The sequence below is a fragment of the Salinicola sp. MIT1003 genome, assembly GCF_001858555.1.
Classification (GTDB): Bacteria; Pseudomonadota; Gammaproteobacteria; order Pseudomonadales; family Halomonadaceae; genus Salinicola; species Salinicola salarius.
Genome location: NZ_MCAP01000011.1, coordinates 398311 through 446308, shown reverse-complemented (window position 1 = coordinate 446308; position 47998 = coordinate 398311). Strand labels below are relative to the sequence as shown.

General features: G+C 63.2%; 41 protein-coding genes and 1 pseudogene (1 of these 42 cut by a window edge). 20 read left to right on the top strand and 22 right to left on the bottom strand.

Features of this window, described 5'->3' with window-relative positions:
- Window positions 1-251: 251 nt before the first annotated feature.
- From BC443_RS07225 to BC443_RS07210, 4 genes are all read left to right on the top strand, one after another.
- Complete coding sequence (locus tag BC443_RS07225) at window positions 252-1427, top strand: DUF4268 domain-containing protein (protein ID WP_071231147.1); 1176 nt, start codon at window positions 252-254, stop codon at window positions 1425-1427.
- A 63-nt stretch (window positions 1428-1490) separates the two neighbouring features.
- Entirely contained in the window at window positions 1491-3605 is a 2115-nt protein-coding gene (locus BC443_RS07220) for an RNA-binding domain-containing protein (protein ID WP_071231146.1), read from the top strand.
- Window positions 3598-6750 (top strand): type I restriction endonuclease subunit R, encoded by a 3153-nt coding sequence (locus tag BC443_RS07215; protein WP_071231145.1) that lies wholly within the window; start codon window positions 3598-3600, stop codon window positions 6748-6750. Before BC443_RS07220 ends, BC443_RS07215 begins: the two co-directional genes overlap by 8 nt.
- A gap of 17 nt (window positions 6751-6767) precedes the next feature.
- On the top strand, window positions 6768-7436 hold the full coding sequence (locus BC443_RS07210; protein ID WP_139284260.1) for a hypothetical protein: 669 nt from the start codon (window positions 6768-6770) through the stop codon (window positions 7434-7436).
- Window positions 7437-7695: 259 nt separating this feature from the next.
- Here BC443_RS07210 and BC443_RS07205 read toward each other — a convergent pair whose 3' ends face one another.
- Complete coding sequence (locus BC443_RS07205; RefSeq protein WP_071231143.1) at window positions 7696-8559, bottom strand: YicC/YloC family endoribonuclease; 864 nt, start codon at window positions 8557-8559, stop codon at window positions 7696-7698.
- Between the two features lie 172 nt (window positions 8560-8731).
- Here BC443_RS07205 and rph point away from each other — a divergent pair, with 172 nt between their 5' ends.
- On the top strand, window positions 8732-9454 hold the full coding sequence (rph, locus tag BC443_RS07200) for a ribonuclease PH (RefSeq protein WP_071231142.1): 723 nt from the start codon (window positions 8732-8734) through the stop codon (window positions 9452-9454).
- Between the two features lie 300 nt (window positions 9455-9754).
- Here rph and BC443_RS07195 read toward each other — a convergent pair whose 3' ends face one another.
- From BC443_RS07195 to BC443_RS07185, 3 genes are all read right to left on the bottom strand, one after another.
- A complete protein-coding gene (locus BC443_RS07195) occupies window positions 9755-10888 on the bottom strand; it encodes an alkene reductase (RefSeq protein WP_071231141.1) in 1134 nt (377 codons plus the stop codon).
- Between the two features lie 232 nt (window positions 10889-11120).
- Window positions 11121-11888, bottom strand: a complete 768-nt coding sequence (locus BC443_RS07190) for a glucose 1-dehydrogenase (RefSeq protein WP_071231140.1) — start codon at window positions 11886-11888, stop codon at window positions 11121-11123.
- 44 nt (window positions 11889-11932) lie between these two features.
- Window positions 11933-13312, bottom strand: a complete 1380-nt coding sequence (locus tag BC443_RS07185) for a GntP family permease (RefSeq protein ID WP_071231139.1) — start codon at window positions 13310-13312, stop codon at window positions 11933-11935.
- Between the two features lie 329 nt (window positions 13313-13641).
- On the opposite strand from BC443_RS07185, the gene BC443_RS07180 reads away from it, so the two are divergent.
- The 5 genes from BC443_RS07180 to BC443_RS07160 all read left to right on the top strand — a co-directional run bounded on the left by BC443_RS07180 (window position 13642) and on the right by BC443_RS07160 (window position 18739).
- The gene (locus tag BC443_RS07180) at window positions 13642-15927 is read left to right on the top strand and encodes a prolyl oligopeptidase family serine peptidase (protein ID WP_247643236.1); all 2286 of its coding nucleotides are present in this window, start codon (window positions 13642-13644) and stop codon (window positions 15925-15927) included.
- Between the two features lie 108 nt (window positions 15928-16035).
- Window positions 16036-16992 (top strand): glutathione synthase, encoded by a 957-nt coding sequence (gene gshB / locus BC443_RS07175; RefSeq protein ID WP_071231138.1) that lies wholly within the window; start codon window positions 16036-16038, stop codon window positions 16990-16992.
- Window positions 16993-17136: 144 nt separating this feature from the next.
- Window positions 17137-17694, top strand: coding sequence for a YqgE/AlgH family protein (locus BC443_RS07170; RefSeq protein WP_071231180.1), 558 nt, complete (start codon window positions 17137-17139; stop codon window positions 17692-17694).
- Complete coding sequence (ruvX, locus tag BC443_RS07165) at window positions 17694-18164, top strand: Holliday junction resolvase RuvX (RefSeq protein ID WP_071231137.1); 471 nt, start codon at window positions 17694-17696, stop codon at window positions 18162-18164. The genes BC443_RS07170 and ruvX overlap by 1 nt, the downstream gene beginning before the upstream one ends.
- A gap of 23 nt (window positions 18165-18187) precedes the next feature.
- A complete protein-coding gene (locus tag BC443_RS07160) occupies window positions 18188-18739 on the top strand; it encodes a cupin domain-containing protein (protein ID WP_071231136.1) in 552 nt (183 codons plus the stop codon).
- 76 nt (window positions 18740-18815) lie between these two features.
- Here BC443_RS07160 and BC443_RS07155 read toward each other — a convergent pair.
- The 3 genes and pseudogenes from BC443_RS07155 to BC443_RS07145 all read right to left on the bottom strand — a co-directional run bounded on the left by BC443_RS07155 (window position 18816) and on the right by BC443_RS07145 (window position 23151).
- A pseudogene (locus BC443_RS07155) lies at window positions 18816-20316 on the bottom strand (aldehyde dehydrogenase).
- Window positions 20313-21716 carry an aspartate aminotransferase family protein gene (locus BC443_RS07150; RefSeq protein WP_071231135.1) on the bottom strand — a complete coding sequence of 468 codons (1404 nt, stop codon included), beginning with the start codon at window positions 21714-21716 and terminating at the stop codon, window positions 20313-20315. Before BC443_RS07150 ends, BC443_RS07155 begins: the two are co-directional and overlap by 4 nt.
- Window positions 21717-21774: 58 nt before the next feature.
- Window positions 21775-23151: a glutamine synthetase family protein gene (locus BC443_RS07145; protein ID WP_071231134.1), complete on the bottom strand. Its 1377-nt coding sequence runs from the start codon at window positions 23149-23151 to the stop codon at window positions 21775-21777.
- A gap of 244 nt (window positions 23152-23395) precedes the next feature.
- Here BC443_RS07145 and BC443_RS07140 point away from each other — a divergent pair, with 244 nt between their 5' ends.
- The gene (locus tag BC443_RS07140) at window positions 23396-24148 is read left to right on the top strand and encodes a gamma-glutamyl-gamma-aminobutyrate hydrolase family protein (protein ID WP_071231133.1); all 753 of its coding nucleotides are present in this window, start codon (window positions 23396-23398) and stop codon (window positions 24146-24148) included.
- A gap of 125 nt (window positions 24149-24273) precedes the next feature.
- On the opposite strand, the gene BC443_RS07135 is transcribed toward BC443_RS07140, so the two are convergent.
- The 11 genes from BC443_RS07135 to BC443_RS07090 form a co-directional block, all read right to left on the bottom strand.
- The gene (locus tag BC443_RS07135; protein WP_071231132.1) at window positions 24274-25587 is read right to left on the bottom strand and encodes an FAD-binding oxidoreductase; all 1314 of its coding nucleotides are present in this window, start codon (window positions 25585-25587) and stop codon (window positions 24274-24276) included.
- A gap of 42 nt (window positions 25588-25629) precedes the next feature.
- Window positions 25630-26700 (bottom strand): spermidine/putrescine ABC transporter substrate-binding protein, encoded by a 1071-nt coding sequence (locus BC443_RS07130; protein WP_071231131.1) that lies wholly within the window; start codon window positions 26698-26700, stop codon window positions 25630-25632.
- Window positions 26701-26809: 109 nt separating this feature from the next.
- Window positions 26810-28174, bottom strand: a complete 1365-nt coding sequence (locus BC443_RS07125; RefSeq protein ID WP_071231130.1) for a glutamine synthetase family protein — start codon at window positions 28172-28174, stop codon at window positions 26810-26812.
- 64 nt (window positions 28175-28238) lie between these two features.
- Window positions 28239-29306, bottom strand: coding sequence for a spermidine/putrescine ABC transporter substrate-binding protein (locus BC443_RS07120; protein WP_071231129.1), 1068 nt, complete (start codon window positions 29304-29306; stop codon window positions 28239-28241).
- 53 nt (window positions 29307-29359) lie between these two features.
- On the bottom strand, window positions 29360-30175 hold the full coding sequence (locus BC443_RS07115) for an ABC transporter permease (RefSeq protein ID WP_071231128.1): 816 nt from the start codon (window positions 30173-30175) through the stop codon (window positions 29360-29362).
- Entirely contained in the window at window positions 30172-31095 is a 924-nt protein-coding gene (locus tag BC443_RS07110) for an ABC transporter permease (protein ID WP_071231127.1), read from the bottom strand. Before BC443_RS07110 ends, BC443_RS07115 begins: the two co-directional genes overlap by 4 nt.
- Before the next feature lie 8 nt (window positions 31096-31103).
- Window positions 31104-32243 carry an ABC transporter ATP-binding protein gene (locus BC443_RS07105; RefSeq protein ID WP_083387262.1) on the bottom strand — a complete coding sequence of 380 codons (1140 nt, stop codon included), beginning with the start codon at window positions 32241-32243 and terminating at the stop codon, window positions 31104-31106.
- 29 nt (window positions 32244-32272) lie between these two features.
- Window positions 32273-33565 carry an FAD-binding oxidoreductase gene (locus BC443_RS07100; RefSeq protein ID WP_071231126.1) on the bottom strand — a complete coding sequence of 431 codons (1293 nt, stop codon included), beginning with the start codon at window positions 33563-33565 and terminating at the stop codon, window positions 32273-32275.
- 107 nt (window positions 33566-33672) lie between these two features.
- Entirely contained in the window at window positions 33673-33900 is a 228-nt protein-coding gene (locus BC443_RS18540; protein WP_139284259.1) for a hypothetical protein, read from the bottom strand.
- Window positions 33901-34069: 169 nt separating this feature from the next.
- Window positions 34070-35389 (bottom strand): APC family permease, encoded by a 1320-nt coding sequence (locus tag BC443_RS07095; protein ID WP_071231125.1) that lies wholly within the window; start codon window positions 35387-35389, stop codon window positions 34070-34072.
- 106 nt (window positions 35390-35495) lie between these two features.
- Window positions 35496-36308 carry a carbon-nitrogen hydrolase family protein gene (locus BC443_RS07090; protein ID WP_071231124.1) on the bottom strand — a complete coding sequence of 271 codons (813 nt, stop codon included), beginning with the start codon at window positions 36306-36308 and terminating at the stop codon, window positions 35496-35498.
- Window positions 36309-36439: 131 nt separating this feature from the next.
- On the opposite strand from BC443_RS07090, the gene BC443_RS07085 reads away from it, so the two are divergent.
- On the top strand, window positions 36440-37261 hold the full coding sequence (locus BC443_RS07085) for a LuxR C-terminal-related transcriptional regulator (RefSeq protein WP_210766254.1): 822 nt from the start codon (window positions 36440-36442) through the stop codon (window positions 37259-37261).
- A gap of 1 nt (window position 37262) precedes the next feature.
- On the opposite strand, the gene pyrB is transcribed toward BC443_RS07085, so the two are convergent.
- Window positions 37263-38294 carry an aspartate carbamoyltransferase gene (gene pyrB, locus BC443_RS07080; protein WP_071231122.1) on the bottom strand — a complete coding sequence of 344 codons (1032 nt, stop codon included), beginning with the start codon at window positions 38292-38294 and terminating at the stop codon, window positions 37263-37265.
- A 369-nt stretch (window positions 38295-38663) separates the two neighbouring features.
- Between pyrB and BC443_RS07075 the strand changes: the two genes are divergently transcribed.
- Complete coding sequence (locus BC443_RS07075) at window positions 38664-39518, top strand: SDR family oxidoreductase (RefSeq protein ID WP_071231121.1); 855 nt, start codon at window positions 38664-38666, stop codon at window positions 39516-39518.
- A 67-nt stretch (window positions 39519-39585) separates the two neighbouring features.
- Here BC443_RS07075 and BC443_RS07070 read toward each other — a convergent pair whose 3' ends face one another.
- The gene (locus tag BC443_RS07070; RefSeq protein WP_247643235.1) at window positions 39586-40473 is read right to left on the bottom strand and encodes an IclR family transcriptional regulator; all 888 of its coding nucleotides are present in this window, start codon (window positions 40471-40473) and stop codon (window positions 39586-39588) included.
- 102 nt (window positions 40474-40575) lie between these two features.
- Window positions 40576-41109, bottom strand: coding sequence for a 2-oxo-4-hydroxy-4-carboxy-5-ureidoimidazoline decarboxylase (gene uraD, locus BC443_RS07065; protein WP_071231120.1), 534 nt, complete (start codon window positions 41107-41109; stop codon window positions 40576-40578).
- A gap of 114 nt (window positions 41110-41223) precedes the next feature.
- On the opposite strand from uraD, the gene uraH reads away from it, so the two are divergent.
- The 3 genes from uraH to BC443_RS07050 all read left to right on the top strand — a co-directional run bounded on the left by uraH (window position 41224) and on the right by BC443_RS07050 (window position 43830).
- Window positions 41224-41610, top strand: a complete 387-nt coding sequence (uraH, locus tag BC443_RS07060) for a hydroxyisourate hydrolase (protein WP_071231119.1) — start codon at window positions 41224-41226, stop codon at window positions 41608-41610.
- Complete coding sequence (locus BC443_RS07055) at window positions 41610-42977, top strand: 8-oxoguanine deaminase (RefSeq protein ID WP_071231118.1); 1368 nt, start codon at window positions 41610-41612, stop codon at window positions 42975-42977. Before uraH ends, BC443_RS07055 begins: the two co-directional genes overlap by 1 nt.
- Window positions 42978-43071: 94 nt before the next feature.
- On the top strand, window positions 43072-43830 hold the full coding sequence (locus tag BC443_RS07050) for a GntR family transcriptional regulator (protein ID WP_071231117.1): 759 nt from the start codon (window positions 43072-43074) through the stop codon (window positions 43828-43830).
- 302 nt (window positions 43831-44132) lie between these two features.
- Here the strand turns inward: BC443_RS07050 and BC443_RS07045 are convergent, their stop codons facing one another.
- Complete coding sequence (locus tag BC443_RS07045; protein WP_071231116.1) at window positions 44133-44864, bottom strand: aspartate/glutamate racemase family protein; 732 nt, start codon at window positions 44862-44864, stop codon at window positions 44133-44135.
- 144 nt (window positions 44865-45008) lie between these two features.
- Between BC443_RS07045 and puuE the strand changes: the two genes are divergently transcribed.
- From puuE to BC443_RS07025, 4 genes are all read left to right on the top strand, one after another.
- Complete coding sequence (gene puuE, locus BC443_RS07040) at window positions 45009-45932, top strand: allantoinase PuuE (protein ID WP_071231177.1); 924 nt, start codon at window positions 45009-45011, stop codon at window positions 45930-45932.
- Between the two features lie 291 nt (window positions 45933-46223).
- The gene (locus BC443_RS07035; RefSeq protein WP_071231115.1) at window positions 46224-47033 is read left to right on the top strand and encodes a transporter substrate-binding domain-containing protein; all 810 of its coding nucleotides are present in this window, start codon (window positions 46224-46226) and stop codon (window positions 47031-47033) included.
- A gap of 34 nt (window positions 47034-47067) precedes the next feature.
- Window positions 47068-47751, top strand: a complete 684-nt coding sequence (locus BC443_RS07030; RefSeq protein ID WP_071231114.1) for an amino acid ABC transporter permease — start codon at window positions 47068-47070, stop codon at window positions 47749-47751.
- On the top strand, window positions 47748-47998 hold the 5' end (the start) of the coding sequence (locus tag BC443_RS07025; protein WP_071231113.1) for an amino acid ABC transporter permease. The gene runs 406 nt beyond the window's last position; the window shows 251 of its 657 coding nt (coding positions 1-251); its start codon is at window positions 47748-47750; the stop codon falls past the right edge of the window. Before BC443_RS07030 ends, BC443_RS07025 begins: the two co-directional genes overlap by 4 nt.

Genomic DNA, 47998 nt, shown 5'->3' with positions numbered 1-47998 from the left:
AGAGATGGCGATAGCAGTAAGTCATGGCAACACCGTACCTGATGGCTCACGTGTTGCACTTGGTCATTGAGACCGCCTACTATTGGCATTTAAAAAAACTGCAGGGGATCTTGACGAGCTAATCAAAGTGAATAGTAACGAGCTGGCTTCGCTTGCAGCGATGCGAGACACCCTCCTCCCTAAACTCCTCTCTGGAGAGCTGACAATTCCCAGCGTCGAAGAGGCGCGGGCCGAACCGCAGGAAGCCGCCCATGTATAAAATCGACTCGGCCCAAAACCGCATTGCCCCGCTTGAAGCCAAACGCTTTGGCGAGCTGGGCTTTAGCGAGCGTAAGCATCTCCAGGAGTGGCTGGAGAACTGCCCACAGGCGTTGGCGCAGACGGATGGCGAAGAGCTACTGATCATCCAGAAGGAGTTCGATGGCTTCGACGATACCCGTGAGCGACTGGATCTTCTTGCCATCGATAAAGATGGCAACTTGGTGATCATCGAGAACAAACTCGATGATTCCGGGCGTGACGTGATCTGGCAGGCTTTGAAATATGCCGGGTACTGCGCGAATTTGAGCAAGTCACAGGTCGTCGATATCTACCAACGCTATCTCAATCAGAAGGCGCAGGAAGCTGACCAATCACCGGCTAATGCCGTGGACAATCTGGTCGAATTTCTGGAAGTCGATGGGTTAGAAGCCGCTCAAATCAATCGCATCAAGACGCAGCGTCTCATTCTCGTCGCGGCGCGCTATCGCAAGGAAGTGACCAATACCGTGCTCTGGCTAAGCCAGTTCGGGATTACCTGCAAGTGCTTTAAAGTTACGCCCTATCAGGCTGGTAGCGAGCTGTTCCTCAATGTCGAGCAGATCATACCGACACCGGAATCCACGGAGTTCATGATCGGCATGGTTGCCAAGGAGGATGAGGAGAAAAGTGCCGATACCGAACAGAAGCATCGACATCGGTTACGGCTGGACTTCTGGGAGCAGGCACTGGAGGCGTTCAATAACAGTCATTGCTCGCTTTATAACAATATTAGTCCGATGAAGGACCACTGGCTTAGCGCTGGCTCCGGCATCAGCGGCATGCCCTATCAGCTTACCTTTGGTAAAAACGAGATACGCATCGGGTTAAGCCTTCAGAACGGGCACGCTGAAGCCAATGCCTTCGTATTCGATCGGCTGGAGGCGCAGAAGGAGGCGATCGAAGCGAGCTTCGGCGAACCGCTGGTCTGGCTACCGTTACCGGCCAAGAAGGCCTGTCGCCTCCAGTACACCAAGGCTGTGGACGGTTATGACAAGGCAAACTGGCCGGGCATGATCGAGTGGATGGTATGGCATATGACTCGCTTCGAGAGCGCCTTGCGTGATCCGCTAAAGATCATTAACCAGCAACTGAAGCAAGCCAGTTTCGAGCATTCCGAATCGCTGTGACTTTATGACGAGAGTCGTTGTGCCGATAAAAAGAAATCAGCGCGTACAAAATTGAGGTTGTTGATGCTGGAAATTGACTCTTTGGAAGATATCGTCGCACTGCGTGAGAGCGTCGACGTCGAGTGCAAGCTGGCCCAGGGCCGCGATGGCAAGGGCGCTTTGCCCAAGGAGTTCTGGCCGACCTATAGCGCCTTCGCCAACACATATGGAGGCGACATTCTCCTCGGTGTCGCTGAAAAGTCGGGAAAGTGTTTTGAGCTGGCAGGTATCGTTAACCCCCAGAAAATCATTGATGAGTTATGGGCTGGACTCAATAACCCTGAGAAAGCCAGCGTTAATATCCTCCATGATCATTGCGTGAGGGTGCTTGAAATTGATGGGCAAACACTAGTACAGGTTCATGTGCCTGTCGCAGCCCGCAAGGACAAGCCTGTCTTCATCAAGGGCAACCCTCTAACAGGTACTTACCGGCGTTTGAATAGTGGCGATCAGCTGCAGACTAATGAAGTGGTGCGGCGCATGCTGGCTGAGCAGGCCGAGGACGAACGTGACGCACGTATCCTTCGCGGTTTTGATATGGGAGATATCGAAAAAGATAGTTTGCGTATTTATCGGCAGATGCTCAAGGATGCGAAGCCTGGTCATCACTATCTTGAACTCGATGACAAAGCGTTTTTAAAAAAGCTGCGTGGCTGGAGGAGAGATAGACTAACAGGTGAAGAAGGGCTGACATTGGCTGGCTTGCTGATGTTTGGGCGTTGGGAAGCCATTCAGGAAGCCGTTCCTCACTATTTCGTGGATTACCAGGAGCGGCCGGAGGCTAAAACAGAGCTTCGATGGATAGATCGTCTGGTCCCAGATGGGAGCTGGTCAGGCAATTTGTTCGACTTTTATCGACGCGTCTATCGAAAGCTGACAGCGGATCTCAAGGTGCCCTTCAAACTTTCGGAAGGGCGACGAAAAGATGATACGCCAGTGCATGAGGCCATTCGAGAGGCATTGATTAACACATTGGTACATGCTGATTATTCTGGCAGTGTGCCGGTTCTGATAGTTAAACGCCCGGACATGTTTGGCTTTCGTAATCCTGGCGATATGCGCATTCCGCAGGAAGATGCCGTAAAAGGAGGACTATCGGATTGCCGTAATAGAATTATGCATCAGATGTTTTTAATGATAGGCCTTGGAGAGCGGGCAGGTTCAGGATTGCCCAAGATTTATAGTGGTTGGGATTGGCGTCATTGGCGGCGCCCGGCTTTATATCAAAAATTGGAACCTCAACAGACTTTGCTGGAATTGAGGATGCTGGAACTGTTTCCTGATGGAATATTGAATCAACTGACCGACATGTTTGGTGAGGCTTTTCTTCATCTTCCCAGATTCGAAAGACTGATTCTCGCTACTGCCGCCACAGAGCAGGTCATCACGCATACAAGAATTTGCGAAATCACCACCCAGCATGCCCGTGATGTTACTGCGACGTTGCAACAGTTAGCAAAACTGGACTTTTTGAAGGCAAGTGGGCATGGCCGTGGCACGGTCTACCACTTGCCTGGCGAAAGCTTACCCACGCCCGAGCAGGTGTTTGGCGATACCATGGTATCTACTCCATCAGATCGTCTCGTTAGTGAGGAAGATGAAGTTATTGATAGAAATCAATATCTTGAGTCTTCTTTTTTCGACACGAGCTCCGTGGATAGCTCCGTGCGCCCTGTAGATAATGTAGAGGGCTCCGTAGATAACGCAGTGAGCTCCGTAGATAGCGGATCGGGCTCTGTAGATAGCGAGACGTCGTTAGGTAGCGAGCGCTACGATAAGAATGGTCGGTTGCTGACAACTGATCTGCCAGCGCCAATGATCCATGATCTCAAGCGGTTGTCCCCAACTTTAAGGAGTACGTTGGAGGACATGGCTAGCTTGCCTCGTCATAAGAGGCGTGTGACCCCGAAGGAACTCGAGAAAGTCATTCTGGACTTGTGTGATGGTCATTACATCACGCGTGCCTGTCTGGCTGAACTGGTACAACGAGAACCCGATAGCCTGCGTAACCAGTACCTAAAGAAAATGCTGCAAAATCATCTGCTTATTCAGGCTTTCCCTCAAGTACCGACTCACAATATGCAGGCGTATATGGCACGGCCCTCAAGTCGCGACCTTCAAGGTGCAATAGATGACTGAAGATCAGCTGGAGCAGCTCTGTCTCGAATGGTTCAGCGAGACCGGCTGGGAAACCGCTAGTGGGCCGGATATCGCGCCCGATGGCTCTGCCCCTGAGCGGGAGGACTATCGGCAGGTGTTGTTGCTGGTCGATCTCGAGGCGGCACTCTCGCGGCTCAATCCGCAGCTACCGGTGGACGCCATCCAGCAGGCTGTGGCGCAGGTTAGCAAGCCGGAAAGTCCCGACCCGGTGCTGGCCAACCGCGCATTCCATCGGCTGCTGTTGGACGGCGTGCCGGTGCAGTACAAGCAGGATGATGAGCCCGTCCATGATCGCGCCTTTCTGATTGACTTCGAGCATGTCGAAGCCAATCGCTTCCGGGCTATCAACCAGTTCACCATAACGGGTGCCAAACAGCCTCGGCGACCTGATGTGGTCTGCTTCATCAACGGTCTGCCGCTGGCGGTGATCGAGCTAAAAAGTCCCAGCAGCGAGGTTGCCGATATCTGGGATGCCTTCAATCAGGTGCAGACCTACAAGGCGGAAATTCCAGATCTATTCGTCACCAATGAAGCGATCATAGTGAGTGATGGCTACTGGACGCGTGTCGGCTCGCTGACGGCGGATCAAGAGCGCTTCATGCCGTGGCGTACGCTTAAGCATGAGGATGACAAGCCGCAACTGGAGTGGCAGCTGGAAACCCTCGTACGGGGCTTCTTCGACCGTGAGCTGTTCCTCGACTATCTGCGCTATTTCGTGCTGTTCGAGACTGACGCGGAGAAGGTAATCAAGAAGATTGCCGGCTATCACCAGTTCCACGCGGTGCGTGAAGCGGTCAAGGCGACCGTGATCGCCTCGCGGGAGATAGCCAGCGGTGTTGGCGAGAGGCGCGCTACCTATGGCGAGGAAGTCGTGCCCGGCAGCAAGAAAGCGGGCGTAGTGTGGCATACCCAGGGCTCCGGCAAGAGCATCTCGATGTGCTGCTATGCGGGCAAGCTGCTGCAACAGCCAGAGATGGGCAATCCGACGCTGATCGTCGTCACGGATCGCAACGATCTGGATGGCCAACTGTTCACGACCTTCAGCAACGCCCAGACACTGCTGAAGCAAGAGCCGGTACAAGCGGGAGATCGCGAGACGCTCCGTCGCCTGCTGGCCGAGCGTGAGTCCGGCGGCATCATCTTCACCACGGTGCAAAAGTTTGCGCTGCTGGATGACGAGAGTGGGCATCCCTCCCTGAACGAGCGTCACAACATCGTGGTGATTTCCGACGAAGCCCACCGCAGTCAGTACGGCCTGAAGGCAACCCTGAAGCAGGATGGAAGCTACAAGTTTGGCTTCGCCAAACACATGCGCGATGCGTTACCCAACGCGGCTTTCATTGGCTTCACCGGTACCCCGATCTCCAGCGAAGACAAGGACACGCGGGCCGTATTCGGCGACTACGTTTCGGTCTATGACATTCAGGACGCCGTCGACGATGGCGCCACCGTTCCCATCTTCTACGAGTCGCGTCTGGCCAAGCTGGAGATCAACCGCGAGGAGATCGAGCAGCTGTCCGGGCAGGTCGACGAGATTATCGAGGACGAAGAGGACACCGGGGCGCGAGAGCGCACCAAGGGCGAGTGGAGTCGCCTTGAGAAGCTCGTGGGCGCTCAACCCCGCTTGAGTCGGATCGCTGCTGATCTGGTTGAGCACTTCGAAACCCGCAACGCGGCGATCGAAGGCAAGGCGATGATTGTCGCCATGAGCCGCAGTATTTGTGCCCAGCTGTACAACGAAGTCGTCGCGCTGCGCCCTGAATGGCATGACAATGATCCAGAAAAAGGCGCCATCAAGGTCATCATGACCGGTTCCGCCGCCGATGACGCTCTGCTGCAACCTCACATCTACAACAAGCAGACCAAGAAGCGGCTGGAAAAGCGCTTCAAGAACCCCGCTGACCCGCTGAAGCTGGTGATTGTGCGTGACATGTGGCTGACGGGCTTTGATGCGCCTTGCTGTCACACCATGTACGTCGATAAACCCATGAAAGGCCACAACCTGATGCAGGCCATTGCTCGTGTAAATCGGGTATTCAAGGACAAGCCCGGCGGTCTGGTGGTCGACTACATTGGTATCGCCAATGAGCTGAAGAATGCGCTGAAGACCTACACCGACTCCAGAGGCAGGGGCCAGCCGACGCACAGCGCGGAAGAAGCATTGGCGCTGCTGCTGGAGAAGCTCGATGTCGTTCACGGCATGTTTGCCAAAGGGCCGAATAGCGATGGCTTCGATTACACCGGCTTCGAGGAAGCACCCCACAAACTGCTGGTGCCCACCGCGAACTACATTCTCGGCCTCGAAGACGGCAAAAAGCGTTTTCTCGATACCGTGCTGGCCATGAATAAGGCCTACTCCCTTTGCAGCACGTTGGACGAAGCACGCGAACTGCACAAGGAGCTGGCGTTTCTCTCGGCGGTGAAGGCGGCGCTGGTCAAGTCCACGAGCGTGGACCGCAAGCTGAGCGAGGAAGCGAAAAACTCGGCCTTAAAGCAGATTCTTGATAACGCCATCGTCGCCGAAGATGTTACGGATGTGTTCGCGCTCTGCGGTCTCGACAAGCCCAACATTGGCCTGCTTTCCGATGAGTTTCTGGAAGATGTGCGTCAGATGCCTTACCGCAACCTGGCCGTCGAGCTGTTGGAGAAGTTGCTGAAGGATGAGATCAAGGCCAAAACACGCAGCAACGTGGTGCAAGAGAAGAAGTACGCCGATCGCTTGCAGGAGACGCTGCGCAAGTACAACAACCGGGGAATCGAGACGGCGCAGGTGATCGAGGAACTGATCGCCATGGCTAGGCAATTCCAGGCCGAGATGGAGCGCGACGTAGCACTTGGCCTGAACGCCGATGAAATCGCCTTCTACGACGCCTTGATTACCAATGAGAGCGCCGTGCGTGAGTTGGGGGATGACACGCTACGAGCGTTGGCGGTCGAGGTAACCAATAAGCTTCGGAACTCCACCACCGTGGACTGGCAGGTCCGCGAAAGCGTACGTGCCAGGCTACGTATCCTGGTGCGCCGCACACTGCAGCGCTACAAGTATCCGCCGGACAAGTCGCCGGAAGTTATCGAACTGATTCTCAAGCAGGCAGAGCTGCTTTCAAATAGTTGGACCCAGTGACTAATATGACTGAAAAGATGATTCACTATAGTCAGGACTACGATACGGCTTTTGACCAGTTGCCCCACTACAAGGCTTATCCGCGCATGCGGCCTTTCGTTGGCAGCCAGTATGGGCGGCTCGGTGACAAGATCCTCATGATTGCGGAGAGTCATTACCTTCCAACTGATAGCACCGTTCATATGGATGCGGAGCGCTGGTACGCAGGCAGCGAAGCGGACTTGACTGGTGAACGCGAACCTCGCTGGATTCACACGCGAGGAATTCTCAATAAGTCAGCCGGCAGGTGGCGACCAAGGGGGCATACGATCTACCGACGACTGGAGCAGGCACTCGTCGAGGCAGGGTTCCCCGAAAGTGACAATACTTTCAAGTACGTCGCCTTCATGAATGGTTTTCAGCGACCCGCGGTCGAGGGGTTGAGTCTGAAGCCTCATGAAGCGGATCTGCGGGTGTCCCGCGATACTCTGAACGGCGTGGTAGCTGCGCTGAAACCCGACCAAGTGATCTTCGTCTCCTCGAAGGCCAGAAGGTTCCTCGGCGGCCAGCTAACAGTGGCGTCTCACGGCGTACCGCACCCCGCCTGCGCCTGGTGGTTCAGGGCTTCGAAACGCGGTACCGGGAGAGAGCGGTTCATCAATCTGGTGTCTGGTCTCTACTCTGAAGCAGAAGTCGATTACTCCTGAGCGAGGCGAGTTGTAAAACTCGCTCCGGTCGCCTGAGCCTTCGTGAATACGAAGGGTAATGAGGCCTTTATGGTTGGCTATCCTGCTCCCTTGACCTCTAGTCCTTTACAATAGACGCGATCGGACGTCGAGAGCCAAGGTGGTTCACCGCCATTTTAGCCAGCAGTTGAAATATTCAAATCATCGTTTCGATTAACTTTATAGGCCCGCCTCGGGCATTCAGGTTGGCTCCATCTGTTCAGCCGGTCTTTTTCGGCCCCTACTCCAGATTCTGAATCTGCTCTCTCATCTGCTCGATCAGCACCTTCAGTTCCACCGCGCAGCGGGTGGTGTCGGCGACGATGGCCTTGGATGAGAGGGTGTTGGCTTCGCGGTTGAGTTCCTGCATCAGGAAGTCGAGGCGTCGGCCGATGGGGCCTTTTTGCTTCAATTGGCGTTCGACTTCGGTGACATGGGTTTCCAGCCGGTCGAGTTCTTCGGCGACGTCGGCTTTCTGCGCCACCATCACCATTTCCGCTTCCAGCCGCTGCGGGTCGAGTTCGGCCCTGGCGCTTTCCAGCCGTTCGATCAGCTGCTTGCGCTGGCGTTCGAGAATCGTCGGCAGGTGGGCGCGAACCACGGCGACCTGTTCGCGCACGCCCTGGAGCCGCTCGCTGATCAGTTCCGCCAGGCGCTCGCCTTCGCGGGCGCGGCCGGTCTGCAGGTCGTTCAGTGCGGTCTCGAACAGTTCGAGCGCGGCGGCCTTGACGCTTTCCAGATCCAGACGCTGGGTGGCCATCACGCCGGGGTGGGCGAGCAGTTCCAGCGCGTTGGGCATCGGTGCTTCCGGCAACTGGGCGCGAACCTGCTCCAGCGCCTGGGAGAGCGCGGCGAGCTGATCGGCGTTGATCCCTGGCGCGGCGTTGCCTTCGGCTGGGTCGAAGCGCAGCGAGCACTCCACCTTGCCGCGGGCGAGACGCTGGCGCATCGCTTCGCGGAAGTGCGGTTCGAGATCGCGCAGGGCATCGGGAAGGCGGAAGTGGGGCTCCAGGTAGCGCTGGTTCACGGAGCGCAGTTCGAGCTGCAGGCTGCCCCAGTTGGCCTCGTGGGTCTGGCGGGAGAAGGCGGTCATGCTGTGGGGCATGGGAATTCCTTGAATCGTCGAGCTGGTCGGTCGAGTGTAACCCATCCGTGACGGCATTGGCCGCCGCTCGCTAGCCGTGAATGTGCGGCTGACCCGTGTAGAATGGCCGACCTCCATGAGGCGCCTTCGATGTGGCGCTTCTATCATTGATGTTTTGGATCGAGAGGCTTTCATGCGCCCGAGTGGACGACAACCCGATCAGCCCCGCGAGGTCACGCTGACCCGCGGTTTTACCCGTCACGCCGAAGGCTCGGTGCTGGTGAGCTTCGGAGATACCCAGGTGCTGTGCAACGCCAGCGTCGAAGCCGGCGTGCCGCGTTGGCTGCGCGGCAAGAACCAGGGCTGGGTGACGGCGGAATATGGCATGCTCCCGCGCGCGACCCACACTCGCGGCGGCCGTGAAGCGGCGCGGGGCAAGCAGGGCGGGCGCACGCTGGAAATCCAGCGCCTGATCGGCCGTTCGCTGCGGGCGGCGGTGGATCTGAAGAAGCTCGGCGAGTTCACGATCACGGTCGACTGCGACGTGCTGCAGGCCGATGGCGGCACGCGCACGGCGTCGATCACCGGGGCCTGCGTGGCGCTGGTCGAGGCGCTGCAGTACATGCAGCGCAAGAAGATGATCAAGACCGATCCGTTCCGCCAGCTGGTCAGCTCGATCTCGGTGGGCGTCTACAAGGGCACGCCGGTACTCGATCTGGACTACCCGGAAGATAGCGCCGCGGATACCGACATGAACGTGGTGATGACCGAAGACGGCAAGCTGATCGAGGTACAGGGCACGGCGGAAGCGGAAGCGTTCTCCCGCGCCGAGCTCAACGGCATGCTCGATCTGGCCGAGAGCGGTTGTCAGGCGCTGTTTGCCAAGCAGCATGAGGCGCTGGGCATCCGCCGCTAAGGAAACACTGCCTAAATGTCTGCGCAGGCGAATCGCTGCGTTGCGCGGTGCTGGAGCGCCAGCCCGGTCGGAATCCTCACCTATACCCCATAGGCTCCGGTTGCTGCGCTCCGTGCGCCTTGCGACGGAATGCCGCCCACTTCATCCTGCTCGACGATTTATTCAGCGCTTCCCTAACGCCTGCCGACAGGCAAACGAGAAACGCCCCGATCCTGTGATCGGGGCGTTTCTCGTTGTGGATGATGCAATGATTCGGGACGACCGTCTCGAACGATCGTCAGCGCGATCCGCGAGCCGGGATCAGGATTTTTCCTTGATCATCTTCTCGCGTGCCAGGCGTGCCTGCTCTTCCTCGTAGGTGGGGAAGTCGACGTAGCCGCGAGCATCGCCGCCGTAGAAGGTGTCCGGATCGAACTCGGCCAGCGGCCAGTCGTTCTGCAGGCGTTCGACCAGATCCGGGTTGGAGGTGAACGGGCGGCCGAACACCGGCAGGTCGATGATGCCGTCGTCGACCAGGCGCTGCGCTTCCGCCTTGTCGAGGTTGCCGGCGAACAGCAGCGTGCCGTGATAGGCGTCGCGGAACTTGCGCAGGAACTCGCGCGGCAGCGCGTTCTGCCCCTGGGCGCCCTGATCCATGATATGGACATAGGCCAGGTTGCGCTTGCTCAGCTCTTCGGCGAGGTAGAGATAGGTGCCTTCGATGTCGTCATACAGCGGCATGTCGAACAGCGTGCCGTAGGGCGTCAGACGCACGCCGACGCGATGCTCGCCGATCAGAGCGATGGAGGCGTCGATCGATTCGAGCAACAGGTGGCAGCGATTTTCCCGCGAGCCGCCGTACTCGTCGGTGCGATCGTTGATGCCGGCGTTGATGAACTGCTCGAGCAGATAGCCGTTGGCGCCGTGCAACTCGACCCCGTCGAAGCCGGCATTGCGCGCGTTGAGCGCGGCCTGGCCGAAATCCTCGACCAGCCGGCGGCACTCTTCGGTCGTGGCGGCGCGGGGTTTGGTGGCCGCCAGCATGTCGGGCTGCCCGTCTTCGTTGTAGCCGAAGGCCATGCCGCCTTGCTTATCGGAGCTGCTGATCGGCGCGGCGCCGTTCAACTGGATCGAGGTATGCGAGACACGGCCGACGTGCCAGGTCTGGCAGAAGATCACGCCGCCGCGTTCATGCACGGCCTGGGTCGCTTTCTTCCAGCCGGTGATCTGGTCGGGGCCGAAGATGCCCGGGTTGAACAGGTAGCCCTGGCCCTCGCGGGAGATCGGGCTGCCTTCGGAGATGATCAGCCCGGCGCTGGCGCGCTGGCGATAGTAGAGCGCGCCCATCTCGTCGGGCACGTCACCCTTGGCGCGGGCGCGGGTCATCGGCGCCATGACGATGCGGTTGTTCAGGCGGGTACCGGCAAGATCGAACGGTTCGAAAAGCGATGTCATATCGTGAACTCCTTTTTACGATGCCGTAATCAGCGATGATGTCGTAATCAATGATGACATTGGCCTTGTGACGTCAGGCCAAAAGCAAAACGAGCCCGATCTGGGCTCGCGGTCATTGGACCAAAGTCTAGGAAACAATTAGCCAGCCAACAATGAATCCTTGTGACTGGCCCGATACAGGAAAGCTATCGCCGGCTAACAGCGGTCGCTGGATCGCTGTCGTGAGGCGTGTTCAGACCACCGAGGTCATGCCGCCGTCGACGAACACGTTCTGCCCCGAGACGAAGTTCGATGCGCCGGAGCAGAGGTAGATCAGCGTGCCGACCAGTTCCTCGACCTGGCCCCAGCGTTGCGCCGGGGTGCGCTTCTCGATCCAGGCGTTGAAGTCGTCGTCCTGCCATAGCGCCTGGTTCATGTCGGTCTGGAAGTAGCCGGGGGAGAGGCAGTTGACCTGGATGCCGTAGCGGGCCAGATCCGCCGCCATGCCCTGGGTCAGCAGCGCCACGCCACCCTTGGAGGCGGCATAGGGCACGATGGTTTCCCGGGCGAGCTTCGACTGCACCGAGCCGATGTTGACGATCTTGCCGCTGCCGCGCTCGGACATCGCCGGGCTCAGCGCCTTGGAGACATAGAAAGCGCTGGAGAGGTTGGTGGCGATTACCGCCTCCCAGTCGGCGGGGTCGAAGTCGTTGAACGGGGCGCGCTTCTGCAGGCCGGCGTTGTTGACCAGAATGTCCGGCACGCCGAGACGCTCGATCAGCGGGTCGATGGCGGCCTTCACGGCCTCGGCATCGGTCACGTCGAATGCCACCGCATCGACGCTGGCGCCGGTTTCCGCCGCCAGCTTCCGGGCGGCTTCCTCGGCCGCTTCCTGCCGGCGCCCGTGAAGAATCACGTGGGCGCCCTGTTCGGCCAGCCCGCGGGCCAGCGCGTTGCCCAGCCCGCGCGTGGAACCGGTGACCAGCGCCAGCCGGTCGCGAATGTCGAATAGGTCTTTCATCGTTCTCCCTTATGGCCAATCTCAATGGCTAGCGCGTCTGCGATCTAGAAAATCAGGTAAACCACGCAGGCCAGCACGAACCCGACCAGGGACTCCAGCGCCTGCTGCACGGTCCAGGTCATCAGCGTGGTCTTGACGTCCATTCCCAGCAGGCGGCCCACCAGCCAGAAGCCGGAGTCGTTGACGTGGCCGGCGAAGACCGAGCCGGCGGCGGTGGCCAGCGTGATCGCGACCACCTGCATGGCGGAGAAATCGCCATTGGCCACGGCCGGCGCCATCAGCCCGGCGGCAGTCACCAGCGCCACGGTGGCGGAACCCTGCGCCAGACGCATCACCACGGCGACGAGGTAGGCGGCGGCGATGACCGGCAGGCCCAGGTCGCTCATCGAATCGGACAGCGCATCGCCGATGCCGGAAGCCTGCAGCACGCCACCGAACATGCCGCCGGCGCCGGTGATCAGGATTACCGAGCAGATCGGCCCCAGCGAGGAGTCGACGATCTTCTCCAGGGCGCTGCCGCCTTCGCCGCGACGGCTGCCCAGCACGTAGATCGCCACCAGTACCGAAATCAGCAGCGCGATCGGCGTCTCGCCCAGCGAGGAGAGGAACTGGAACCAGGTGGCGTCGCTGTCGGCCACGCCGGCGGCGCGGGCGAAGTCGAGCCCGGTGTTGAGAAAGATCAGTGCCAGCGGCAGCAACAGCAGCGCGATGACCGTGCCGACGCCAGGCGGATTTTGAATCTCGTCGTTGTCCTGGCCGCCGAACAGGCTCACTTCCAGCCGGAAATCGAAGCGGTTGGCGGCGAAGCGCCCCCACAGGTAACCGGAGAGATACCACATCGGGAAGGCGATGAGGATGCCCACCAGCAGCACCAGCCCGAGGTTGGCGCCGTAGAGCTCGGTGGCGGTGACCGGGCCGGGATGCGGCGGCACGAACACGTGCATCACCGAGAACGCCGCCGCCGCCGGCAGGGCGTAGAGCAGCACCGGACCACCCAGACGCTTGGCCACGGCGAAGATGATCGGCAGCATCACGATCAGGCCGGCATCGAAGAAGATCGGAAAGCCCATGATCAGCGAAGCGATGCCCAGCGCGAACGGGGCGCGGGCCTCGCCGAACAGCGATACCATCCGTTCCGCCAGCACCTGGGCGCCGCCGGAGTGCTCCACCAGCTTGCCCAGCATCGCGCCGAAGCCGACCAGCAGTGCCACCGAACCCAGCGTGCCGGCGAAACTGTCGGTCATGGTATCGACGATGGCGCCGGCGGGGATGCCGGTGGCGAACGCGGTCAGCAGGCTGACCAGCACCAGTGTCGGAAAGGCGTGCAGATGAAAGCGAATGATGAGGATCAGCAGCAGTGCGATCGCTGCCGCGGCGATACCCAACAGCGGTCCTGCCGTCAGGGTTTGCGTCCAGTCGTCCATGAGGCTCTCCCGGAAGTGGTCATTGCGATTCCACCGTTGCACGAAGCCAGAGCACGGCCAATACGACGTTGGTGGCCGGCCGCGCGAACGGTCTGAGCGGTGGCCAGATACGGCCAACACTGGCTGGGTCACTCTCAGCGTCGGACAGCTGGTCACGTATCGCCAATTTTTTATCGCCTGATGGCTGCAATCATTGCGGCCATCAGCCATGAGTCACTGGCGCATGCTAGGCTCAACGGCAGCCACGACTGTTTTCTCGAACTGTTTTTTCGAACCGTTTTTTGAATCGGTTTTTGAACCGTTTTCTGGACCGCTTTCTGGAGATGCCCGTGCTTCACTTTCCGCCTTGTCGTTACCAGTCGGCCGACCCCGAGACGGCCGGCGCCCCGAACGAAGACCCGTACCGCTGGCTGGAGGCGATAGATGGCGCCGAGTCGCTGGCCTGGGTCGAGGACCAGAACCGCCGGACGCTGGCGCGCTTCGCGGACGCCGAGTTCGCGTCGCTGGAGACCGGATTGCGCGAGATTCTGGACGCCGACGACCGCATTCCGTTCGTGGTGAAACGCGGCGAGCATTACTACAACTTCTGGCAGGACGCCGAGCATCCGCGCGGGCTGTGGCGTCGCACCACCTGGGATTCCTATCGGCAGGCACGGCCGGCGTGGGAGGTGCTGATCGACGTCGACGCGCTGAACGCCGCCGAAGGGGAGAACTGGGTCTGGCACGGCGCGAGCTGCCTGGAACCGGCGCATCCCGGCGAGCCCTGGGAGCGAGCCTTGATCTCGCTCTCCCGCGGCGGCGCGGATGCCGACGTCACCCGCGAGTTCGATCTGATCGGCAAGCGCTGGGTCGGGGGCGGGGTCGATCGCGAAGGCGAGGCCGGTTTCGCGCGGCCGGAGGCCAAGGGCGGCATGAGCTGGATCGACCGCGACACGGTGTTCGTCTATACCGACTTCGGTGGCGCCGACTCGGGCTCGGAAAACGATTCGCTGACCAGTTCCGGCTATCCGCGGCGCGTCAAGCGCTGGCGGCGGGGCGAGCCGCTGAGCGAGGCGGAAACCGTCTTCGAGGCCGCCGAGCAGGATTTGATGGCCGTCGCCTTCCACGATAGCACTCGCGGCTTCGAACGCGACTTCATCCATTACGCGCTGGCGTTCTACGAGCAGCGTCTGCTCGAAATCACGCCGGATGGACAGCATGTGCCCATCGAGGTGCCGCTCTCCGCCCAGGCATCGGTCCATCGGGAATGGTTGCTGGTCCATCTGCGCGAGGACTGGACCCTGAATAGCGGGAAAGGCGGGAAAGGCGGGAAAGGCGGGAAAGGCGGGAAAGGCGGGAAAGGCGGGAACGGCGGGAACGACGGGAACGACGCCGCCGTGACGTATCCCAGCGGTGCGCTGCTGGCGATCGACTACGAGACGTTCAAGCGTGGCGATCGCGACTTCACCACGCTGTTCGTGCCGGATGCGCACCGCTCGCTGGAAGGTTTCGAGTGGACACGGCACTACCTGGTGCTGGATGTCCTCGAGGACGTCAAGCATCGCCTCCAGGTGCTGACACCGGGGCAGGGCGACGACTGGTCGCCGCGGCCGTTGGCCGGGTTGCCCGCGACCGGCGAGATCGGCGTCGCGGCCGTCGACGACGAGGAGAGCGATGAGGTCTTCGTCATCATTACCGACTATCTCACGCCCACCACGCTGGCGCGCCTGGACCTGAAACATCGGGATTTGGCGCAACTAGACGCGCCGCCGGAAACGATCAAGCGCGCCCCGAGCTTCTTCGAGACGCAAGGCATGCAGGTGATGCAGCGCTTCGCCACCAGCCTGGACGGCACGTCGATTCCCTACTTTCTGGTGCTGCCGGCCGGCGCGGGAGATCCAGCGAACGGCAACGATGACAGGCCGACCGCGCCGCTGCCGACGCTGCTCTACGGCTACGGCGGCTTCGAGATCTCGCTGACGCCGCACTACATCGCCGGCGCCGGGCGCAGCTGGCTTTCCCGCGGCGGCGCCTACGTGGTCGCCAACATTCGCGGCGGCGGCGAATACGGCCCGCGCTGGCATCGCGCCGCGCTCAAGGGCGAACGGCACAAGGCGTTCGAGGACTTCGCCGCCGTCGCCGAGGATCTGGTCGCCACCGGCGTCACCACGCCGGACAAGCTCGGCATCCAGGGCGGTTCCAACGGCGGCCTGCTGGTCGGCAACATGATCACCCGCTACCCGGATCACTTCGCTGCGGCGGTGTGCGAGGTGCCGCTGCTCGACATGCAGCGCTACCACCTGCTGCTGGCGGGCGCCTCGTGGATGGCGGAGTACGGCGACCCGGACAGCGACGACTGGGACAATTTCCTCAAAGACTACTCGCCGTATCACAACCTGTGCGAGGGCGTGGATTATCCGACGGTGCTGTTCACCACCTCGACCCGGGACGACCGCGTCCACCCCGGCCACGCCCGCAAGATGATGGCGCGCATGGAAGCGATGGGCGCGGGCGACGCCTACTACTACGAAAACACCGAAGGCGGCCACGGCGGCGCGGCGGACAATGCCCAGCGGGCGAAGCTGGGCGCGCTGGCGTGGCGGTTCTTGTGGAACGAGCTGGGTGCTGGCGAGTGAGGCATCCGAGGCCGAGCGGGGAGCTTTGAACGCGATCTCTTTTGGTGACGCGGCGAGAGCTGCGTCATACTGCGGCCCATTCAATATCTCTTCTGGAAGACCCGATCGATGAGCCAGAACGCTATCAAGCTCGGCGTGGTGATGGACCCCATCGCCGATATCACCTACAAGAAGGACACCACCCTGACGCTTTTGTGGGCGGCGGAAGCGATGGGCTGGTCGCTCTACTATCTCGAGCAGGAAGATCTCTACCTTTACGAAGGGCGCGCCATGGGCAGCGTGCGCCCGCTGAAGGTGCATCGCGATCCGCAGCACTGGTATGACCTGGGCGAGCGCGAGGCGATGCCGCTCGGCGAGCTCGACGTGATCCTGATGCGCAAGGATCCGCCGGTGGACAGCCACTTCCTCAACGCCGTCCATCTGCTGGCGTTTGCCGAGCGGGAAGGCACGCTGGTGGTCAACCCGACCCGGGCGCTGTTCGAGTGCAACGAGAAGCTGTTCGCCCAGCAGTTCGCCCACTGCATTCCGCCGACGGTGGTCTCCTGCCGTGATGCGGTGCTGCGCGCCTTCCAGGCCGAGCATGGCGATACCATCTTCAAACCGCTGGACGGCATGGGCGGCACCGGCATCTTCCATATCGGCCCCGAAGGCCGCAATCTCGGCGCGGTGATCGAGCAGCTCACCGAGCGTGGCCAGCGCCAGATCATGGCCCAGCGCTATCTGCCGGAGATCAAGGATGGCGATACGCGCATCCTGCTGGTCGACGGCGAGCCGGTGCCCTACGGGCTGGCGCGCATTCCCAGCGCCGGCGAGACCCGCGGCAACCTGGCCGCCGGCGGCCGCGGCGTCTCCCGCGAGCTGACGGATCGCGACTACTGGCTGGTCGAACAGGTGCAGCCGATGATCCGCGAGAAGGGCCTGCTGTTCGTCGGCCTCGACGTGATCGGCGACTACATCACCGAGATCAACGTCACCAGCCCCACCTGCGTGCGCGAGATCGACGACCAGCGCGGCACCGATATCGCCGCCCAACTGATGGCGGCGATCGCCAAGCGACTCGGCTGATCCGGTCTAGCCGGGCACAGGTGATACACTGGACCCCTTTCCTCCATGACTGGCGGTTCGCGGCCTGTTTGCCGGGCCGGGCCGCTGCGCGATGCCCGACGGAGCCCTATGTCCACGAATAGGCCAACATCCATGCCCATGCCGATGCAGAGCCTCAAACACTATTTCCTGATGGCGATGCCGCACCTGGAAGATCCCAACTTCGCAGGGACGCTGACCTACCTCTGCGATCATGACGACGACGGCACCCTGGGCGTCATCGTCAATCGCCCCTCGGAGCTGACGCTGGACGGGCTGTTCGAGCAGCTCGATATCGAATCCGAGCCCGGCCCGCACAACGACGTGCTGGTCTACAACGGCGGGCCGACCTACCGCGATCGCGGCTTCATCCTGCACCGCGGCAACGCCAGCGACTGGGATTCCAGCATCCAGGTCGCCGACGGCCTGGCGCTGACCACATCGATGGACATGCTGCAGGCGATCGCCCAGCGACGCGGCCCGGAGCAGTACCTGGTGACGCTGGGATGCGCGGGCTGGAAGTCCGGCCAGCTCGAGGACGAGCTCAAGCAGAACACCTGGCTGACCGTCGAAGGCGACGCCGCGATCCTGTTCGAGCGCCCGCCGGAGCAGCGCCTGAGCGCGGCCGCCGGCATCCTCGGGGTCGATCTCAACCTGATGACCCGCGACGCCGGGCACGCCTGATGGCAGCGGCGATGGATGGCAAGCTGGGCCGGCGTCTCGTCATGGCGTTCGATTACGGCACGCGGCGTATCGGCGTGGCGGTCGGCAACGAGATGCTGTGTTCCGCCAGCGGGCTGGAACCGCTGACCGCCCGCGACGGGATCCCGGACTGGGTCAAGGTCGAAAAGCTGCTGAAAGAGTGGCAGCCGGATCTGCTGGTGGTGGGGCTGCCGATTCACGACGACGGCAGCGAATCCGAGATGAGCGTGCGTGCCCGCAAGTTCGGCAACCGCCTGCACGGGCGCTTCGGCAAGCCGGTCGAGATGTTCGACGAGCGCGGCACCACCCGCGCCGCCAAGCTGATCGCCCAGGGGCAGGGCCACAAGGGCAACTACCGCGATCGCGGCGTGGATGGCATCGCCGCGCAGTTGATCCTGGAGAGCTGGTTCAACCGCGAGTCGCTTCCGTCCGGTATCCCCGACGTACGGTGACCATCGCTTGAGGAAGAGAATGGATGTCTGATGATGTCGGCGCTCGCCTGCGAGCCCTGAGAACCTTTCGCGGCATCTCCCAGCGAGAGCTGGCCAAGCGCTGTGGCGTGACCCACTCCAGCCTGTCGCTGATCGAGCAGGGCAAGGTCAGCCCCTCCGTCAGCTCGCTGAAGAAGATCCTCGACGCCATTCCCATGAGCGTGGGGGATTTCTTCACCATGGATCTGGAGAACCGTAACCAGGTCTTCTTCGGCGCCGACGAGCTGACCGATGTCGGCGCCGGCGACGTGATCTACAAGCTGGTAGGGGCCAACCGGGAGTCGCGGGCGCTGTCGTTCATGATCGAGACCTACCCGGCCGGCAGCGATACCGGACGCGAGATGATCGCCCATCAGGGCGAGGAAGCCGGGGTCGTGCTCGAAGGGGAGATCGAGATCACGATCGGCGCCCAGACGCGGACATTGGCGCCGGGCGAGGCGTACTACTTCAACACCAACATCCCCCACCGCTTCCGCAACCCCGGCAAATCGGCCTGCCGGCTCGTCAGCTGCGCCACCCCCGCCAAGACGTTCTGATCGCTCGTGGCGGCCTGCCACGAGCGGTATCGTTTCATGACGACGGGTTCACGACGACGGGTTCACGACGACGGGTTCACGATGACAGCGACATCCAGACGCTCTTGAGCTCGGAGTACTCTGCCAGCGAGTGGTGCGACTTGTCGCGCCCGTTGCCGGACTGCTTGACGCCGCCGAACGGAACGGTCTGGTCGCCGCCGGCCCAGTTGTTGACGAAGACCTGGCCGGACTGAAGACGCCGCGTGACCCGCATGATGCGATCGATGTCCTGGCTCCAGAAGCCGGCCGCCAGCCCGTAGTCGCTGTCGTTGGCCATTGCGATCGCCTCCTCCTCGGTATCGAAGCCGAACACCGACAGCACCGGACCGAAGATCTCTTCCCGGCCGATGACCATGTCGTCGGTGACGCCGTCGAACACGGTCGGGCCGATGAACAGGCCCGGCCCGTCGAGGGCTTTGCCACCCCATGCGCAGCCGCGCCCCTTCCTCTACGCCCTGACGGATGTAGTCCAGCACCCGCTCGTACTGGGTACGGTCGACGATGGCGCCCATGAAGCTTTCCGGGTCCAGCGGATCGCCCGGCTGCATCGATTCGGCGGCGGCGAGCAGCCTGTCGATGAAGGCCTCGCGCACGCTGTTTTCCACCAGCAGGCGTGACCCGGCGATGCAGACCTCGCCCTGGTTGTAGAAGATCGCCTCGGCGGCGTGGCGGGCCACCCGGTCCAGGTCCTTGCAGTCGGCGAAGACGATGTTCGGGCTCTTGCCGCCGCACTCGAGATACACCCGCTTCAGGTTGGATTGCCCGGCGTACTGCAGCAGCTGCTTGCCGACGCCGGTCGAGCCGGTGAAGGCGAGGCAGTTGACCTCCATGGACAACGCCAGGGCCTTGCCGACGGTGTGGCCGAAGCCCGGCAGCACCTGGAAAACCCCGCTCGGCAGGCCCGCCTCGCGCACCAGCGAGGCCAGATAGAGCGCGGAGAGCGGCGACTTCTCGGAGGGCTTGAGGATGACGCTGTTGCCCGCGGCGAGCGCCGGGCCGATCTTCCAGGCCGTCATCATCAGCGGGAAATTCCATGGCACGATGGCGGCGACGACACCCAGCGGCTCGCGCAGCACCAGCGCGAGGGTATCGTCGCCGGTCGGCGCCACCTCGCCGTAGAGCTTGTCGATCGATTCGGCCTGGTGGCGGATGCAGCCGATGGCGCCGCTGACATCGCTCTGGGCGCTGTTGATCGGCTTGCCCATGTCCAGCGTGTCGAGCAGGGCCAGCGTGTCGCGATGGCTCTCCATCAGCGCGGCCAGGCGCAGCAGCGCGTGTTTGCGTTCGGTGGGCGCCAGCCGCGCCCAGTCGCCACGCGTAAACGCCGCGCGGGCCACGGCCACCGCCTTGTCGGCGTCGGCGGCATCGCAGCTCGCCACATCGGCCAGGGTGTCTCCCGTCGCGGGGTTGATCGTGGCGAAGGTCTCGCCGCTTTCGGCCGCCACGAACTCGTCGTCGATGAAGGCGCGTGTCTCGAGACTGGCGGCAAGGGCGGCGGCCTTGGCCTGCCAGTCGGCCAGCGTTGGCGTCAGGCTCATGTCGTTGTCTCCTTCGTTGCCGAAATGGTGGCCCCCCGGGCCTGCAGTCGGCGTGCGGTTTCGTCCAGCGCGGCCGTCGCCAGCGCGAGCAGTTCGTCGATCTGGGCCTCGGTGATGACCAGCGGCGGCGAGATGATCATCGTGTCGCCCACCGAGCGCATGACCAGCCCGAGCTCGAAGCAGATGTCGCGGCAGGTTTCGCCGGCCTTGAGAGACTTGTCGAAGCGCGCCCCGGAGGCCTTGTCGGCGACGATCTCGAGCGCGCCGATCAGCCCCAGGGAGCGGGCCTCGCCGATGAGCGGATGTCGTTCTAGCGCCTTCCAGCGCTTGGCCAGATACGGCCCCGTCACCTGGCGCACCTGCTCGACGACGCCTTCGGCCTTCATCAGCCTGAGGTTCTCGAGCGCAACGGCGGCGCAGGAGGGGTGCCCGGAGTAGGTGAAGCCGTGATGGAATTCGCCGCCGTCGTCGATCAGCGTCCGGGCGACCCGGTCGCCGACCAGCACGCCACCGATCGGCAGGTAGCCTGACGACAGGCCCTTGGCGACCGACATCAGGTCCGGTTCGAGACCGTAGTGAACGCTGCCGAACCATTCGCCCAGACGGCCGAAGCCGCAGATGACTTCGTCCACGACCAGCAGGATGTCGTAGCGCGACAGCACGTCCTTGATCGCCGGCCAGTAGCTTTCCGGCGGGATGATCGCGCCGCCCGCGCCCTGCACCGGCTCGGCGATGAAGGCCGCGACCTTGTCCGGCCCTAGCGCCTGGATGCGCGCCTCCAGCGCCTCGGCGCAGACCTTGCCGAACGCGTCGGGCGACATCTCCTGCCCCTCGCCGAACCAGTAAGGCTGGCGGATGTGGGCGATACCCGGCACGCACGGCCCGCCCTGGGCCTGCATCGGCGCCATGCCGCCCAGGCTCATGCCGGCCACGGTCGAGCCGTGATAGGCGTTGTCGCGGGCGATGATCCACTGCTTTTCGGGCTGGCCCTTGAGCGCCCAGTAGCGGCGCACCATGCGCAACACGGTGTCGTTGGCCTCGGAGCCGGAACCGGTGAAGAACACGCGGTTGATATGAGCCGGCGCCAGGCCGCAGAGGGTTTCGGCCAGTTCGGCCGCTGGCGGGTGGGTCGTCTTGAAGAAGCTGTTGTAGTAGGGCAGCTGCTGCAGTTGCCGGGTCGCGGCATCGACCAGCTCCTGGCGGCCGTAGCCCAGGTTGACGCACCACAGCCCCGCCATCGCGTCCAGAATCTGCCGGCCTTCGTCGTCCTCGATGTAGACGCCGTGGGCGGCGGTGATGAGTCGACTGCCTTCGTCACCCAGCGCCTTGAAGTCGGTGAAGGGATGCAGGTAGTGATCGCGGTCGAGCGCTTTGAGTCTTGCGGCGCCTGGCGGTGTCATGGCGTGCTCCTCCTGGGGGGGGTGCCGGATTTGTGTCGTCGGCGGGACGCTCCACGGGTCAGACGTGACGCAGATACCAGTCGTACTCGAGCCTGCTGACCACCTGCATGGCGGACGCGCGCTCGGCGCGGCGGTTCGCCAGGAACACTTTCAGGAAGTCCCGACCGAGCGCCTCGTTCAACACTTCGGACCGCTCGAGCAGCTCCAGCGCCCGAGACCAGCTGTTGGTCAGTACCGGGTCGAACTGCTCGTAGGCATTGCCGGTGACGATCTCTTCGGGAGAGATCCGGTTGGTGATGCCGTGAATGACCGAGGCGAGCAGGGTAGCCAGCAGCAGGTAGGGGTTGGCATCGGCGCCGCCGACACGATGCTCGATCCGCCGCGCGGCATTCGGCCCGGAGGGAATGCGCAGGGCCACGGAACGGTTGTCGAAGCCCCAGGTCGGTGCCATGGGGACATAGAGCCCCGGCTGAAAACGGCGGAAGGAGTTGAGGTTCGGGGCCATCAGGGCGACGGATGCCGGCATCAGCCTGAGCAGGCCGCCGATGGCGTGGCGCAGCATCTCGGTGCCCAGCGGATTCTCATCGGCGGCGGCAAAGACATTGCGACCGTGGGCATCGAGCAGGCTCATGTGGACGTGCATGCCGTTGCCGGCTTCCGCGTCGTAGGGCTTGGCCATGAACGTCGCTTCGAAGCCATGATTGACGGCGATGCCCTTGATCAGGCGCTTGAGCAGCACCGCGCTATCGCACGCCTTGAGCACGTCGCTGCCGTGCACCAGGTTGATCTCGAACTGCCCCGGAGCGCACTCCTTGAGCGCCGTGTCCAGCGGGAGGTTCTGGGTGGCGGCCGCGGCCTGGATGTCGCCCAGGAACCCGGCGTACTCGTCGAGCTCCGAAATCGAATACACCTGGCTCGTGGTCGCGCGTTCGCCGGTTTCCGGCGAGCGGGGCGGCTGCACCCGGCCCAGGTCGTCCCGCGTGCGATCGACGATATAGAACTCGAGCTCCAGCGCGACGACGGCCGTGAACCCCATCGCCTCGAGGCGCTGCACCTGTTGCGCGAGGACGTTGCGCGGGTCGGCGAAGAACGGGCCGTCGTGCTCGTTGCGCATGGTCATCAGCAATTGTCCCTGGCGGCCGTCCCGCAGCCAGGGCGTCGGCATCAGGGTGCCGGGAATCGGGCGGCAGACCTGGTCGCAGTCGCCGATGTCCAGGCCCAGCCCGGTCTCCTCGATCGTGTTGCCGGTGATATCCAGCGCGAAGACCGAGCCGGGGAGATTGATGCCGTTGACGTAGGCCTTTTCGAGATTTTCCCGGGGAATCCGCTTGCCGCGCAGCACGCCATTGAGGTCGCTCAGCAGCAGATCGATGCTATCGATAGCGGGGTGACGCGCCAGGAAGTCACGAGCCTCGTCGACGGGAAGGGAGGACATGATGTCACCTGCGATCGTTTATTATGGTCGTTGATAGTGTTCCGCCTGCCCGGTATTGTTGTCAAATTATTTACGGGTTATTCGCTGTGCTTCCAAGTTAAATTTAGGCTATTTTATAATTAAATACCTGAATTTAAATGAATATATGGCGATACTTCTGTTTTCCAAGACCGGTGCGTGGCAAGAAAAGCAGACCATCACCTGTTGATAAAAACACAACGGATTCCGGTTCCGAGGAGGCATCATGCAGAAGCGTCCCCTGGTTGGTGTCATTGCCTGCCGCCGCGAGGTGGAAGGCCACCCCGCCCACATGGTCACCGACAAATATCTCGGCGCGCTGCGCGAGTACGGGCTGGAGCCGGTCATCCTGCCGGTCTGGCGCGACGGCGACGCTGGCGCTGCCGGCGCGCTGCTGGATCGTCTCGACGGCCTGATGCTGACCGGCAGCTACACGAACGTGCTGCCGAGTCGATACGATGCGGCGCGGGCGCCGGAAAACACGCGAGACGACCTGGATCGCGATCACGCCGCCATGCTGTGGGTGCCGCTGGCACTGGAACGGCGCCTGCCGCTGCTGGGGATCTGCCGCGGCTTCCAGGAGTTCAACGTGGCCCTTGGCGGCACGCTGCATCAGGCCGTCCAGCGTGTGCCCGGCCTGATGGACCACCGCGAGCCGGAAGGATCGAAAGCACAGCAATATGCGCCGAGCCACGAGATCGACATTCGGCCCGGCGGCCGCCTGGCCAGCCTCTACGGCGAGCGCCAGGAAGGACTGAAGGCGCGGGTCAACTCGCTGCATCAGCAGGGCATAGACCGGCTGGCGGAGGGCCTGTTCGTGGAGGCGGTGGCGCCGGACGGCCTGGTCGAGGCGGTTTCCCTGCCGGATGCCCCCGGCTTTACCCTGGCGGTGCAGTGGCATCCCGAATGGGAGCCCCGGCAGCACGCGCTCTACGATGCGATCTTCCAGGGGTTCGCCCGCGCCTGCCAGCCGCAGTGACGGGCGCTGCCGGCGCTCGCCCGTCCTTGGGCTTCGACCTTCCCGTGCGCCCTGTCGGCGTTTGATCCCAAGGAACTAGATGTCACGGAATCTAGATGACGAGAAACCTCGAGATGACGAGAAACCTAGATGCCGAGCCGGTCGCGTGTCTCGTAGTACCAGGCGCCCAGCGCCGATAGCGGCACGCGCAGCATGCGGCCGCCGGGGAACGGCTGGTGCGGCAGGCCGGCGAAGGCGTCGAATCGCTCGTCACGCCCGGTCATCACTTCGCTGATCAGGCGGCCGGCGAGGTGCGTGCAGGTCACGCCGTGGCCGGAGTATCCCTGGGCGTAATAGACGTTGTCGTTGATGACGCCGAACTGCGGCAGCCGATTCAGCGTCATCAGGAAGTTGCCGCTCCAGGCGTAATCCACCTTGATGTCCTTGAGCTGCGGAAACGTCTTGAGCATCTTGGGGCGGATGACGCCTTCGATATCGGCCGATCCTTCGCTGCCGTAGTTCACGCCGCCGCCGTACAGCAGCCGGTTGTCGCGCGTCAGGCGATAGTAGTCGAGCAGGTAGTTACAGTCCTCCACTGCCATGTCGTTGGGCAGCAGGCGCCGTGCGAGATCTTCGCCGAGAGGCTCGGTGGTGATGATCTGCGTCCCGCAGGGCATGGATTTTCGCTCGAGCTCCGGCATCACGCCGCTCATGTAGGCGTTGCCGGCCATGACGACGCGGTCGGCCCTGATGGTGCCGCTGGCGGTCCTCAGCGTGACCGGGGCGCCATGCTCGAGGGACAGGACCGGGCTCTGCTCGTGAATCACGCCGCCCAGCGACTCCAGGGCGGCTGCCTGGCCCAGCGCCAGGTTCAGCGGATGAAGGTGGCCGCCGGAGTGATCGATCAGCACGCCGGTATAGCGGTCGCTGCCGACCTCACGCCGGTAGGCGTCGCCTTCCAGCAGTTCGAGGCTGTCGTTGCCGTAACGCTGCCACAGCGCCTGATGATGCCTCAGGGCCTCGAGCTGCCTGGCGTTGCAGGCGGCAAACAGGTTGCCGTTGCGCAGGTCGCACTGGATGCCGTAGGTCGCGATGCGCTCGCGGATCACCCGGTTGCCCTCGAACGCCATGTCGCCCAATGCACGAGCCGTCTCGACGCCGTACTTGTCTTCGATCACGTCCATGTCGCGGCTGTAGCTGTTGACGATCTGGCCGCCATTGCGCCCCGAGGCGCCATAGCCGACGCGCGCGGCTTCCAGCACGATCACCTTCAGGCCTTTCTCGGCCAGATGCAGCGCCGACGACAGGCCGGTGAATCCGGCGCCCACCACGCACACGTCGCAGCTGACATCGGCCGACAGCGCCGGGCGCGCCGGCGCGGCATTGGCCGAGGCCGCGTACCAGGAAGCGGGATATTCGAGGGCTGGCGGCGGGTGTTTCACGTCGGAAGGCGCGGACATCCTGGACTCCATGAATGAAAGAACGAAAGGGGTGAAGGCCGATCAGCGGGATCGGGCTTCCGACCACAACTGCTGCAGCAGCTGCAACTGCTCGCCGTCGACGGCGGGCGTCAGCGACAGCCGGGAGCGGGTGTCGGCATCGGGCATCACCGGCGGCTCGCGCAGCTCGGCGGTCAGCATCGGCTGTGCCGCGGCGTTGGGCGAGGTGTACAGGTTGTAGTTGGAGAGCTGGGCCGCGACGTCGGGGCGCAGCAGATATTCGATGAATTTACGCGCGCTCTCCGGATGGGGCGCCCGGGCCGGGATGGCCATCACGTCCACCCAGCGCTGCGAGCCTTCCTTGGGCACGAAGAAGCCGATATTGCCGTAGAGCTCCGGGTCTTCGCTCTTCTTGCTGGCCAGGTCGCCGTTGTAGGCGATGCCGGCGTGGATGACGCCGCTGGCGATCTGCTCGATGGCGGCGGTGGCATCGACGAAACCGACGAAGTTGTCGCGGGCGCGGGTGGCGATGACCATCTTCGCCGCCTCGACCCATGGCGCCTGCCCGACGCAGTCGAACCCCTCGCCCTGGTAGGCGCAGATGGTGGAGAAGGTGAACTGGGCATCCCCCTTGAGCAGGGCAAAGGGGTAATCGGCGTTGACGGCGGGATCGTACAGCAGCCCCCAGCTGGGGTCCGGGTCGGGGAAGGTGTCGGTGTTGTAGACGATGCCGGTCACGCCCCACTGATACGGCACGGTATAAGTGTCTTCCGGGTCGTAGGCCGGGTGGCGGAAATCCGCCATGATGTTGTCGATGCCTTCCAGTGCCTGGTCGTCCGGCGCGAGCGGCTGGATCAGCCCCGCCCCGATGAGGCGCGGCACGAAGTAATCCGACGGAATGACGATGTCGTACTGGGCGTCGCCGCCGGCGTTCAGCTTGGCCAGCATCTCGGCGTTGGAGTTGTAGTAGTTCTCCACCACGTCGATGCCGGTTTCGGCCTCGAAATTCGCGATGATCTCCGGATCCATGTACTCGGTCCAGTTGAACAGGTTCAGCTGTGACCGAGCGTCCGCCAGGGCGCTGCCGCTCATCACTCCCGCTGCCATCAAGACCGCCCAGTGCTTCGCTTTCATGGTGCCTCCTGGTTGCCTGTCCGTCGTCTTGCGAATCGTTGTTTCAAGATTCGTCGTCTCTCGTGAGCCGTCTCGTGAACCATCGTCTGAATCGTCGTCACGGCCCGGGTCAGACCCGCAGCAGCAGATGCTCGCGTTCCCATGAGCTGATGACGCGGAAGTAGGCGCGGTGTTCCGTGTGCTTGACGGCGAGATAGCTGTTGGTGAAGCGTTCGCCGAGGATCTCCGCCAGGGCAGTACACTCCCGCATGCGATCCAGGGCCGGGCCGATGTCGTCCGGCAGCTTGTTGCCGCTGGCCCAGGCCGAGCCGACCATTGGCGGGCGCGGTTCTATCTGGCCGATCATGCCGAGATAGCCGCAGGCCAGCGAGGCGGCCAGCACCAGATAGGGGTTGGCGTCGGCCCCGGGCAGCCGGTTCTCGACCCGGGTCGCGGCCGGGGTGGAGACGGGCACCCGCAGGCCGACGGTGCGGTTGTCCGTGCCCCAGTCGACGTTGATCGGCGCCGAGCCGCTGGCCTCGTGGCGAAGCAGGCGACGATAGGAGTTCACGTTGGGCGCCAGCAGCGGCATGGCGGCCGGCAGATAGCGCTGAAGGCCGCCGATGAAATGGTGGAACAGGGTGCTGGTCTGGCCCTCTTCACCGGCAAACAGGTTGTTGCCCTGGGCGTCGACCAGGCTCTGGTGAATGTGCATCGAGCTGCCCGGCTCGTTGGCCATCGGCTTGGCCATGAAGGTCGCGTACATGCCGTGGCGCAGCGCCGTCTCCCTGAGGACGCGCTTGAACATGACCACCTGGTCCGCCAGCGCCAGCGGGTTGCCGTGCTGGAAGTTGACTTCCATCTGGCCGGCGCCTTCTTCGTGGATCAGCGTGTCCAGGTCGAGGTGCATCGCCTCGCAGTAGTCGTACATCTCCTCGAACAGCGGATCGAACTCGTTGACCGCGTCGATGGAGAAAGACTGCCGGCTGCTCTCCTGGCGTCCGGTGCGGCCGATCGGCGGCTCGAGAGGATAGTCAGAGTCGATGTTGGTCTTGACCAGATAGAACTCGACCTCGGGGGCGACCACCGGTCGCCAGCCTCGCTGTTCGTAGAGTTCCAGAACGCGTTTCAGCACGTGGCGGGGCGAGAGATCGACCGGCTCGCCCGTCAGGTAGTAGCAGTCGTGGATGATCTGGGCGGTGGGGTCGTCCGCCCAGGGCACCAGGAAGGCGGCATTGGGGTCGGGCACCAGCTCCATGTCCCGTTCCGCGGGATTCCAGAAGCGGATGTCCTCGTCGTCCGGGTAACCGCCGGTGACGGTCTGGATGAAGATGGAGTCCGGCAGTCTCGGCCGCCCTCCGTTGAGATACTTGCTGGCCGGCATGATCTTGCCCTTGAGAATGCCGGTGAGATCGGTCACCAGGCTCTCGACTTCGGTGATGCCGTGCTGCTGAAACCAGTCCTTGAGCGGTGACGATTCCTGGTGGTGACTCATGTGAGTGTCCCGTGTGGTGTCTCTTGGCTGCCGGGCGCAGACCCGCCGCGCCCGGCCGCTGCCGTTATCGGGCCTGGACTTCGGACCAGAGCTGCTGGAACGTCTGCAGCTGCTCGCCCTCGAGGCTTGGCGTGAAACGCAGGCGCTTCATCTCCTCCTCGGTGGGCTGGGCGGGGGGCTGCTTCAGCGCCTCCTCGAGATAAGGCTCGGCCGCCGCATTGGGGCTGGCGTAGTAGTTGTAGTTGGACAACTGGGCGCCGATCTTCGCGTCCAGGATGAAGTCGATGAACTTGTGGGCCAGATCCGGGTGCGGGGCGCCGGAGGGGATCATCATGGAGTCCACCCACATTTCGGCGCCCTCGTCGGGAATCGCGAATGCCAGATGCTCGAAGGCTTCCGGATCCTCTCCCTTGAAGTAGAGATAGTCGCCGTTGTAGGACATGCCCACGTGGGTCACGCCCCGGGCCAGCTGCTGGAGTGCCGGGGTGCCGTCGGTGAAGCCGGAGAAGTTGTCGCGGCTCTTGGTCTCGATCATCAGCTTGGCGGCCTCGCGCCAACTGTCCAGCGTGTTGCAGTCATAGGGCTTGCCCAGCGCACCGCAGGCGGCGCCGATGGCCACCTGGCCGTCGCCCATGATGGCGAACGGATAGTCGGGATTGACCTTCGGGTCGAACATCAGCGACCAGCTGTTGGGGGCGTCCGGGAAGGTGTCGGTGTTGTAGACCATGCCCGTCGTGCCCCACTGGTAGGGCGCGGAGTATGCGGAACCCGGGTCGAAGCTCGGGTCCTTGAACTGCTCCTTGACGTTGGCAAGGTTGGGAATCTTCGCGTGGTCGAGCTTCTGGACCAGGCCCGTTTCGATCAAGCGCGGCACGTAGTAGTTGGAGGGGACGATGATGTCGTACTGGGACGCGCCGCCCGCGTTCAGCTTGGCGAACATCTCCGGCAGCGAGTTGTAGTAGTTCTGCACCACCTCGACGTCGTACTTCTGCTCGAACGCCGTGATGATCTCGGGGTCCATGTACTCGGTCCAGTTGAACAGGTAGAGCTTCTCTTCCGCGGCCTGCGCGCCGGCTCCCAATAGCAGGCTGCAGAAGGCAACGGCGGCGGCAGTCTTGGTGTGCTTCGACATGGGCTTTTTTCCTTGTTGTCTCTTCAGTGTTTACCCGTGCGCGGGCTCTCTGGTCAGGATTGACGTTTGCGACTGTGCTGGTTTTTACGGCTGAACAACAGGCTGATCGCGGCGGCTATCGCTACCGCACCGATCATCAGCGTGGCGATGGCATTGATCTCGGGCGACACGCCTTTCTTGATCGCGCCCCAGATGTAGATCGGCAGCGTGGCGCTCTCCGGCCCCGCCGTGAAGAAGCTGATCACGAAGTCGTCCACCGACAGCGTGAAGGAGAGAAAGAAGGCGGATATCAGCGCCGGCTTGATGGTCGGCAGCATGAAGTGGACGACGCGCTTGACGGGGGTGGCGTAGAGATCCTTGGCCGCCTCGAACAGCGTCGGGTCGAGCCCGACGAAGCGTGAATAGACGATCAGCGCGACGAACGGAATCTGGAAGGTCACGTGGGCGATGACCATGGTCCCCAGCCCCGGCTGGAGCAGCCCGGTCAGCCGGTGGAACTGGACGAAGAAGGCCATCTCGGAAATGCCGAAAACGATGTCCGGCAGCACGATGGGCAGGTAGATCGGCACGATCAGCCAGCCGAGCTTGCGGTGGCGGTGGCGATACATGCCGTAGCCGATCAGGCAGCCGATGACGAGCGCGATGACCGACGAGCAGATCGCCAGGACCAGGGTGTTGCCGAAGGCGGCCATGATCTGCTCGTTGCCGAGCAGCTGGTGATACCAGCGCAGCGACAGGCCGGTCATGCTGGCGGCGCTGTTGGAGGCATTGAAGGAGAACAGCACCACCACGGCCAGCGGCAGGTACAGGAACACCAGTGTGATCCACCAGAAGGCCGTCAGGCAGCGCTTGAGGGTTCGCTTTCTCATATCACCACCTCCTCGCCGCCACCCAGGCGCTTGCCGATGCGCCGCATCGCGAACAGCCCGATGAAGGTCGCGATCAGCATCAGGATCGCGCCGGCCGCGCCCAGCGGCCAGTTGGAACCGCCGGAGAACTGGGTGGCGACCAGATTGCCGAGCATCATCGCCTTGCCGCCGCCAAGCAGCTCCGGAATGACGTACATGCCGAAGGCGGGAATCGCGACCAGCACGATTCCGGCCAGCAGCCCCGGCAGCGTCTGCGGGAAGACGGCGTGCCAGAACGCCCGGGCGGGCCTGGCGTAGAGATCCTGCGCCGCTTCGACCTGTGCGGTATCGAGCTTCTCGAAGGCGGCATAGAGCGGCAGCACCATGAAGGGAAGGAAGTTGTATACCAGCCCCAGCGTCACCGCGAAGTTGGAGGGGTACAGGCCCATGTTGGGCGGAATGAAGCCAAGCACTTCGGCCGCGTTGGAGAGCGGCGTGCCGGGTGCCAGCAGGTTCATCCAGCCGAAGGTGCGAATCACCTGGTTGGTCCAGGAGGGCACCACCACCAGCAGGAGCATGATCGGCCGCCACTTCGCCCGGCAGGTCGTGATGTAGTAGGCGAGCGGATAGGCCACCAGCACTACCAGCCCGGTCGCGACCAGGGTCTGCCACAGCGAGCGCAGCAGGGTATAGAGATTGCCCGGGCTCCAGCCCAGGAAGCCGACCCCGGCCAGCTGCTTGAACGAGTTCAGCGACAGCGGCATCTGCGGCAGGCCATAGGGGCCGTTGGACATGAAGGCAACGGCCATCAGGTAGAGGCTTGGCAGCACCAGGAAGATGACGATCCAGAGGGCACCCGGCGCCACCGTGAACAGGAGATGACGCGCTTCGCGGACCATGCCCTGGCTGCGTCCCATTACCGCAATATTGTTCGTCGACATGTCGGGTCTCACTCGCTCAGGGTCACGAGGTCTTCCGGGGCGACGACGACCGTCACCTCGTCCCCCACGTCCGGTAGCCGCCTGCCACGGTTGTTGACGGTAGCCTGCAGCGTCGTGTCCGCGATACGGATGCGAAACTCCGCATGGCTTCCGCGATAGAGCCGTTCCGTGATGGTGCCGGACAGATGGTTGGGCCCTTCGACGTGACCCGGTTCGAGATCCAGCGTTTCCGGGCGCATCAGCACCAGCTCGCCCTGACTGTCCCCGTCCATCTGCAGCGTGCCGATTTCCGTGCTCAGGCGCGAGCCGTCGCGGCGATGGATCCGATACAGGTTGCCGTGTCCCATGAAGCGGGCCACGAAGGCGTTGGCGGGGCGCTCGTAGACCTCCTGGGGCGGGCCGACCTGCTGGATGTGGCCGTCGTCGAGCACGGCGATGCGGTCCGACATCACCATCGCCTCGTCCTGGTCATGGGTGACGAACACGAAGGTCATGCCGAGCCGCTTCTGGACTCGCAGCAGCTCGACCTGCAGCTGGCTGCGCAGGCCGGCATCCAGCGCTGAAAGCGGTTCGTCCAGCAGCAACACGTCGGGTTCGCAGACCAGGGCCCGCGCCAGGGCGATGCGCTGGCGCTGACCGCCGGACAGCTGATCGATACGGCGGTCGACCAGATCTCCCAGCTGGATGAACTGGGCGATCTCCGCCACCTTGGCTTCACGCGCCTTGGCCGCGACGCCGCGCATCTTCAAGCCGAACGCCAGGTTTTCCCGCACCGACAGATGGGGAAACAGCGCGTAGGACTGAAAGACCGTGTTGACGCTGCGCTGATGCGGCGGGGTATCGATGACATCCTTGCCCCCGATCGTCAGCTGGCCGTCATCGGCCTCTTCCAGCCCGGCGAGGATACGCAGCAGCGTCGTCTTGCCACATCCGGACGGCCCCAGCAGGGTGAAGAATTCGCCGGCGTGGATGTCCAGGTCGACCCCCGCCAGCGCAATGGCATCGCGTCCGAACTGCTTGCGCAATCCCTGCATCCTGATCGAGGAAGCGCCGCGCTTGCCTCTCGCCGCCGCATCTGCCGCCGCCACGCGAGTCTCCTCTCGATCCAGGCGCTCGGTGGTGTTCACGGCGTTCGTCAAATCGGTCATTGGGCACTCCTCGTCGTGCTTGCCGCTCGTCACAGCCGGTCGCGAAGCTTGTAGAAATTGGTTGCCAGTACCAGCAGGGGAGTCCGTAACCACCGCCCCCCCGGGAACATCCGGTGGGGCATGGCGGAAAAGATGTCGAAGCGCTCGCTCTGCCCGGCAATGGTCTCGGCCAGCAGCTTGCCGGCCAGCCCCGCCAGCGCCATTCCGTGGCCAGAGTAGCCCTGGGCATAGAAGACATTGGGCGCCAGCCGGCCGAAATCCGGCGCGCGATTCATCGTGATGGCCACGTCTCCCCCCCAGCGATATTCGATGTCGATCTCTTTCAGCACCGGGAACAGGCGCCGTATCTTGGCGTCGGTACGTGCTTCCAGGCCTCGCGGCGGGCGGCCGTCGTAACTCACCTCCCCGCCGTAGATCAGGCGTCTGTCTCTCGACAGGCGATAGTAATCGAGTACGAAGTTGGTGTCCGACAATGCATCGTTTCGAGGGAGCACCTGGGCGGCCTGCTGCTCGCTCATGGGCGCGGTGGCGATCATGTAGTTGGCTGCTCTCATGATGCGCCCGCTCATCTCGGGCACCAGCCGGTCGCCGTAGGCGTTGGTGGCGATGACCACGTGATCGGCAATGACCCGGCCGCGTTCGGTGACGACGGTGGCCTGCTTGCCGTGTCGAATATCGACCACGGGGCTGAACTGATGAAGGATCGCTCCGGCCTGCTGAGCGGCTCGGGCCAGGCCGAGCGTGTAATTGAGGGGATGCAGGTGGCCGGCTTCGCGCTCCCAGAGCGCCGCCGGGTAGGCATCGGTGACGACGTGCTCGCGCAGCGCGTCGCCTTCTCGCCACTCGAGCCCGTGATAGTCGAAGTCGCGGACCATCCGCTCCTGCCACTGCCGGAGCTCGACGACGTGACGAGGCTTGACCGCGGCGTGGAGGTAGCCCCAGGACATCTCGCAGGGAATCTGGTGCTGATCGACGAGGTGGGCGGTCAGTCTTACGGCTTCACGGCTCATTTCCCAGATATCGCGGGCGGCGGATCGGCCCAGGGCGTTCTCGACGGTGCGTATGTCGGTGCCCAGGCCCGGCAGTATCTGCCCGCCGCTGCGCCCGGAGGCACCGTGCCCCACGTTCAGCGCTTCGAGCAGGATGACGCGGTATCCCTGCTGAGCCAGATGCAGCGCGGCGGAGCAACCGGTAACTCCCGCGCCGATGACGCAGACATCGGCGCGATGATCGCCTTCCAGCGGGAGCGCTGGCTCGAGCTCGACGGCGATGGAATCCCGATACCAGGAGGCGGTTGTCGCCGACGACGAATAAACTGTCATAGGAAGTCCGTCTTGGGTTGCGCGCTGCGCTTGTAATTGTTGGTTCTGCCATGTCGCAGAGTGACGTGGCTCGCTCAGTGTGTCATCAATTCCGTGGTCTATGTCAACTATTTAATAACACCATTTTCTGCCGAACGACGCGAATTCCGACAACCACGCAGCCCTTCTCGCTGGTCTTTTCCCTGCCGAATTCGCGATGAAAAACCCGATTTATCGCCGTTTAATGCCTTATTTTTCACGATGTTACAATCCGGTTCAGAGCCGATCTGGCTATCCCATAGCGGAATATCGAGAACGCTGGATATGTGGCTGGATGATGGAATATTCGACAGCATGATGGTTCGTGTCGTGTTCGCAGGCCGCGTCGTTTCGACGGGGGAATGTGAGGCGGGCTGGCGCGAGGAGATTGCGAGAAGCGTGCGAGGCATCGCCGCTCGATGGATGCCGGAGAACGGGGCCCCGCACCCGGTGAGGACCCGTTCCCACTTTACAGAAGATGCTGCTTCACGCGTCGATATGCAACTCCGGCGTGGGGCGTCGGAAGCCGCGGGTCAGCCACAGCAGCCAGCCCAATCCTGCCAGTAGCCATATCGAGCCAAGCATGACCGCTTTGTGATCGAGGCTGAACAGCAGCCACACGATCGCGCCGAATCCGATCGCCGGACATACCAGAAAGCGCAGGGTATCGCTCGGGCCACGGCGGCCCTCCTTGAGATAGTAATGAAAGATCACCGCCAGGTTGACCAGGGCAAAGGCCAGGAAAGCGCCGAAATTGATGAACGAGGCCGCAGAAAGCACATCCATCGTCAGCGCCAGCAAGGCCACCATGGCGCTCAGAAGCAGCCCGCCCACGGGCGTGCCATGACGACCCAGACGGCCGAGCCAGCGGCGCGGCAACACATCGTCGCGGCCCATGGCGTAGATCAGGCGTGCACCGCTGGCCTGGGCGGCGATGCCCGAGGCGAACTGACCCACGACCAATCCGATCAGGAAGATCGACACGAACACATCGCCACCGATGTTGCGTGCAATGGTATAGGCGGCAGCGTCCGGATTGGCGAAGTCGAAGCCCGGCGCCGCGAGCTGGACGCAGTAGGAGACGACGATGAAGATCAGCCCGCCCAGCAGCGTGATCAGCAGGATCGCCCGGGGCAGCGTGCGCTGGGGATCCTTGGTTTCCTCCGTCAGCGTGGTCACCGCATCGAAGCCGAGAAACGAATAGCAGGCGACGGCCGCACCGGCCATCAGTATCGGCAGCGAGGCATTGTCGCTACCCAGGAAGGGAGTAAGGCTGAACAGTGGCTGGGTCGGGTCGCCGAGAATGTAGTGCACACTGAGACCGACGAAGGCGACCAGCACCAGCATCTGGATCAGCATCATGGCGCTATTGACCAGGCTGGCCAGCTTCAGCCCCAGCACGTTGATGACCGTGGTCACGCCGATGAACGCCAGTAGCCACAGCGCCGTCGGGATGGTCGGGAAAGCGGAGTTCAGATAGGCCGCCCCGATCAGCCAGATCACCATCGGCAGGAATAGATAGTCGAGCAGAATGGCCCAGCCAGCGAGGAATCCCAGCCGATCATCGATGGCGTGACGAACGTAGGCGTAGGCAGAGCCAGCGACGGGGTAGGCGGCGGCCATGCGGCCGTAGCTGTGGGCGGTGAACAGCATCGCCACCAGCGCGGCGAGATAGGCGCCTGCCACTGCACCCTGGGTGACCACTGCCAGCACCCCGAAAGTGCCGAGCACGATGATCGGGGTCATGTAGGCCAGGCCGAACAGCACGACCTGGGATAGGGTAAGGGTCTTCTTCATTTCCGACATCGTCATGTCCTGTTGTGGTTGTTTTACGAGTTATGGTTGTTTGACGAGTTATGGTCGTTGCGGCTAGCAGCCGTCGTCGTGATGAACGCAGGGAGCCGGAACGGGTTCAGTCGAAATGCCAGCTGCGCCGCGAGCCCTGGGTTTCGAGATGCCCCCTGAGGCTTAGACGTCGATCCTCTGCGTAGTGGTAATCCTGTTTGGCACTGGAGAGGCGCGCCGGGTCCAGATGCAGCGCTTGAACGGTCTCCTCGCGACCGGCTCGGAACAGGGTGTCGCCATCGGGGCCGATCAATGCGCTCTCGCCGGCGAAGGTGAGCCCGGCGCCCTGGCCGGCCCGGTTGCTCATGGCCAGGAAGCACTGGTTTTCCTGGGCTCTGGCCTGAGCGGCACAGGCATGTACGGGGCCGTAGGGATCCATGTTGCCGTTGGTCACCACCAGCAGGTTGGCCCCCATGGTTGCCAGCGCGCGAGCCGGCTCGGGGAATTCCAGGTCGTAGCAGATCAACAGACCGATGCATCGGCCGCGCCATTCGAGGCAATGAAGCGCATCGCCTGGCTGAACCAGCGTGCGTTCGTCCGGCCACAGGTGGGTCTTGCGATAGCGTAGTGCGATACCGTCTTCGGGCGTGATCAGCACGGTAGCGTTGAACACGGTCTCGCCATCTCGCTCCAGCAGGCCGATGGCGATCGCCAGATCGCGCTCGCGACTGGCCTCGATCAATGCCTGGAGCTCCGGCCCATCGAGCGTCAGGGCACGATCGGACACATGCTCCGGTTCGGCAAAGCCACTCAGATGCGTTTCGGGAAAGACGATCAGCGCAGTATCGTCGTCGACGCCATGAACGACCTCGAGCGCTCGGGCGAGGTTGTGCTCGATTTCGCCTTCACGGCTGGCGAGTTGTGCCAGGACAAGCTGCATGGAACACTCCGGGAAGTTGTGATTGGAACGGGAGCTGATGCCTTCAGTATCCCCAATCCCGCGCCACTGCCTATCCCGCAAGCGGGGTAACCCGATCGGGGGACTCGGCTTGGCCTGAAAGAGAAAAAACGATGACCCAACGAGCTCGGCCGGAGACAGGCTCAGTCGAGATGACCTCGCTGGAAAGCCTGGAGTGGCATCGCGCCTTCGGCCAACTGGCGGAGAACGTGGATCGCGCCGGCTTCTGGCTGGCTCTCGTCCGTCGGCTGGCGAGGGAAGTGCATTTCGATACCTGGGTGGCACTGGTTTTCGACCGCCAGCAGCCACCCCTTATCCTCGCGGAAAGCGACGAGGACGACGGTGCGGACGACGCGCTGTTTCAGGACTATCAGCGTGGCCTGTATCTGCTCGATCCGTTCTATATCGATGCCTGCGAGCGCGAACGTTGCGGTCTGTTCACGCTGGCCGAAGTGGCGCCGCAGCACTTCACGCGCACCGAGTACTATCAGCGCTATTTCCAGCGCAACATCGTCGCCGACGAGATCCACTTCAATCAGACGCTGGATGAGCGCCGGACATTGTGCCTGTCGCTGGGCTCGACTCGTCCATTTTCCCGGGAAGCGCTGGGCAGTCTCGCCCTGATGCAGCCGTGGATACTGGCGCTGATGCGGCTTCGCATGCATTTCGAGCCGGAAGAAGCCGGCGCTTCCGGACCACATCCGTGGCATCCGCAACCGGACAAGGAGCTTGACTTCGATTCACGCTACGCCTTGACTGAGCGTGAGCGCGAAGTCAGCCAATTGATGCTGGGCGGCAGTTCGACCAAGGAGATTGCCCGTCGTCTGGCAATCTCGATCGAGACGGTGCGCGCCCACAAGAAGCATCTCTATGCCAAGCTGGGTGTCAGCTCGCAATCGGAGTTGTTTTCGCTGTTCTGGCAGGCGCGACGCTGATTCAGAGCGTGCGGTCGTCGACGCCGAAGCTCGGCGGCACGAACCAGCGCACGTCACGCAGATCCTGTTCGATCAGGTCCTCGACCTGCAGCAGGTGGGCGAAGATCGCCATGCGCATGGGAATGCCGTTGTCGGTCTGGCGGAAGATCGCCAGGCGCGGGTCGCCGTTCAGATCGGTGCTGAGATCGTTGGCGCCGGGGCGGCTGTCTCGCGGCAGCGGGTGCATGACGATGGTGGTCGGCGAGCAGCGGCGGTCGAGGAAGCCGCGATCGACGACAAAATCCGAGGTCAGCTCGGTGAAGCTCTCCGACATCTCCGCAGTGAAGCGCTCGCGCTGGATGCGGGTGGCGTAGATCACGTCCACGTCGTCGAAGTTCTCCGCCAGATTGGGGCGCGTTTCGATGCGATGCCCGCGAGATGCCACCAGGTCGATCAGGTGCTGCGGCATTTCCAGCCCCGGCGGCGAAACCAGCGTGATCCGCAGCGGTTCGTAGAGCGACAGCAGCTTGATCAGCGAGTGCACGGTGCGGCCGTATTTCAGATCGCCGGTCAGCAGCAGGTGGGCGCCGGCCAGCGGCTTGCCCAGCCGCGCGAACTCCTTGGTGATGGTGTAGACGTCCAGCAGCGCCTGGCTCGGATGCTCGCCGGGGCCGTCGCCGCCATTGATCACCGGCACCTGGGTCGCTTCGGCGAATTCCGCCACCGAGCCCTGCTCCGGGTGGCGCATGACGATGGCGTCGACGTAACCGCCCATGACGCGGCTGGTGTCGTAGAGCGATTCCCCCTTCGCCATCGAGGAGAAGGTGAAGCCGGTGGTGTCGCAGACGCTGCCGCCGAGCCGGCAGAAGGCGGCGTTGAAGCTGATGCGGGTTCGGGTGCTGGCCTCGAAGAAGAGGTTGCCGAGCACGGCGCCTTCGAGCATGCGGGTCACCTTGCGCCGCTGGGCGATCGGCTCCATGCGCTCGGCAATGCGGATCAGGTGATCGACGGCGTCACGGGAGAGCGAGTCGACAGAAAGCAGGTGCGCGGGCATCGGGAAACCTCGTTGGCGGCAGGTGACGAAATCGGGCTGGCCGAGCGTAGCGGTCTCGGTCGGGCGCTCGGTCGGACGATAGTGTAGCGCCGTGCGTCACCGGCTTCACGCCCGGCGGCGATATCGTCCTGGCTCTCGAATATTCCCGTTCGCCGGCCGGGCCGACGGCCCACGGGAGCCACCTCCTGCAGCGTCGTCGATACCGTTAACCTGGCTTAAGATCCGATAGCGGGATTTGAATGAATCCGCCCAGGCTTCCTATGCTTTGGGAGCGCCGTGGCAATCCATTGGAGGATTCGCCGCGGCGAGCAGAGACGGCACCCATTCAGCCGCCATCGTTCATTCGATTCCATTCAGGAGGGAGCCAGAATGTCAGAATCGCATTTTCCCCCGCAGCACCAGGCGCACCAGCCGGGTGACGAGCATGACATGCAGCCCGAGCCGGAATTCATTCGCGATGACTATCGCGGCACCGACAAGCTCAAGGGCAAGGTGGCGCTGATTACCGGCGGCGACAGCGGTATCGGCCGTGCCGTGGCAGTGCACTACGCCCGCGAAGGGGCCGATTGCGCCGTGGTCTATCTCGATGAAGATCGCGATGCGGAAGACACCAAGGCGTTGATCAAAGCCGAAGGCCAGCGCTGCCTGCTGCTCAAGGGCGACGTGGCCGACTCCGCGTTCTGTCGTGAAGCGGTCGAGCGCACGCGCCGGGAGCTGGGCGGCCTCAACATCCTCGTCAACAACGCTGCCGAGCAGCACGACTGGGACGACGTCACCGAAATCACCGACGAACAGCTGCAGCGCACCTTTGCCACCAACATCTTCAGCCACTTCTATTTCGTGCGTGAAGCCTTGCCGCACATGAGCGCCGGCGACACGATCATCGCGACGTCATCGGTCAATGCCTTCAAGGGTAACGCGACGCTGATCGACTATTCGTCGACCAAGGGCGCAATTCAGGGATTGGTGCGGTCGCTGGCGCAGTCGCTGGTGGATCGCGAGATTCGCGTCAATGCGGTGGCGCCGGGCCCGGTCTGGACGCCGCTGATTCCGGCCAGCTTCGATGACGAAAAGGTCGAGGGCTTCGGCGGGCAGGTGCCGATGCAGCGCGCCGGCCAGCCCAGCGAGATGGGCCCGGCCTACGTTTATCTGGCCAGCCAGGAGTCTTCCTACATGACCGGACAGACTATCCATCTGAATGGCGGGGTGATCCTGAATACCTGAGGATTCCCGGGCGAAAAGTGTCTGCGCTCGACGACGTTTCGGGCCAGACACTATTCGGGGCCAGATGCTACGCCGGCGGTTCGGTCGGTGTCTTGCCGCCGATCTTGGCGGTGATCTCGCGGGCCGTTTCCGCGACTAGCGCGGCAAGCTCGGGCAGGCGGGAATCGTCGATACGGGCCACCGGGCCGGAAACTGAGATCGCGGCCAGCGGCAGGCCGCTCTCGTCGTGGAGCGTGGCGGCAACGCAGTTGAGGCCGATGGCATGCTCCTCCCGATCGACGGCGTAGCCTTGGCGGCGAATCTCGACCAGCTGCTCGCGTAGCCTGTCGACATCGGTCAGCGTGTTGGGCGTTTCTCCCTCCAGCGTGCGTCCGGCCACGATCTGCTCGAACTCCTGAGGCGGCATCCACGCCAACAGCGCCTTGCCGACGCCGGAGGCGTGAAGCGGCGCCCGCGAGCCAAGCCGGGTGATCATCCGCATCATCTGCTTGGATTCGCTCTGGGCGAGATAGACCACCATGCCGTCGTCGCGGATACCGAGATTGGCGGTTTCCCCGGTGGTGGCGGTCAGGCGGCGCAGAAACGGGCGCGCGGTAGCGACGAAATCCCGCGCTTCGAGGAAGCTGTTGCCGATGCGGAAGGTCTTGACGTCGATCTTCCACAGCCCGCTTTCGACATCCTGGGTGATGAAGCCCTGCTGGAACAGCGCCTGCAACAGGCGGTGCGTGGTCGAGGGCGCCAGATCGACGTCTTCGGCAATGTCGGAAAGTGCCAGCCCGTCCGGAGCCGCAGCCAGCCCTTCCAGAATGGTCAGACCCCGTACCAGCGACTGGCTGTGTCCGCCGCTGCTCTTGGCGCTGCCGGCCGGCCGGCCGACGGAACGGCGTTTGTGCTCCGCCGCGCCGTGTCGTGGCTGATCGGTCGCTGTCGCCCGAATCCGCTCCTGGTCTGTCACCCGATTCCGCTCTTTGTCCGTCACCCGTCGCCGCTCTCGTGTTCGTCCGTGGTCAGGCGCTCAGGATAACCGCTCGCTCTCCCAGTGTCTGTGCGCCAGCGGCTACGACTTTCGGTCGGCTCGCTGCTCCAGGCGCAGCAGCGCGATCCGGTGGATCTGCTCGATGGCGGTGCGACGCTCCTGTTCCGGGGTGTGATTCAGGCGCGTCTCGAACGCCTCGAGGATGGCGTGGCGGTCGAGCCCGCGAACGGCGATCACGAACGGGAAGTCGAAGCGCTCGCGGTAGGCCTGGTTGAGCTTCTCGAAGCGGGCGAACTCTGCCGGCGTGCACTGGTCCAGGCCGGCGCCGGCCTGCTCCGAGCGGGAGTCGTCGGTCAGCTCGCCGGCGACCGCCGCCTTGCCGGCCAGATCGGGATGGGCGCGGATCAGCGCGAGCTGGGCTTCCGGCGATGCCGCGTCTACCTGCTGGCGCAGCCGCTCGGCCAGCCCGGCTGGGGTGTCCTGCGCCTCGCCGAGGCCGGTATCCCAGCTCTGCGCCGCAATCCACGGCGAGTGTTCGTAGATCTCGCCATAACTGACGATGAAGGCGTCGCGATCCAACTGGCTGGGGCGCGGGGAGAGAAGCATTGTGGCCATGAGGACTCCGGTTGACCTTTGTATACAAACGCACTTGAATGAGGCTAACGCTTTCCACGCTCGGCAATCCACTGTTTTCGCGCCCGCCGCGCGTGCCACCCTATCGAGGCCCTCATGAGCGAAACTTCCCACGGCTATCTGACCACTCACGTGCTGGACACGGCGCTGGGCCGCCCCGCCAGCGAGCTGCGCATCGAACTCTATCGGCTGGAGGGCGGCACGCGCCTGCGTCTGGCCGACGTGAAGACCAACGCGGACGGCCGCTGCGATGCGCCGCTGCTCGAAGGCAACGACTTCACCGCAGGCGTCTACGAACTGCTGTTTCACGCCGGTGACTATTTACGGGCCGGCCACACATCCGGCTTACGTACCAGCCAGTCGTCCCCGGGCCATTTCCTCGACCGGATTCCGCTGCAGTTCACGGTGGATGCACCGAACGAGCATTATCACGTGCCGCTGTTGCTGTCGCCGTATAGTTACTCGACCTACCGGGGCAGCTGATGACAACGACACTGATCCGCAACGCCGAGCTGATCGCGACATTCGACGATGCCGAGCGCGAGCTGCGCAACGCCAGTATCCGGCTGGAGGACAATCGCATCGTTGCCATCGGCCCGGCGGAGGCGCTGACAGAAGAGCGAGCCGGACCGGCCGACGTCGTCATCGATGCTCGCGGCCATGTGATCCTGCCGGGGCTGGTGAATACCCACCATCACTTCTACCAGACCCTGACGCGCAATCTGCCCGCCGGGCAGAACGCCGAGCTGTTCGACTGGCTGGTGACGCACTATCCAATCTGGGCGCGGCTCGATCCGGAGTCGCTTCACGCCAGTAGCCAGATCGCTGCCGCCGAGCTGCTGCTTTCCGGCTGCACCACGGCGGCGGACCATACCTACCTCTGGCCCAACGGCGCGCGCATCGACGACCAGATCGCGGCGGTCTCCGAGCTTGGCCTGCGCTTTCACGCCTCGCGGGGGTCAATGTCGGTGGGCGAGTCCCAGGGCGGGCTGCCGCCGGACAGCGTGGTCGAATCCGAGCAGGCGATCCTCGACGATACCCAGCGTGCCATCGAGCGCTATCACGACGCCTCCGAGCGGGCGATGACCCGGATCGTGGTCGCGCCCTGTTCGCCGTTTTCGGTCTCCCGCGAGCTGATGCAGGAGAGCGCCACGCTGGCGCGCCATTACGGCGTGCATCTGCACACGCACCTGGCCGAGACCCGCGACGAGGAAGCCTACTGTCGTGAGCGCTTCGGCTGCACGCCGGTGGAGTACGCCGAGCAGGTCGGTTGGGTCGGCAGCGATGTCTGGTTCGCGCACATGGTGCATCCGCACGCCGACGAGATCGCGCGCCTCGGTGGGCACTGCTGCGGCGCCGCACACTGCCCCAGCTCCAACATGCGGCTCGGCTCCGGCATCGCCCCGGTGATGGCGATGCATCGCGCCGGCATGCGCGTCGGCCTGGGGGTCGACGGCAGCGCCTCCAACGATGGCTCGCATCTGCTGGCGGAGGCGCGCCAGGCGATGCTGCTGGGTCGGCTGCAGGGCGACATGAGCGAGATCACCGCCCGCCGGATGCTGTGGTTCGCCACGCGCGGCGGGGCATCGGTGCTGGGCCGGGACGATATCGGCCAGCTCGCGGTGGGCAAGGCCGCCGATCTCATCGGCTTCCGGCTCGACTCGCTGGCGCTGGCCGGCGGCGCGCTCCACGATCCGCTGGCTTCGCTGGTGTTCTGCCAGCCGCCGAACGTCGATCTTTCGATCGTCAACGGCGTGCGGCGCGTCGAAGGGGGCCGGCTGCTCGGTCACGATCTCGACGCCATGGTGGCCAGGCACAACGCCTGCGCCCGGCGGCTGGTCGAGGGTTGAGGAAGACGGGAGGCTGTCATCTCCAGGGGCGGCGTATACAATCGAGCCATGGATCGATGGACGTGGAAAAGTACGCTGGGTGGAGCGAACAACGATGGCAACAAGCGCGAACGCAGCGACAGGGCGGGATGAAGGGCAAGCCGGCAAGCCGACCAGGCGCAGCCGGGGCGCCGGCAAGGCGGGCAACGGCGCCGAGCGTCACGAAGCGATCTACCAGCAGATTCGCGAGGCGATCGTCGAGCATCGCCTCAGGCCCGGGGCGCGTCTGCGCGAGGATGCGCTGGCCGAGGTGTTCGGTGTCAGCCGCACCGGCATCCGCAAGATTCTCCAGCGCCTCGCGCTCGAGCACCTGGTAACGCTGACGCCGCGCCGTGGCGCCAGCGTCAGCCGGCCCAGCATCGAGGAGGCGCGAGACGTCTTCGCCGCTCGCCAACTGGTCGAATGCCAACTGATGCCCTGGGTATCCCGCCGGCTCAAGCCGGCCGACGCCAAGGCATTGCGCGAGCTGGCGAAGAGCGAACGTCAGGCCTTGCGGGCCGGCGAGCAGAGCCGGGCCATCCAGCTTTCCGCCCAGTTCCACCAGCGCCTGGCCGAACTCTCCGGTAACACGCCGCTGGCCGAGTTCATCGAACGCTTGTGTTCGCGCTCCTCGCTGATCCTGGCGGTCTATGGATCATCCGGCCATCTGGGCTGCGAATCCCACGATCATGACGAACTGGTCACAATGCTGGAAACCGGCAAGGAGGCGCGCGCGGTCGCCTTCATGCAGCGCCACCTCAAGGCGATCGAGGCGTCGTTGTCGATCGAGGAGAGTGGGGACGAGGCGCCGGATCTGGCGCAGATATTCGGCTGAAAAGTGGCTGCGCTCGGCCATACGGCGTTAAAAATCTGCTGGAGCGCCAGCCCGGTCAAATGCTCATTTACACCCCGTAAACTCCGCTTGTGGACTTGCGACATCCATGTCGCTCGCTCCTCAAGCAGCGAAGCTGCCCACATCGTCAATCCTGACGATTTGTCGCAGATTTTTGTCTTGCGACCCACAGGGATGTGGAAAGTGCGTTGGCCCGTAGGGAACGGGCCTATGGCTGGCCTTCGCTCGCTAACTTTTCGATCTTGCTGGAATTTAGGTTTATCTCGAAGTCGAGAAGTCCTGGATCAATTGCCCCAGTCAGCGAACCGCCCGACGAACGGCTTGGGCCGGGGAAAGGCGAGATCGCCGTGCTTGCTGGTGCCGAGCCCCAGCAAGACCAGCGATTCCGCCAGTTTCACCGCGGCGCTGACGCCTTCGATGACCGGCATGCCCAGGTCCAGCGTCAGCCGCTCGGTGAGATCCGCCATGCCGCCACAGCCCAGCACGATGGCGCCGATGCCGTCGTTATCCTTCGCTTGTCGGCACTCCTCCAGCAGCGCCTGATAGGCGTTGCCCGCCGGATTTTCCAGCTCCAGCACCGGCAGGTCGGTCGCTCGGACTCGCCGACAGTGATCGCGGAATCCATACTGGTCGAGCAGGTGCTCGGCAATGATTGCGGTGCGCTGCAACGTCGTGACCACGGAGAAGCGCGTACTGATCAGCGTTGACAGGTGAAAGCCGGCTTCGGCGATGCCGATGACCGGAGCGCGGGTCAGCTCGCGAGCGGCGAGCAGGCCCGGATCGCCGAAGCAGGCGATGATGTAGGCGTCCATTCCCATCGCTTCGCCGCGGCGTATCTCCTCGAGCACGCCGACGGCGCTGATCGCCTCGTCGAAGTGGCTTTCGATCGATACCGGCCCGCTGTCGGGCTGGCTGACGTGGATCTGCGTGTTCCCGGCGGCCACGCGGCTGGCGCAGGCGCCGATCTTGTCTGTCATGCTGGCGGTGGTGTTGGGATTGATGACGTGAATACGCATGGCTTGCCACCTTGGCGAGAGGGAAAAATCGCGGTACGTTTATTTTGTCCACAAAAATAAACGACTTTGAATACAATATCGATAACGATGGCCGATGAGACGCGATTCGCGTCGATCGGTTCGGCAACCACAAGGGCGCTGCGCATGATCTCCCCAGACTACCCACGCGATCTGATCGGCTATGGCCGCACGCCACCGCAAGCCAACTGGCCGGGCCAGGCCCGTGTCGCGGTGCAGTTCGTCCTCAACTACGAAGAGGGCGGCGAGAACAGCATCCTCCACGGCGACAGCCACTCCGAACAGTTTCTGTCCGAGATTGCCGGCGCCGAAGCCTACCCCGCTCGCCACCTGAGCATGGAGTCGATCTACGAATACGGCTCGCGGGCCGGCGTGTGGCGCGTGCTGCGCGAATTCGAGCGGCGCGGCCTGCCGTTGACGATCTTCGGCGTGGCGATGGCGCTGGAGCGCAACCCGGAAGTCGCCCAGGCATTTCGCGAGCTGGGCCATGAAATCGCCTGCCACGGCTATCGCTGGATCCACTACCAGAACGTGCCGGAAGCGATCGAGCGCGAGCATCTCGAACGCGCCCTGGCCATTTTCCAGTCCCTCTACGGCGAGCTGCCGCTGGGCTGGTACACCGGCCGCGACAGCCCCAACACCCGGCGGTTGCTGCTCGACCAGGGCGGCTTCCTCTACGACAGCGACTACTACGGCGACGACCTGCCGTTCTGGAGCGACGTTCAGGACAGCCACGGCCAGACCCATCGTCACCTGATCGTGCCCTACACGCTGGATACCAATGACATGCGCTTTGCCTCGCCGACCGGTTTCGATCACGGCGAGCCATTCTTCCAGTACCTGCGAGATGCCTTCGACGTGCTCTACGAAGAAGGCGCGGACACGCCGAAGATGCTGTCGATCGGCCTGCATTGCCGGCTGGTCGGCCGCCCAGGCCGCTTCCGCGCGCTGCAGCGCTTCCTCGATCATCTCGAAGCGCACGACCGGGTGTGGATAACTCGCCGTGTGGATATTGCCCGCCACTGGGCTGCCGAGCATCCGTTGGCCTAGAGAAGCGCTCGATCCAGGCGTTTGCCAAATCGTGGTAAATCGTGCCCTGCCATAGTGCGAGGGGGGATTTTACGCACCCCGCTCGCGCATGGGGGAGATCGAGCCCGCTTTATGGCAGTCGAAGATCATTCCAGAGTTCTCTCTAACTTGTTGAATTAACAACTTGTTTGCCTTAGTTGGCGCCAAGCTTGCTATCTCTGGCTGTGAAACAAACGTTTCTCAGCTTGCAGAGAAGTCGCCAATCGTTTCTCTGTCATGACAACAACGCTCGTTCTCGTCAGGAGATTCAGCATGTTTGCCTTCGCCAAGAACCGATTTTGCCGCCAGGCCGTACTGGCGCTCAGTTGCCTGGTCGTGACCGGTCTTGCCGCCGTCGCGGTACAGGCCAGCGATCTGGATACCATCGAACAGCGTGGCACCCTACGCGTCGCCGTACCGCAGGATTTCCCGCCGTTCGGCTCGGTAGGTACCGATCTGCAACCGCAGGGCTACGACATCGATATGGCGCAGTATCTGGCCGATCAGATGGACGTCGACCTGCAACTGGTGACGGTGACCAGTGCCAACCGCATTCCGTTCCTGCAGACCGACAAGGTCGACCTGGTGATCTCGAGCCTGGGCAAGAATCCGGAACGCGCTGCGGTGATCGATTTCACCGATGCCTATGCACCGTTCTTCCTCGGCGTTTTCGGCACGCCCGATGCCGCTCCGATCGACGATGCTGCCGGCCTCTCCGGCGAGACCGTCGGGGTGACTCGTGGCTCGGTCGAGGATATGGAACTTTCCGATCTGGCGCCCGCGGATACGACGATCCAGCGTTTCGAAGACAACGCCACCACGATCTCCGCGTTTCTTTCCGGTCAGGTCGACTACATCGCGACCGGCAACGTGGTGGCGGCACAGATCGCCGAACGCAACGCCGAGCGCGCGCCGACCATGGTTTTCCGGATCAAGAATTCGCCCTGCTATATCGGCCTGACCCAGGGCAACACGGCGTTGAAGACGCGCGTCAACGAACTGATCGCGCAAGGCAAGGAGGACGGCACGCTGGAAGCGATGTCGCAGAAGTGGTTCCACACCGCACTGCCCGACGACCTCTGAGCGGCTAACTCGGTCTCTGAACGGATAATTCGCCATGACTCTGGATTTCTCCACGCTACTGCCCTACACGGGCGAGATCCTGGAGGGGCTGGTAACGACGGTCTGGCTCACCGCCGTTACCACCGTCGCCGGGATTGCACTGGCGGTCGTCGTCGCCTATGCCCGCGATGGTTCGCGGGAAGGGGCTTCAGGCATCGTCAGTCGCCTGCTCGGCGCCTACGTCGAGGTGATTCGCAACACGCCGTTCATAGTGCAGCTGTTCTTTCTATTCTTCGGCTTGCCGGCGCTGGGCGTGTCGATCAGCGCCACCGTTGCGGCGCTGCTGGCGATGATTCTGAATCTCGGCGCCTACACGGCCGAGATTCTGCGCGCCGGTATCGATTCGACCGCTCGGGGGCAGCATGAAGCGGCCCGCGCATTGGGACTTTCCCGATTGCAGAGCTTCCGGCATGTCGTGCTGGTGCCGGCCTTCTCGCGGGTTTACCCGTCGCTGATCAGCCAATGCATCATCGTGATGCTGGGCTCGGCGGTGGTCTCCCAGATTTCGGTGTTCGATCTGACCTACGCCGCCAACTTCATCCAGTCACGCAACTTCCGTGGTTTCGAGGTTTATCTGGTGGTGACGCTGATCTATCTGCTGCTGGCGGTGGGCCTGCGGTTGGCGTTCGAGTTCGTCGGGCGGCGGCTGTTCGCGTTTCGTCAGGGAGGTTCTTCATGACGGATTTCACGCTGTGGGACATCGTCCGCAACCTGCTGCTGGCGGGGCGCTGGACCGTCGTGCTGTCGCTGATCGCTTTCGCTGGCGGTGCGATCGTCGGGCTGGTATTGACGCTGCTGCGCATGGGCGGCCTGCGGCCGATTCGCTGGCTGATCCGGCTCTACGTCGATCTGTTCCAGGGCACACCGCTGCTGATGCAGCTGTTCCTGGCCTACTTCGGTGCCGCCGTACTGGGCTTCGACGTCTC

Bases quoted from the DNA above. Each gene is read 5' to 3' on its own strand.
- BC443_RS07225 (WP_071231147.1), top strand. From the start codon at position 252: ATGTATAAAATCGACTCGGCCCAAAACCGCATTGCCCCGCTTGAAGCC.
- BC443_RS07220 (WP_071231146.1), top strand. From the start codon at position 1,491: ATGCTGGAAATTGACTCTTTGGAAGATATCGTCGCACTGCGTGAGAGC.
- BC443_RS07215 (WP_071231145.1), top strand. From the start codon at position 3,598: ATGACTGAAGATCAGCTGGAGCAGCTCTGTCTCGAATGGTTCAGCGAG.
- BC443_RS07210 (WP_139284260.1), top strand. From the start codon at position 6,768: ATGATTCACTATAGTCAGGACTACGATACGGCTTTTGACCAGTTGCCC.
- BC443_RS07205 (WP_071231143.1), bottom strand. From the start codon at position 8,559: ATGCCCCACAGCATGACCGCCTTCTCCCGCCAGACCCACGAGGCCAAC.
- rph (WP_071231142.1), top strand. From the start codon at position 8,732: ATGCGCCCGAGTGGACGACAACCCGATCAGCCCCGCGAGGTCACGCTG.
- BC443_RS07195 (WP_071231141.1), bottom strand. From the start codon at position 10,888: ATGACATCGCTTTTCGAACCGTTCGATCTTGCCGGTACCCGCCTGAAC.
- BC443_RS07190 (WP_071231140.1), bottom strand. From the start codon at position 11,888: ATGAAAGACCTATTCGACATTCGCGACCGGCTGGCGCTGGTCACCGGT.
- BC443_RS07185 (WP_071231139.1), bottom strand. From the start codon at position 13,312: ATGGACGACTGGACGCAAACCCTGACGGCAGGACCGCTGTTGGGTATC.
- gshB (WP_071231138.1), top strand. From the start codon at position 16,036: ATGAGCCAGAACGCTATCAAGCTCGGCGTGGTGATGGACCCCATCGCC.
- BC443_RS07170 (WP_071231180.1), top strand. From the start codon at position 17,137: ATGCAGAGCCTCAAACACTATTTCCTGATGGCGATGCCGCACCTGGAA.
- ruvX (WP_071231137.1), top strand. From the start codon at position 17,694: ATGGCAGCGGCGATGGATGGCAAGCTGGGCCGGCGTCTCGTCATGGCG.
- BC443_RS07160 (WP_071231136.1), top strand. From the start codon at position 18,188: ATGTCTGATGATGTCGGCGCTCGCCTGCGAGCCCTGAGAACCTTTCGC.
- BC443_RS07150 (WP_071231135.1), bottom strand. From the start codon at position 21,716: ATGACACCGCCAGGCGCCGCAAGACTCAAAGCGCTCGACCGCGATCAC.
- BC443_RS07145 (WP_071231134.1), bottom strand. From the start codon at position 23,151: ATGTCCTCCCTTCCCGTCGACGAGGCTCGTGACTTCCTGGCGCGTCAC.
- BC443_RS07140 (WP_071231133.1), top strand. From the start codon at position 23,396: ATGCAGAAGCGTCCCCTGGTTGGTGTCATTGCCTGCCGCCGCGAGGTG.
- BC443_RS07135 (WP_071231132.1), bottom strand. From the start codon at position 25,587: ATGTCCGCGCCTTCCGACGTGAAACACCCGCCGCCAGCCCTCGAATAT.
- BC443_RS07130 (WP_071231131.1), bottom strand. From the start codon at position 26,700: ATGAAAGCGAAGCACTGGGCGGTCTTGATGGCAGCGGGAGTGATGAGC.
- BC443_RS07125 (WP_071231130.1), bottom strand. From the start codon at position 28,174: ATGAGTCACCACCAGGAATCGTCACCGCTCAAGGACTGGTTTCAGCAG.
- BC443_RS07120 (WP_071231129.1), bottom strand. From the start codon at position 29,306: ATGTCGAAGCACACCAAGACTGCCGCCGCCGTTGCCTTCTGCAGCCTG.
- BC443_RS07115 (WP_071231128.1), bottom strand. From the start codon at position 30,175: ATGAGAAAGCGAACCCTCAAGCGCTGCCTGACGGCCTTCTGGTGGATC.
- BC443_RS07110 (WP_071231127.1), bottom strand. From the start codon at position 31,095: ATGTCGACGAACAATATTGCGGTAATGGGACGCAGCCAGGGCATGGTC.
- BC443_RS07105 (WP_083387262.1), bottom strand. From the start codon at position 32,243: ATGACCGATTTGACGAACGCCGTGAACACCACCGAGCGCCTGGATCGA.
- BC443_RS07100 (WP_071231126.1), bottom strand. From the start codon at position 33,565: ATGACAGTTTATTCGTCGTCGGCGACAACCGCCTCCTGGTATCGGGAT.
- BC443_RS18540 (WP_139284259.1), bottom strand. From the start codon at position 33,900: ATGCTGTCGAATATTCCATCATCCAGCCACATATCCAGCGTTCTCGAT.
- BC443_RS07095 (WP_071231125.1), bottom strand. From the start codon at position 35,389: ATGTCGGAAATGAAGAAGACCCTTACCCTATCCCAGGTCGTGCTGTTC.
- BC443_RS07090 (WP_071231124.1), bottom strand. From the start codon at position 36,308: ATGCAGCTTGTCCTGGCACAACTCGCCAGCCGTGAAGGCGAAATCGAG.
- BC443_RS07085 (WP_210766254.1), top strand. From the start codon at position 36,440: ATGACCCAACGAGCTCGGCCGGAGACAGGCTCAGTCGAGATGACCTCG.
- pyrB (WP_071231122.1), bottom strand. From the start codon at position 38,294: ATGCCCGCGCACCTGCTTTCTGTCGACTCGCTCTCCCGTGACGCCGTC.
- BC443_RS07075 (WP_071231121.1), top strand. From the start codon at position 38,664: ATGTCAGAATCGCATTTTCCCCCGCAGCACCAGGCGCACCAGCCGGGT.
- uraD (WP_071231120.1), bottom strand. From the start codon at position 41,109: ATGGCCACAATGCTTCTCTCCCCGCGCCCCAGCCAGTTGGATCGCGAC.
- uraH (WP_071231119.1), top strand. From the start codon at position 41,224: ATGAGCGAAACTTCCCACGGCTATCTGACCACTCACGTGCTGGACACG.
- BC443_RS07055 (WP_071231118.1), top strand. From the start codon at position 41,610: ATGACAACGACACTGATCCGCAACGCCGAGCTGATCGCGACATTCGAC.
- BC443_RS07050 (WP_071231117.1), top strand. From the start codon at position 43,072: ATGGCAACAAGCGCGAACGCAGCGACAGGGCGGGATGAAGGGCAAGCC.
- BC443_RS07045 (WP_071231116.1), bottom strand. From the start codon at position 44,864: ATGCGTATTCACGTCATCAATCCCAACACCACCGCCAGCATGACAGAC.
- puuE (WP_071231177.1), top strand. From the start codon at position 45,009: ATGATCTCCCCAGACTACCCACGCGATCTGATCGGCTATGGCCGCACG.
- BC443_RS07035 (WP_071231115.1), top strand. From the start codon at position 46,224: ATGTTTGCCTTCGCCAAGAACCGATTTTGCCGCCAGGCCGTACTGGCG.
- BC443_RS07030 (WP_071231114.1), top strand. From the start codon at position 47,068: ATGACTCTGGATTTCTCCACGCTACTGCCCTACACGGGCGAGATCCTG.